Genomic DNA, 56,487 nt, shown 5'->3' with positions numbered 1-56,487 from the left:
AGGCGCTGGCCGCCGGCGGCGATGCGCGGCTGCTCGCGGACGTCGACGACTGGGTCCGCTCGCGATCGACGTCGTTCGGCGGTGACGACCTCGTGCTCGTCCACGGCGACCTGCACGGGTCGAACATCATGGTCGACCGGGGCGTCGTCACCGGGCTGATCGACTTCGCCGAGGCGGTGTCGCAGCCCGCGGACGTCGAGCTCGACACGATCCTCCGCTGGTGTGCCCGGGCCGGGGAGTTCCCGCCGATGCCCTCGTCGCACGGCCTCGAGGTGTCCTCGCTCGCGCCGGTCCCCGGGTGGTTGCGCGGGGCCTACCCGGAGCTGTTCGCGCACCCGCGGCTCCGTGAGCGACTGCAGTTCCACGACATGTGGGTGGAGCTCGCGATCGCGGCGCACCACCCCGACCCAGCCGTGCGCGACGTGGCGTGGGCGCGTGTCGGGCGTCTGCTCGACGGGCACGACCACCTGGAGGGGTTGGACTGGTAGCCCGGGCGGCGGCGGCGGCGGCGGGCGGCGGCGGGCGTTCGCACCACGGATGACGCATCGCACCAGTGGTCACCCGTGGTGCGATGCGCCGTTCGTGGTGCGGTGCGCCAGTCGTGATGCGGTGCGCGCGCGTCCACTAGGTTCGGCGCATGGACGAGGTGCTGCGTGTCGGGGAGATCCTGCGGGTGGTCGAGGCGGTGTTCGCCGAGATGCTCCACCCCGATGAGCTGGCGTCGTCGTCGTTCGTGGTGACGCGGGTCGACGACTGGCGCAGAACCACCTCGCTCGCTCGGGACGACCTCGTCGAGTCCGGCGAGGCGTGGGTGCGGTGGCGAGTGTGTGGCGAGGACGGCGGATCCTCCAGCATCAACGTCGAGGAGGGTCGGTCGCAGCTCGTCCGTCGGGTGCAGAGCGACCTGCAGGACTTCATCGCGGAGAGTCGCTTCGGGTGGGGGCAGCTTCGCGGGCCGAGGGACCTGCCGTAGGGCCGCCGGCACATGGGTCCGGGTGAACCGTGCAGCGCGTCGTGCCTCCGACGGTGACGAGATGAGAGTCTGCCTGCTAACGTGAATTTGTTAGCGCGTGACCGGACCTTCCGGGAACGCCGCCGAGGAGGAAGCTCATGTCCGTCCTGAAGCCCGCACCGTCGCAGATCGCGGACCTCGCCGCCGAGATCGGGTACACGGCGATCGCCGACGCCCCGGAGGAGTACACCGCGATGATCTCCGGCATGCTCGGCGTCTACGATGCGCTCGACGCGATCCCCGAGCCCGAGGTGCTGCACGGCCGCGCGCCCGTTGCACACACGATCCCGACACCGGCGGAGGACCCGCACCACGCGTGGGAGGTACGCGCCTCGATCCCCGGCGCCGCGTCCGGTCCACTCGCGGGCGTCCGGCTCGGCGTGAAGGACAGCATCCTGGTCGCGGGGCTGCCGATGCGGAACGGCTCGGCGGAGCTCGCGACCTTCGTGCCCGACGAGGACGCCACCGTCGTCACCCGCGCCCTCGCCGCCGGTGCCGAGATCGTCGGGAAGACCACGAACGAGTACTTCTGCATGTCCGGTGGCAGCCACACGGCCGCGACCGGGGTCGTGCACAACCCGCACCGCATGGGGCACTCTGCCGGCGGTTCCTCGAGCGGCAGCGCCGTCGCACTCGTCACGGGAGACGCCGACATGACGCTCGGGGCCGACCAGGCAGGTTCCATCCGGATGCCCGCGTCCTGGTCCGGGGTCGTCGGACTGAAGCCGACGTACGGACTCGTCCCGTACACCGGCATCGCCACGCTCGACGGCTCGTTCGACCACGTCGGCCCGGTGACGAGAACGGTGGCCGACAACGCACGGTTCCTCACCGTCCTCGCGGGCTCGGACGGCATCGATCCACGCCAGCGCGACATCGTCGTCGGGGACTACCTCGGCGGGCTCGACGACGGCGTCGAGGGACTCCGCATCGGCATCCTCACCGAGGGGTTCGGCGGTGAGCACTCGGAGGCCGGGGTCGACGAGACGGTCATCGCCGCAGCGGAGGCACTCCGCGACCGGGGTGCCACCGTCGAGCGGGTGTCGGTGCCGCTGCATGCGCTCGGGGCGGCACTGTGGACAGCCATCGCGATCGAGGGCATGGCCGAGACGGTGCTCCGGAACCAGGGCTTCGGCTTCGGTCGTCTCGACCGCTACCCGGTCGACATGATGCAGCACCTGTTCGACCACCGCGGTGACGTCGACGCCCACCCCGCGAACGTGCAGCTGTTCACGCTCGTCGGCCGGTACGTCGACCAGCAGCAGGGCCGCCTGAACTACGCGAGGGCGATCAACCGTGCCAGGACTCTCCGGGCCGCCTACGACGACGCCCTCGAGCACTTCGACGTCCTCGTGACACCCACCACGCCGCAGACCGCCCGCCCGCTCCCGGACCCGGCCCACGGCGCCGGCGCTGCGATCCAGGCGTCCATCGAGATGTCGGCGAACACCACCCCGTTCAACATCACCCAGCACCCGGCACTGAGCGTGCCGTGCGGAACGGTCGGCGGCCTCCCCGTCGGTCTCCAGCTCATCGGCCGGCACTTCGACGAGGCAATGCTGTTCCGGGTCGGGCAGGCCATCGAGAACTCGTGAGTGCCGAGCCGGTGGGATCATGGCTCTGCGCCGTGCCCCGCCGGCTCCGCGCTGCGATCACGACGAGAGGCCTGCGCGTTGACCCGTTCGGAGGAGATGCGTGTCCGCATCCTCGACACCGCTGCCGCCCTCCTGAACGAGGACGGTCGCGACGCGGTGACCACGCGCGCGATCACGACCGCCCTGCACATCCAGGCCCCCACGATCTACCGGATCTTCGGGGACAAGCAGGGGCTCCTCGACGCGGTCGCACTGCACGGGTTCTCGAACCACCTCGCGAGCTGGACGGGCTGGACCCCCGGCGCGGACCCGATCGAGTCGCTCCGGCAGGGGTGGGACATGCACATCGCATGGGGCCTGCAGCATCCGCACGTGTACTCGATCGCGTACGGCGACCCGCACCCGGGCTCGTCGACCGCCGCCGCGGACGCGATCGACGCGATCCTCCGGACGCAGATCGAGGTCGCGGCGACGGACGGGCTCCTCGCCGTCCCCGTCGAGGACGCGGTCGCCATGCTGCGCGCCACCGGCGTCGGGGTCGTCTTCACCCTCCTCGCGATGCCGGTCGACCGCCGCGACATGAGCCTGTCGACACGCGGACGCGAGGCAGCCCTCGGTGCCGTCCTCGCCGAACGCGGGCAGGCCCAGGAGCAAGGGCACGGGCACGGGCACGGGCAGGGTGCGGTCCGGCTCGGGGCGGCGATGCAGCTCCGGCAGCAGGTCGCCGACTCGACCGCACTGACGCCGAACGAACGCGCGCTCCTCGGCGACTGGCTGGACCGCCTGGCCAAGTGACCCGCGATCCGGGGCGACTGCGACGGCTCGCACGCCCCGGAACCAGAGCCAGAACCAGAACCAGGACCTGGACCTGGACCCGGACCCGGACCGGCGCGTGTGCCGTCAGAGCGCGAGCACGACCAGCCACGCCACGACGGACAGTCCGACCGCCCGCAGGACGAACGCCGCGGGGCCCCGATCCCGCCACGTCGCCACGAACTCCCCGATCGCGAACACGAGCGCCGCCAGCGTGACGAGCACGACCGCGCCGGGCAACGGGTGCCCGACGAACCCCGCACCCACCTGGTGCAGCGCGATGATGCCCCACGGCACGATCCCGACGGCCGACCCGAGGCCGAGCGGGACGCGAGAACGAGGACCGTCCGCCCGGCGTCGTGCACGCTCCTGCACCACGGCGAAGAGCACCCCCGCCGACGCGAGCGCGTAGACCCCGACGAGTGCGCCGATGTCCCTGACCCCGTTCGCCTGTGCGACCACGAACACGGTGATCGGCGTCGTCAGGAGCGGGTCCACCGCCCCTGCCCATCGCCGAGGAATGACGCCGGCCACCCCGACGAGACCGACCACCACCACCATGGCGATGCCGAGGTCGACATGGGACAGGGTCCGCGTTGCCGTGTTGCCGAGCGTCACGGTGACCGGTCGTGTGATCCGGTCCCCGAGCAGCGCGACCACGAGCAGAACCACCGCCTCGACGATCGCGACGACCCCGACGACCCGACGACGACCGAGGACGGCGCTGCTCGCGGGTCCGAGCGACCCACGTCCGAGCGCTGCGTCGGACGTCATCTAGAACAGCCTCACGGCAGCCGACGATCCCGACGGCTCGACGAGCTGCTGCACGAGTGCCGGGATCCGCTCGCGGAACGGGAAGAACCCGCGCGACGCGAACGGCCACGCCGCACTGTCCCACTGCCGACGCACGGTCACGAGCGCGACACCCTCCGCGGCGAGCGCCGGTCCCAGCGTCGCGAGCCGCTCGTGCACGGGTCCGACCGGCGCGCACGGGACGACCACCGTGTCGAGACCCTCGGACTCCGCCCACCGCAGGACAGTCGACGGCAGCGTGTCCGACAGCACCTGCGCCGGACGTCCGCCCGCGTCCAGTGCACGCGCGGCGGCGTCGTCGAGCGCGGTCGCGGTGAACGACGACACCGCGTCCGACGCGCCGAACGGCGACCGCTCCCCCGGGTCGGCGAACACCGCGGTCGCGACGAGGCTGTCCGCCATGCCGGGACACTCGGCGAGGAGGCTCGCCGGCTCGAGGTCCTCCTCGTGCAGCAGCAGACCGACCCGCTCCCCGATCGTCCCGACGACGTCGTCCGGCTCGATCGGCGCCCGGGGTGGGAGCGGCTCCTCGGCGAGCGCCCGGGCCGTCGTGGCGAGCCCTGTCGGCGAGAACCGCCCGTCGGTGTACCGAGCGATGTTCGACGCGGATGCCAGGTACGTCTTGCCCGTCGTCTGGAGCCCGGCGACCCACCGCCACGACAGCGTGTTCGATGCGGCGTCCCCATCGAGGAGGTGCCGGTAGAAGAAGTCGGCACCGAGCTGCCACGGCAGGCCGAGCGTGAAGACCCAGATGCTGGCGAACCACATCCGCGTGTGGTTGTGCAGGTACCCGGTGTCGACGAGCTCCCGGACCCAAGCGTCCATCGCGTCGATGCCGGTCCGGCCCGCGACCGCGTCGGTGTACCCGGGCGGCAGGTCACCCATCGCGAACTCGCTCACCTCGCGCCGGTACCGACGCCACACCTCGGGGTTCTGCTCGAGCCACCCCTTCCAGTAGGTGCGCCAGAACACCTCCTGCACGAACTTCTCGGCGGCCCGGAGGCTGTGCCGGTCGAGGACCGCCGTGACGACCTCCTGCTCGGTCACCAGTCGGTGCCGCACGGACGGTGAGAGTCCGGAGACGTTGTCCCGCGAGGCTCCGAGGTCGTGGTTCCGGTCGCGGGCGTACGCGCTGCCGGCGCGGGGGACGAAGTCGGCGAGCGCCTCGAGGCCAGCTGATCTGGTGGGGATGAACACCCCGCCATGGTGCGCGCCGCGCCGCTGGGAACGCTGACCCCGGTGCGTTCGCCGGACGGAGGACGGTCCCGGTGCGGGGCGTCTGGCCGGGGCAGGACATCAAGTACCCCTTGGGGGTATGTTCGACGGGTCTGTCGACCACGACACAGAGAGGATGACCATGTTCGTACTCCGCGCGATGGGCGATGCCCTGGCCGCTGCAGGGTCCATGGGGTGGGAGATCCTCTGGCCGCTCATCCTCGGGTTCACACTCTCCGGTGTCATCCAGGCCGTCGTCCGAACCGAGGCGATCACCCGACTCATGCAGGACGACTCGCCCCGCGCGATCAGTGTCGCCACCGGACTCGGCGCCCTGTCGTCGTCCTGCTCCTACGCTGCGGTCGCCCTCGCCAGGGCACTCTTCCGGAAGGGAGCGAGCCTGTCGTCCGCGATGGCGTTCGAGGTCGCCTCCACCAACCTGGTCGTCGAGCTGGGCCTGATCCTCGCGTTCGTGATGGGGTGGCAGTTCACGGTGGCCGAGTTCGTCGGCGGACCGATCATGATCATCCTCATCGCCCTCGGGTTTCGCCTCTGGATGCGGGGGCGGATCCTCGATGCGGCTCGCGATCAGGCCGACCGGGGTCTCGCGGGGTCGATGGAGGGTCACGCGGCGATGGACATGTCCGTCGGCGGTGACCAGGGCTTCTGGAGGCGCCTGCTCTCGAAGCCCGGGGTGACGAGCGTGTCGCAGTACTTCGTCATGGACTGGGCGTCCGTCATCCGCGACATCGTCATCGGCCTGCTCATCGCCGGGGCATTCGAGGCGTGGGTCCCGAAGCGCTGGCTCCAGGCGGTGTTCCTCGAAGGGCACCCCACACTGGCCTTCGTGATCGACCCGATCATCGGTCCGCTCCTCGCGATGGTGAGCTTCGTGTGCTCCGTCGGCAACGTCCCCCTGGCCGCGGTGCTGTGGAACGGCGGGATCTCGTTCGGCGGCGTGATCAGCTTCGTCTTCGCCGATCTGATCATCATCCCGATCATCGTCATCTACCGGCGGTACTACGGCCTGCGGGCGGCGCTTCGCATCACGGCGATCTTCTACGGTGCGATGGTGCTTGCCGGGTACGTCGTGGAGCTCGTCTTCACCCCACTCGGACTGATCCCCACGAACAGGCACCTGTCGATCGTGACGTCCTCGATCACCTGGAACTACACCACCTGGCTCAACATCGCCTTCCTCGCCGTCGGAGCGGTCCTGGTCGCCGTCTTCGTCCGCAGCGGCTCGTGGTCGATGCTCCACGCGATGAGCGGAACGCCCGACCACGACGACGAACCCCGACACCATCCCGCGACGCGCTGACTGCGCGCGGTCACCGGGTCATCGAGCGTCCGGTGGACGCGACCGGACGACGGACGGGAGGGACGGTGCGGGCCCGCACCGTCCCTCCCGTACGTCAGCGGGTCACCCTGCGGAGCTACGCCGACGTCTGGACCAGCGGGTCCACGGTCGGCGTCACCAGCAGCTTCGCGCCGATGTTCGCGGAGTCGAGGACGACCCTGGTGAGCGGCTCGATGTCGAGGTGCGGGCGGTTCATCTCGAGGAGCTTGGCGGCCGCCGTCGCGTAGGCGACGTACCACTGCTCGGGCGGCAGGGCGATGGGCGGGATCGCGAGGGTCTGGAGTCCGAACCCGACGGCCTCGCGGGGCATCCAACGCGCGGTGGTCCCCGGCGCGAACCGCGGGACCTCGAACGCCGGTGTGCCCATCGTCGCGGCGCCGTGCCGCGCGATGTCCTCCACGGTCGGGGCTGTCCGACCGGCTGCGAGGAGCGGCGCGGTGACGATCGCGTGGACGGAGTCCGGCGACTCGAACAGCGGGAGGTTGATGCCGTCCCCCACGGCGAACTGCGTTCCGGTCGGGTCCTGCGCCACCCGGTTCACGCGTCCCCGGTACTCGGGCGCTCCGGACTGCACGCCGAGGGTCGCCGCGATCTGCGCCGCACGCCCGGCGAGCGATCCGAGGACCGTGAGCACCGTCTCGGCGTGGAGGCCCCGCGGGTCGGCGAAGACCTTCGCCGCGTGGGCGAGCACGCCGTCACCCACCTGCCGGGCGCGGGCGAACTCGTCGACGGGTGCCTCGGGCACCGCCTGGTGCTCCGGCTTGTCCCTGCGTGCGCGTCGTCCGAACATCGTTCCCCTCCCGAACACTGCTGTGCGGTCTCACAGCCTGGTCGTCCCAGGCTGCCGGACGACCCCGTTGCGGCTCGACCCCCAGTCCGGGCGGGGTCGTTCGGGGCCCGAGATCGACCCCGGACGTCGAAGAACTGCGTGCGGACGTCATCGCGATGCGTGCGTGTCCATCCGACGCAGCATTCCGCCGGGAATGGGCAAGAATGCGTCTCCGGCATCTCATTAGGCTCGTGTCAGGTTTCAGCTCGGTGCTCGATCCCTGCGCATTACCGCGTCCGAGCGGATGCGCGCACGACCCGATGACGGGAGGTTCGACATGTCTCAGTTCGTCCAGGACCACACCCAGGACGCGATCGTCGGCGAGCCCGAGGTCGTCGAGGACATGCGTTCCGTGCGCGCGATCGCCAGCCACCCCGCATGGCTGCGCCTGAAGCAGGCCGTCGTCGCGCTGCAGGGCCTGCAGGCGGCCGACGGCTCGGTTCCCGACCCCGCGTACCACGCGACGGCCGCTGACCACGTTGCCACGATCCTCCCGTCCGTCGCCGAACTGGCACCGTCGTTCCCGCACGACGCGTCGTACCTCGACGCGCTCCAGCGCGACTTCGCGCGATGGCGCGACGAGCGGTTCGGCGTCCCCGACTTTCTCGACTCGCTGAACGAGTTCCAGCCCCAGGAGCACCGCGTCGACGGGCTCGGCCACCTCGTCGTGTTCCCGATGTACACGCAGAACGGGAGCTCCTCGCGGCTGGTCGAGGCCGTCCTCGTCGAGGTCATCTGGCCGGAGTTCATCGCCGAGCTCGAGGCGGGCGACTACGGCAACGCGCTCTTCGTCGCGCTCCGGTTCGTCGACTTCACCCCCGGCTACGACACGAACTCCGCGGTGCTGTTCCCCGAGACCGTCGCCATGCGCGAGATCCCGACGTTCACGTGGGGCGCGATCTTCCAGGACCGCGAGGCCGCGCGCTACCGCCGGGTCGTCCGCGCCGCCGCCGACATCACCAAGCTCGACCTGCCGGACGACGCCGCAGCGATGCTCGACGACCAGGAGCTCACGGAGCGGGTCTTCGTGATGTGGGACATCATCCACGACCGCTCGCACATGCGCGGTGACCTGCCGTTCGACCCGTTCATGATCAAGCAGCGGATGCCGTTCTTCCTCTACTCGCTCGAGGAACTGCGCTGCGACCTGACGGCGTTCCGCGAGTCCGTGCACCTCCAGCGCACGCTGTCGGCGAGGCCGGACGAGGACCTCTCGGCGGCGCAGCGCGAGATCCGCGACCACGCCAAGCTCGTGCAGTACGCGGTGATCTTCGACCGCGTCTTCCGCTTCGCGATCACCGGGAGCCGCGTGCGGAACTACGACGGGCTCGGCGGCCAGCTGCTGTTCGCGTGGCTGCACCAGCACGGCGTCCTGCACTGGACCGACACCCGGCTCACGATCGACTGGGACGCGGTGCCGGACGTCGTCATCGCCCTGAGCGACGAGATCAACGAGCTGTACTGGCGGTCGATCGACCGGCCGAAGGCGTCGCACTGGCTCGCCGCGTACGCCATGCTCACGCGGACGCTCACGCCGCACCCGGCCTCGCGGTGGGCGCGCGGCCTGTCCGAGGAGACGCTCGCGGGAGCACCGAAGGGCTACACGGACGCCGTGCTCGACGACGAGTTCCCGCTCTCGATGTTCTACGAGGCCCTGAACAAGAAGATGGCGGTGGTCATCCAGTCGACGGCCGGGATCACCGGGATGTCGGACCGCGAAAACTAGGATGAACCAGTGACCCTCCAACTCCACGACCTGGACCTGCGGGGCTTCGCCTCCGACAACTACGCCGGCGTGCACCCCGAGATCCTCGATGCGATCGCCGCCGCGAACAACGGCCACCAGATCGCGTACGGCGAGGACCTCTACACGGCCCGCGTCAACGAGGTCTTCGCCGAGCACTTCGGGGAGCAGGCGCAGACGTTCCCGGTGTTCAACGGCACCGGTGCGAACGTCGTCGGACTGCAGTCGATGCTGCCGCGGTGGGGTGCCGTCGTCTGCACGTCGACCGCGCACATCCACACCGACGAGGCCGGCGCCCCTGAGCGGGTCGCGGGTATCAAGCTGCTGACCGTCGACGCCCCCGACGGCAAGCTCACCCCGGAGCTCATCGACCGCGAGGCATGGGGCTGGGGCGACGAGCACCGCCCGCAGCCGCTCGTCGTGTCGATCACGCAGACCACCGAGCTCGGGACCGCGTACACGGTGGACGAGGTCCGGGCGATCGCGGACCACATCCACCCGCTCGGCATGAAGCTCCACATGGACGGTGCCCGCATCTCCAACGCCGCCGCGACGCTCGGGGTCCCCCTCCGCGCGTTCACCACCGACGCCGGGGTCGACGTGCTGAGCTTCGGCGGCACGAAGAACGGCATGCTCTACGGCGAGGCGATCGTGGTGCTGAACCCGGCGGCGTCCGAGGGGCTGCACTACCTCCGGAAGATGAACATGCAGCTCTCGTCGAAGATGCGGTTCGTCTCGGCGCAGCTCATCGCGCTGCTCGAGGACGACCTGTACCTCCGCTCCGCCCGGCACGCGAACGCGATGGCCATGCGGCTCCGGTCGGCACTCGAGCGTGGCATCGCGGACGGCTCGATCCGCGGTGTCGGGTTCAGCCAGGACACCCGGGCGAACGGCGTGTTCGCGACGCTTCCGGCCGGCGTTGCCGATCGACTCCGCCAGCACTTCCGGTTCTACGACTGGGACGCGAGCCGGAACGAGGTGCGGTGGATGTGCTCGTTCGACACCACGGAGCAGGACATCGACGACTTCGTGGCGGCGCTGACGCGGGAGCTCGACGCGGTCTGACGACGGTGCCGGCCGCTGCCCGCCGCCCGTTACTCATCTCCGTGGGCGTGCGCTCCTCGTGAACACGCGCGTCCACGGGGAACACCCCAATGGCCGTGTTCAGCCCGGACGGCCGTGTTCAGAACACGGCCGCGGGCATGACGGCCGCGGGCCGGCGGCGGTCCGTGCGCAGTAGCATCCGGGGAACAGATCGGTGGGAATCTCATGATGCGCGACGAAGAGCCCCAGGAGCGTGGTGGCGATCGGCCCTACGGCGACGACGGGTTCGAGTCCCCGCACCAACGCGGGTTCGTCCGGACGGCGTGCAGCATCCTGGTCCGATCCGTCGTCGGTGTGCTCGCCGGGCTGAGTGGTCGGACGTGGCCCCGTCAGCTGCCGCTCGATCCCCCGCAGAACCGCTCGGACTACCGCCCCTGAGCCCGCGGGCGCGCTGCGCGCCCACCGTCGGACTGGAGGGACGGTGCGGGCTGGCACCGTGCCTCCCGTCCATCAGTGGGTCGCGCTCAGCGCGCCGTCACCACGAACCCGGCGCGTAGTCCTTGAGGAAGACGCCGAACAGGTCCTCGCCCGCCTCGCCCCGCACGATCGGGTCGTAGACACGGGCTGCCCCGTCGACGAGGTCGAGCGGGGCGTGGAACCCCTCCTCCGCGAGCCGGATCTTCGTCGGATGGGGCCGCTCGTCGGTGATCCAGCCGGTGTCGACGCTCGTCATCAGGATGCCGTCCGTCTCGAACATCTCCTGTGCGCTCGTCCGCGTGAGCATGTTCACCGCGGCCTTCGCCATGTTCGTGTGCGGGTGCCCCGGTCCCTTGTAGGCGCGGCCGAACACGCCCTCCATGGCGCTGACGTTCACCACGTGGGTCCGCCGCGCGTCGCTCGCAGCCATCGCGGGCCGGAGCTTCGAGATCAGGATGAACGGCGCCGTCGTGTTCGCGAGCTGCACCTCGAGCATCTCGAGCGGGTCGACCTCGCTGACGTTCTGCGTCCACGAGTTCTCGTCGTGTAGGTCGGGGACGAGGCCACCAGCGTCGATCGCGGTGCCCACGGCGAGACGGTCGAGCGAGCTGGAGCCCGGGGCCATCGCCTGCTTCGTGAGCTCGTCCGCCCGTGCGGCAGCAGCGGCGAGGATCGGGTGCGCCGCCACCGTCCGGGCGATCGCCAGCGGGTGCTGGTCGTTCGTGTGCCCGAAAGTCACCAGCTCGGGCAGGGGTCCGTCCGGCAGCGGTGCGAGTTCGGCATCGACGAGCGGCTGGTAGGCGCCCGGCGATCGGCGCACGGTCTGCGTCGCGTTGTTGATCAGGATGTCGAGCGGGCCGGCGGCGGCGACGTCCTCGGCGAGCGCGATGACCTGCGCGGGGTCGCGGAGGTCGATGCCGACGATCTTCAGGCGCGACATCCAGTCGGCCGAGTCCGGCAGGCTCGCGAACCGGCGGACCGCGTCCCGGGGGAACCGCGTCGTGATGGTGGTGTGCGCGCCGTCGCGGAGCAGGCGGAGCGCGATGTACATCCCGATCTTCGCGCGGCCGCCGGTGAGCAGCGCCCGCTTGCCCGTCAGGTCGGTCCGGGCGTCGCGCTTGGCGTGGCTCAGTGCTGCGCACCTCGGGCAGAGCTGGTGGTAGAACGCGTCGACGACCGTGTACTGCTGCTTGCACATGTAGCAGGGGCGGGACTTCAGGAGGGTGCCGGCGGTGGCGGCGTCCGTCGATGCGCTGATCGGGACGCCCCGGGTCTCGTCGTCGATGCGGTCGGCGGCCCCGGTGGCGGTCGCGGCGATCACGGCGCGGTCGGCCTCCGCGATGACCGCGCGCTTGTTCAGCCGATGGGTCCGCTTGACGGCCTTGAACATCTTCGCGGTCGCCTGCCGCACGCGGACGAAGTCCGGATGGCTCTCGTCGATCTCGGTCAGCTGCGCGAGGACCCGGAGCGTGACCTCCAGGTCTGCGGGAGGGATGCCGCTGGGGTCGAGGGGGTCGGAGGTCACACGGGATTCTACGGCGATCGTCGTCGGGTCACGGCAGCGCCACCTCGTCGTCCCACCCCGGCACGACGACGACCGGCATGTGCTGCGACCGCCAGAGCCCGATGACGCCGGGGCTGTCGTCGATCGCGAGGACGACCCGGTGGGTCTTCCGGATGCGCGCGGGGATGCTGCGCTTGACCTCGACGTCCGGGCGCTGGTCGTGGTCGCGACGCTTGAGGAGCCGATCGAACTCGACGCCGTGATCTGTGCGATGCATAGGTAGAGGCGACGGCGCAAACGCGACTGTCGAAGCCACCGGCGCCTCAGGTTGCCTCCGAAAGGTAGAACAAATGATCTCCCCCACCCCTGAACACGGGCGGTACCGCACGGTTGCGATCGCGATCGTCTGCGCAACGATGGTGCTCCTCGTCGCGCTGACCCCGCCGCCGGACCGAGCGAATGTCGTCACCGCCTTGATGCCCGCAGTCTTGAAAGTTCTCACGACCTTCCGAAACGGAGGAAGCACGAAACGCTCGCTCGGATGAGCGAGCGTTCCTGACGGACTGGAGGCGCGGGTCGGGCCCGCACCGTGCCTCCAATCCGGAGGCGGTCACCGTGTGTGGTGAGAACGTCCGTCAGCGTTGTAGCGGTCGGCCGAGGAGATCGCGCCACCGATCAGACGTGCCGGACGTGAACGCGAGGAAATAGAGGAGCGTGGCCGTCCTCGGCGCCGCCCAGTTGCGGTCCTCCGACGTGGACGGTTCCTCCAGGAGCCTTGCCAACGCCAGGTAGAGGTGCAACAAGGGGGCGCAACACCGTGAAGTTCGGCCACCGCACGAACGTCCGCCGCGGATGGACCGAGGTTGATCCCTCTCGTCGTCATCTGTCTCCTCGCGGCAGTCAGGTCGGGTCGACCGTTCGTGATCACGCAGGGTCGGCCTCTCGCAGCCTACGACCGTTCGGCGCGGGACTCAGGGATGGTTCGGCACCCAGCCGGCCTGACCGCGTGGCACGATGCTTCAGTGCCCACCCGTCGTCCACCACGCGATCAGCCGACTCCTCGACGACCGCGGGCGATCCTCCGGATGGCTGCCTACGTGGGGCTGCTCGCTCTGGCCGGCTTCTTCGTGTACATCGGTGTCGCCGCAATCCACGATCGTGGCGAGCCCGTCATCTGGGGCACGTTCACCGTGGAGCGACGGGAGCCCGGGCGCGGAATCGAACACGTCTCAGGGAGATGGCGTTCCGACGACGGACGGGTGGTGGAACGGGACGTCGCCCTGGACGGCTCGGCCGGGGCGGGTGATGAGGTGCGCGCGTACCTCCGGCCCGGCAGTTTGCTCGGCGGGACGACGATCGTGCACGACGGGCGATGGGATTGGGTGGACTTCGTCGCCGGGCCCGTGTTCTTCTTGCTGTCGCTCGGATTCCTCTGGGCGATCCTGTGGATCTGGGACGATCTGACGGCGATACGTCGACGCTGGGGCCTGTCGCGACGATGACTCAGGACGGACAATGCGGGGCGGCACCCCGACAGGGAGTGATGAGTACTCGGGCAGAGCCCAGCCGTGCACCCCACCCGTCGTCGTCCCGTCTCAGCGGCGGCAGCCACCACCGTCTGCGGGGTCCAGCTGGTGAATTTCATCGTCGAAGTTCGCGGGATCCCGGACGAACCGATCCGACCCGGAGCGAGGATCTACGCCAGTGCTCACCATCAAGAAGCCGAAAACCACCATCGCGTTCGGACTGTTCTTCATCCTCTTCGGAATCGCCGAGATGATCTTCAACCCCGCCGATGCTGCTGGGAAGATCATCTTCGCGATAGTTCTGATCGCCCCCGGGCTGATCTTCATAGTGGCCGGTGCACGGGCATTAGCGCGTCGCGACCATCCATGAAGACTCGATCGGCGGCGTCCGTCCGCGCTTGAAGATCCCCTGCTCTTCATGACGGCATGGCCAGTAGGTTCTGATGACTCAGGAGGGACAGGACCGAGCGGTACTCCGACGGGCAGTGCTCAGTACTCGGGTGGAAGCCAGCCGTCGAGCCTCGCGAACCGCGGCCGCATGAGGTTCGACTCGTCCTGGTCGGCCTCCCGGACATCAGTGATGACGGTGACCGCACCATCGCGGTACCACCGTCGCGCAGCGCCGTCGCGCTCGTCGATGACCAGGGTCTGCCGGTCAGCGGGGTCGAGCGTGTGCTCGAACGTGATGAGGAGCGAGTGGCCTCCCACGCGCTGCACCAGCATCGGCGAGAAGCTCTCCGGGCCGCGGCCCCACAACGGCAGCGCTTCGGGCGTCAGCATGCGGACCGGAGGAGCGACGATCCCACTCCGGTCGAACGAGACCTCGGCCGGGCCGTCGTCGGTGTGCAGAACTCCCTCGCGGTACCGGTACCTGGTGGTCTCACGCTGACGATCGAACACCCACGATCGGTCCGACTCGTCGAGCAGGACCTGGAACTGCCACGGCCGCTCACCGGGACCGTGGTGGACTCCGCGTGCGAGGACCCGCCTCGGCGAGCGCAGCGCGACGAGCTCGGCAAGGACGACCGCGCTGTCGTCGCGCTGGAGAACCGTGTCGAGTTGCATGTCGCAATCCTGGCGCAACCGCTCCTCGGTCGCGGTGAGCCGTGCGATCTGTCACCAGGGCCAGACGAGCGCGGTCTCGAGTGCAGCGAAGAACACATGCGCGAGCACTGCCGCGCCGATCCGGTCCGTGCGGACGGCGACCGCGCCGACGAGCAGGCCGAACACGAACGTCCCGGTGAACTCCATGATCGTGACGGGCGCCGATCCCGGTGCGGTGAAGCTCGTCCCGAGGACGTGCACGACGGCGGCGACCAGCGCTGTGACCACCACGCCGATCGCGGGCGCGAATGCGTTCCACCCCGTGCTGCGGACCCGGGCGACGAGCCACCGCAGCAGCACGCCGCGGAACATGAGCTCCGTGATGATGGGTGCAACGATCACCGGCTCGACGACGAGTGATGCGACGTCCCCGATCGACGGTCCGCCCTGGATCCAACCGTCCGACCCGATTCCTGCGTCCCCCAACAGCCAGAGACCGAGCAACGCCCACACCGCGGCCGCGACGGCCGTCATCGCGAGCGCCCATGGCACGTCGACCCGACGGAGCCGGAGTCCGAGTCGGTCGACGGTGTCGCGCCGCCCCACCCACGCCACGGCGGCGAGCAACGGAACGTAGGAAGAGACCGCCACGGACAGACCGACCGCCGAGCCGCCGATGTCGCTCGACAGGAGACCACGACCGACGATCGACGGGAGGAACCAGCACCCGATGAGCCCGAGCAGCACCGCGATGCCGGGACCCCAGCCGACGCTCGGCTCCCGACCGGTCTCGGTGTCCGGCAGTGCGATGCTCCGGTGCGTCGGAGCCTCTGGGCCGTCGGTCATGACACACGCTTCGCGGCGGACGTGAGCACACATCCCCCGAGTACGAGGACCAAGCAGGCCACACCGAGGAGCCCGGCGCCGATGTCCGCGCCGTGATCGTCCATGACCGATCCCACGACACGAACGGTCGTGAGCACGAAGAGCGCCGCTGCGGCGCCGAAGGCGACGAGCGCCATCGAGAACACTGTCAGCGCAGACCCTCGCCGCGGACGCGCGGCGGCTGCACGAGGCGCACCGGAACCGCCGTAGCCATCCGGATGGATGCTGTCGTGCGCGCTCTCCGCGATGTTCGACCGGTGATGCATGACCCCCCTGGTTCCCGCGTCGTCCACGACGCAGGAACCAGGATGTCGGAGAGTGCGGCGCACGTCACCACCGCGATCGAGGGTCACTGCACTCCGCAGTGTCGAAACGTCGCAACGACGTCCACGGCGAGCTGATCGACGTCCCCCTGGACTCCTCCGCGTTGGTACCGGACTCGGCGAGACGTGCGGTCGAGGAGGTCGTGCACCGCCGCCGCTGAGCGCGACCGCGAGGCACCGACGAAGCGTCCTGCCGGACGCGAGCGGATGACGGACTGGAGGCACGGGTCGGCCCCGCACCGTCCCTCCCGTCCGTCGTCTCGCCGACCGCACCCGGGCTGACGACAGATCCGGACAGTCCTGGAGTGGACAGGTACTGAACATGTATGCTCGACCACATGCCTGTCTCATCGAAGCGACGCCGTGTCGCCGACGCCCTCCGCGACGCGATCGCGACGGGCCGACTCGTCCCCGGCGAGCGCCTCCCCGGGGAACACGAGCTCGCCGAGCGCTTCGCGGTCAGCCGCGGCACGGTCCGCGCCGCACTGGCTGACCTGGCGGACGAGGAGTACATCGCCACGCACGGGGGCGTCGGTTCCATCGTCACGTTCGACGGCGCAGCACTCGACCCTCGCGGCGGCTGGGCCCGATCGATCGCCGCGACCGGGGTCGAAGTCGTGACACGCGTCCTCCGCATCGAGCGCATCGAGGACATCGACCTCGCCGAGCGGGTCGGGGCCGACTCGGCAGCGTTCATCGCCGTCGACCGGGTGCGTCACGTGCTCGGCGGCGTCTCGGTCTCCCTCGAGCGCAGCCGAGTGCCCCGGACCGGAGCACTCGACCGTGCCGTCGAGGACGGACTCGTCGACGGGTCGCTGAGCGCCACCCTGACCGCAGCGGGCCTCGTGCCCGCGACCGCCGAGCAGTGGGTCGACATCGCACCCCTGAGCGCCGAGGACGCCGCCGTGCTGGAGCAGCCGGCGGGGACGCCGTTCCTGCACAGCCAGCGGATCTCGCGGACGATCCACAACGGCTTCGTCGAGCACGTCGACAGCCTCCTCGCACCGGACCGGTTCCGGTTGCACATGCGATTCGGGACGACGGAGCAGACACGATGACCAGCACCGGCAGCACGCACAGCACGGGGAACCCGACCAGCGACGCCCGCGCGGGACGAGCCCTCGCGGCCATGCACGGTCTCGCGATCGGCGACGCGATGGGCATGCCGACGCAGTCGATGTCGCTCGCGCAGATCCGCGCCGACCACGGGGTGATCACCGGCTTCGTCGACGCCGGACCCCACCAGCGGATCGCCGCGGGCATGCGCGCCGGCAGCATCACGGACGACACCGAGCAGGCGATCCTCGTCGGCGGCCTGCTCGTCGAGGGCGGCGGCCGTCTCGACCCGGTGCGATTCGCCGAGGCGATCATCGACTGGGAGCGTGCGATGGAGGCCAAGGGATCGCTCGACCTCCTCGGCCCGAGCACCAAGACCGCCGTGGAGCGCATCCTCGCCGGTGTCCCCGCGGACCAGGCCGGATCGACCGGCACCACGAACGGCGCGGCGATGCGGATCGCCCCGGTCGGGATCGCCACCCCGGCGACGGACCTGGAGACGCTCGTCGACACCGTCCAGGACGCCTCGCGCGTCACCCATGACACCGGACTCGGCATCGCCGGCGCGAGCGCCATCGCGGCGGCGGTCAGTGTCGGGCTCGACGGCGCCACCCGGGCGGACGCGATCGACGCGGCCATCGGAGCGGCCCGGATCGGTGCGACCCGCGGGCACTGGATCGCCGGCGCCGACATCGCCGACAAGACCGCCTGGGCCAGGACCTACCTGCCGACGGTGCCGGACGACGAACGGATCGACGTCGTGTCCCGGCTCATCGGCACATCCGTCGCATCGCAGGAGTCCGTGGTCGCGGCCCTCGCCCTCGTCTCGCTCGACCTCGACCCCTGGGAGACCCTCGGGATCGCGGCGAGCATCGGCGGCGACACCGACACCATCGCCGCGATGGCCGGAGCCGTGCTCGGCGCCGTCCACGGCCCGGACGCCTGGCCGGAGCACGCCGTCCGGACCGTGGTCGAGGTCAACGGACTCGACCTCCACCCGCTCATCAACGGCCTGCTCGCCATCAGGACCCGCACGACCGACTGACCACCGCGCGCGCAGCGGACCCGCACCGCGCGCAGCACCCCCCCACTCACAGCACCCCCCCACTTCCGAGGACGTAAGAGGACATGACGACCACACCCGACCCCACTGTCACACGCGCCAGGAGCGAAGGCACCCTCACCACGATCGAACAGCGCGGCATCGAACCCGTCCCCGCCGACGAGCGCACCGGCCGCCCGGGCGCGCTGTTCTGGGTCTGGTTCGCCGCGAACATCTCCATCCTCGGGCTGCCGCTCGGGGCAACCCTCGTCGCGTTCCAGAAGCTCACCATCTGGCAGGCGCTCCTCGTCGCGGTGATCGGCGCCGCGGGCTCGTTCGCCGTCGTCGGCGTCATCTCCATCGCCGGACGCCGTGGTGGCGCCCCCGGCCTGACGCTCTCCCGCGCCGTGTTCGGCGTCCGAGGCAACATCGGCCCGACGCTCGTCTCGCTGCTGTCACGCCTCGGCTGGGAGACCGTCAACACCACGACGGCCGCGTTCGTGCTGCTGTCACTGTTCACCATCGTGTTCGGCACCGACGGGAACGCCAAGCACACCCCGGTCCTGACGATCGTGGCGATCCTGGTGTTCATCCTGTGCACCGTCCTGATCTCCGGCCTGGGGCACGCGGCGATCGTCGCGATCCAGCGCTACGCGACCTGGGTCTTCGGCGCGCTCAACGTCTTCGTGGCGATCTTCCTGGTGCTCCGCGTCGACTGGGACACCGTGATGAGCGCCCCCGCCGGACCCGTCAGCGCGATGGTGATCGGCATCGGCACGATCGCCGCGGGGACCGGCATCGGCTGGGCGACCGCCGGTGCCGACATCGCCCGGTACAGCAAGGTCTCCGCGCGCGCCAGCCGACTCGTCCTCGCGAGCGCAGTCGGTGCGGGCACCCCGCTGGTGGTCCTCGTCGGCCTCGGCGCACTCGTCTCCGCCGGTGACCCCGCCCTCGCGACCGCGGGTGATCCCGTCGCCGCGATCCGCGACCTGCTGCCCAGCTGGATGGCCGTCCCCTACCTGATCGCCGCGTTCGGTGGGCTGCTGCTCTCGAACCACCTGTCGGTGTACTCCGCGAGCCTCACCACCCTGACCCTCGGCGTGAAGGTCCCGCGCGTGTGGGCCGTCGGCGTCGACGTCGTCATCACCTTCCTCGGCGCGATCTACTTCATGCTCATCGCGGACGGCTTCTACGCGCCGTTCATCACGTTCATCTCGATCCTCGCCGTGCCGATCACCGCGTGGCTCGGTGTCTTCATCGCCGACATGGTCCGCCGCCGCTGGTACGACCCGGTCGGGCTCCTCGACCTCCGTCGCGGCTCCGCGTACTGGTACCGCGGCGGCATCGCCTGGAGTGCCTTCGGCGCGTGGGCCGTCGCGATCGTGATCGGCTTCCTGTTCACCGTCGTCAAGGTCGGCGACGCGGCTCCCGTGTTCGTCGGGCCGCTCTCGGGCAGCTGGATCGGGGCGAACGGCCTCGGCTGGGTCGTCACCTTCGTGGTCGCCGCCGGCGTGTACCTGCTGTTCGGCGGTGCCCGCGGCACGCTGACCGAACCGTCCGTCGCCGCCACCCGGTCCGCGACCGAGTCGGCGACGGTGCGCTGATGCCACGGCTCGTGTCCGTCGGGAACGTCATCGTCGACATCGTGATGCGCATCGGCGCGATCCCGGAGCTCGGCGGCGACGTCATCGCGGACGGGTCGGAGATCACGGCCGGTGGCGGCCTCAACACGATGGTCGCCGCACGCCGCGACGGGCTCGACGTCGTCTTCGCTGGCCAGTACGGCACCGGTCCGTTCGGCGACGTCGTTCGGTCGGCGCTCCTCGCCAGCGGCGTGCAGGTGGTGCAGCCGGGTCTCCCCGACCTCGACAGCGGGTACTGCGTGGCACTCGTCGACGCCACGACCGAGCGCACGTTCATCACCAGCGTCGGCGCCGAGGGCCGCCTCGGCACCGACGACCTTGCCCGCGTCGAGGTCCGTGAGGACGACACCGTCTTCGTCTCCGGGTACGGGCTCGCGCACCGTTCCAACGGCGACGCCATCGGCACCTGGCTCGCGGACCTGCCGGATGCCGTCCGGGTCGTCCTCGATCCGTCACCGCTCGTGGACACCCTCCGGCCTGATCTGCTCATCGCCGTCATGGCGCGCTCCGACGTGGTCAGCACGAACGGCCGCGAAGCCCTGCTCATGGCGCCGGAGTCGACGCACCTCGGCGACGCCGCGGAACGCATCGCCGCACGCACACGGGGAGCGGCCGTCGTCCGCGACGGCGCGCGCGGATGCTGGGTCGCCGTAGCCGGTCGTCCTGCCGAACTCGTCGCGGGCTTCGCCGTCGCCGCGGTCGACACGAACGGTGCGGGAGACGCCCACGACGGCGTCCTCATCGCCGCGCTCTCCCGTGGGGACGACCTCGTCACCGCGGCACGCCGAGCGAACGCGGCCGCTGCGATCGCCGTGACGCGCGAGGGTCCGGCGACCGCGCCGACCGCGGCCGAGATCGACGACCTCCTGGGTCGGTCCGGCGACTGACGGAGTGCAGGACTGACGGACTGGAGGCGCGGGTCGGGCCCGCACCGTCCCTCCAGTCCGTCAGTGGCGGTCTTCCGGACGGGAGGCGCAGGTCGGGCCCGCACCGTCCCTCCCGTCCAGAGTCGGTCGCCGTGCTGCGGCTACGGCCGCGTCGCCGCTGACCGGCTGGACAGCCCCGAGACGTGCGCGGCGAGCAGGTCCGCGAAGGGCCGGTCCACCGCGAGGACGACGGTGCCGGCCCGGCGCTCGGACGACTCCCGGACGGGCAGCTCGATCCTCGTGGCGCCCCGATCCGGCCCGTCGCCGCCGATGACGTGGACCGGCAGCTGGATCGACGAGGTGACGCGCAGATCGCCGGTCATCACCGCGGCGGCCAGGGGATCGTGCAGGATCGCCACGCGGTCCACGTAGACGGTGGCGTAGAAGTCGGCGTACACCTCGAGCATCCGGCCGATGTGCTGTGCCGGGACGGACTCCGCGTCGACGAGCCGCGCGATGTGCTCCTCGGTGAAGCGGTGACCCGTGGTCACGTCGAGCGGCACCGTGGTGATGTCCCACGGAGCCGCGTAGACCAGGTCGGCCGCCTCGGGGTCGTTGTGGATGTTCGCCTCTGCGAGGGGCGAGACGTTCCCCCGCACGAGGAACGCGCCGCCCATGACGGTGACGTCCCTGATCCGGGACGGGAGCGTCGGGTCGATGTGCAACGCGCGAGCGAGGTTCGTCAGCGGTCCGATCGCGAGGACCCGCAGTTCGCCCTCGTGCTCGTGCGAGAGCCGGATGAGGAGCTCCGCGGCGGACTCGTCCTCGACCTCGCGCTCGGCTCTCAGCAGTTCGACGCCTCCGATGCCGTTGCTGCCGTGGACGTGCGGCGCGCCACCGTGGAACGGGCGCGACCAGAAGTCGGTCGGCCCGACCGCGACCGGCGTCCGGTCGTTCCCGAGGACGGCGAGGAGGTCGAGGGTGTTCCGCGCGCCGCGCGGGGCGTCGATGTTGCCGGACACGACGCCGACCCCGACGAGGTCGACGCCCGGCCTGCCGGTCAGCCAGGCGAGCGCGAGGGCGTCGTCGATGCCGGTGTCGCAGTCCAGGAAGACCGGGGTCGGGCGGGTGGGGTTCGTCATGCGGTGGTCCGTTCGGTCGGGTCGTTCGGGTTCAGCGTCGATCTGGCCGCAGCCGCGAGGTCATTCGTCTTCTCGGGGTTGCTTGAACACGAGGACCGTCCACACCACGCCGACGATGAACCCAGCACCGCAGAGAGCGATCGCGACGATCGCTCCTGGCGCTCGATCATGAGAGCCGAAGCCGACGATCGCACCCACGACGACGAGGACGAAGCCGATCTGGGAGATCCACGCGAGTGACGGGTTGCTCATCCGGCGCACGAGGCCTCCTGCGGGTGTTCGGGCGAAGGCACGTCGAGCTCAGACGCGGTCGCCATGCACCCGACGCTTCCGACGGCGCCGAGCCGCCAGGAGCTGCCAGGCAAGGAGTGCGACGACGATGGCGACAGGGAACGCGATCCACACAGCGACGTGGAAGAACCCGAAGGCGATCAGCGCGAGGACGCCGATCCCGATCCCCGCGACGACGTCGGTCGGTGTCCGCCCGCTCGTGCCGTCCACCTCGGTCTCGTAGCCGGGCTCACGCTCGTAGGGGTCGGTCGGCCCGTCCACGGACCCGTGCTTCCCATCGTCGCTCACGCCCCGATGCTACTGATCCTCGGGATCCTCGACCGTGTCTGCGGAGGGCTGGTCGATCCGGCGGAGGAACTCCAGCATCGCGCCGGCGAGCCGTTGGGGCGCCTCCATCGCGACATGGTGACCGACCCCGTCGAGCATCACGGCCTCCACCCCGTCCGCGACCGCCCGCATCCCGTCGGCCGTCTTCGGCCCGCCCATCCCGTCGACCGCCAACACCGGCATCGGCAGACGAGCGGATGCGGCGAGCGCGCGGAGCTCGTCCCCCTCGGCGAGCGCTGACGCGTACAGACCGTGCGGGCCGTCCCACGCGCCGGACTGCGAGTAGGCGCGGTCGAACTCGGCGATGTCGCGCGCCGTCACCGCACCCTCGACGCTGGTCAGGAACGGGAACCACATCCGGGTGAGGAACTCGCGCATCCGACCGCTGAAGACGAACTCGCCGACACCCGGGGTCGCGAGCGCACCGACGTGCCACGCCCCACCGTTCCGGACGTCGGCGAGCTGCTCCAGGCCGAAGCCGGACACGAGTGTCTCGACCGCTATGAGGCTGCGCACGTCCTCGGGGTGTTCGGCGGCGAGCCGGAACACCGTGTTGCCGGCGATGTCCTGTCCGAGCAGGTGGACCGGGCCGAGGTCGAGTCGGACGATGAGCTCCCGCAGGGTCGCAGCGGCTCCGGCGCTGCTGAAGTCGGCCGACCTCGCCCCGTCCTGCTCGATGGACCCCCCGAACCCCGGGAGGTCGACCGCGATGACCCGGTGCCGCCCAGCCAGGAGTGGGATCAGGCTGCGGAACGCCCACCACGTCTCGGGGAACCCGTGGACGAGCAGCACGGGAGTTCCGTCCGTGCCCGCGGAGACCCAGTGCAGCAGCCGGCCGCCCACCTGCTCGACGTGATGTTCGACCTCGGGGATGGTCGCGGCGTGCTGCTTGGTGTGCACTTGATTGGTAACCATGTTGTCAGTATGCACGAATGACAACCAGGTTGCTAGTGCCTCGTGGGCTAGCGTCGTGGAATGGAGAAGTCGAGGGGAGCGCACCTGGCGAGCGAGCTCCTCCGCGCCTTCACCGCGATGTCGGCCGAGGTCACCGAGGACCTGGCCAGTCGAGGTCATCCCGGCGCGACCCCGGCCCTGCACTTCGCGATGGAGGCCATCGAGCGCGGCGCGTCCGACGCGTCGGCACTCGGTCGAGCCCTCGGCATCTCGCGGCAGGCCGCCGCCAAGACGATCCGGTCCCTCGAGGAGCTCGGCTACGTCGACCGCGGCTTCGACGACGGTGACGCGCGCCGCCGGCCCCTCCGGGTCACGGACCGAGGCCGGGACTGGACGGCCCTCGGCGCCGCAGCGTTCGAGCGGATCCTCGTCCGCCTCGAGGCCAGCGAGGGTCCAGCGCGAGTGGACGAGCTCGCACGGATGGTCGAGCGGATCCCGGAGATCACCACGACGAAGCCGCCGACCCGCGCGTAGGCGCGTTCCGCCGGTACGCCGACGGACTGGAGGCGCGGTGCCAGCCCGCACCGTCCCTCCAGTCCGTCATCGGCTCGCCCCCGTCCCCTGGCTGCCGTGTCGTCGTCCGTCAGGACGTTGTCCCGCACCGCGCACGTCGGCAACGTCGTCGCGGCGCCGCTGGCCTAGGGTTCCGACATGGGGACTGTCATGCCGGCCGTGATCGCCGTGGTGTTCGGTGTGGTCGTCGTGCTCGCCGGTCTGGTGCCGTGGGCCGCGGTGCAGTACCGACGGCGCGGTGTCCTCGGCGTCGGCGTGACCGTGATCGCCGCCGCAGCGGTCGTGTACGCGCTGGCGATCGTCTCGTACACGTTGCTGCCGCTCCCGGCGGACACCGCCGCCCTCTGCACGCAGGGCGGGACGCACGCGCAGCTGCGGCTGTTCACGTTCGTCGACGACATCCGACGGACTGGCGGGCTGGGCGGCGTGACCGGTGTGCTCCGCAACCCGGCGGCGGCGCAGGTCCTGTTCAACGTCGTGCTGTTCGTCCCGCTCGGGATGTTCGTCCGGTACTTCCTGGCGCGCGGACACGCGGTGCGCGGTGTGCTGCTCGGGACGGTGGCCGGGCTGCTGGTCTCGGGGTTGGTGGAGTTCACCCAGCTCACCGGCGACTGGTTCCTGTACCCGTGCTCCTACCGGTTGTTCGACGTCGACGACCTCCTGGCGAACACCGTCGGCGCGTTCCTCGGCGCGTGTGTCGCTCCCCTGCTGCGGCTGGTCCCGGGGCAGCGTCGGGAGGACCGCGGTCCCGAGCAACCCCGGGCCGTGACGGTCGGACGTCGACTGCTCGGGATGGTGTGCGACGTGCTCCTCGTCGGGATCGCGCAGCTCGTCCTCGCGACGTCCGTGGCGATCGTGACGTTCGTGACCGCCGGACGGGAGGCGTCGGTGCCGCCCTGGCTCCTGACACTCGTGTCGCTCCTCCCAGCCGTGGCGATGCTCGCGGCGCTGCTCACCAGCGGGAGGACACTCGGAGAGCGGGTCGTCCGGATCGCCCCGACCGCGCGTCCGCGCTTCCTGCAGCTGGTCGCACGGTGGGCGCTCGGTGTCGGAGGCTGGTCGGTGCTCAACGCGATCGATGTGCCCGGCGCAGCGCTCATCGCCGGTCTCCTCGTCGTCGGAGCCCTCGTCGGTGTCTTCCTGTGGTCCGACCGGCGTGGGTTCGCCGCAGGACTGGCGGGGATCAGCATCGGGGACGATCGAGCCCCGGCGCTCAAGGACGCCGCCCGCTGACGTGAGGGCGGGGCGCGGTCTGTCAGCACACCGATCGTCGTCGACCCGCCGGCTCGCCGATCAGTCGGACCGTGCGAGGGCTGTCTGGATGGTCCGGATGATGTCCCCGAGGGCACCGGAGGCCAGGAGGCCCGGGCCGAGGGGTCCGGACGAGTCCTCCCCGAGCAGCGGCAACCGGCGCAGCGCCGTTCGGACCGGCTCGCTCATCGACTCGATCTGCCGAGCGATCTCGGCCGCGCCACTCCCCGGGGCAGCCAGCTCGGCGGCTCGCGCGGCGTACGCGGCAGCGCCGAGTGCGTGCGCGCCCATGTGCGCCACACCGGAAGCCTGCCCAGCTGCGCGGGCTGCCGCCTTCGCTCCCGGGGAGGTCGCGGATGCGGCAGCCCGACCTGCGGCGAAGCGCCGACGGATCTCGCCCGCCGCGTCGAGGTCCCCGCGGGCGAAAGCTCGGGTACGCGCGATCCCGTCGCGCGCACGATCGTCGTCCGGCGCCTCTGCCTCGAACAGCGGCAGGACACGTTCCGCGCAGTCCGCAGCCCACACGGCGACGACACGACGATCGTCCTCACTCAGCGACTGCGGCGAGACCATGCATGCAGCCTCGCACGCGAGCTCGGGCGAGGCCCGGTCTGCCACACTCGGAGCATGGGGATGGACAAGAACCAGCGGCTCGCGGCGATCATCGGTGGTCTCGTGGCGGTGCTCGCCGGCGCCGGCGTGGCGATCGCCGTGGCGACGGGCGTCATCGGGTCCTGAGCCGCACCGCAGGTGACGCAGCCGTGGATGCGGCCCACGAACGGGAGGATGCGGCCCGATCCCGCTTGCGCGACACTGTCCACGAAATGCTTCCGTCCTCTCCTCGCCGTCACGGCCGTGTTCTCTGTGGGGGCCGTGTCATCGGCCTCGCGCTCATCGCCGTCGTGTCGCTGACCGCATGCTCCGGCGGCCAGGACGCCGACGAGGACGCTCAGACGTCCGAGCACTGGACGCGGGATGTGCAGGACCGATGGGCGGGTCAGCCCGGGCTGTTGGCGAACGGCACCGGTTCGAACGACACTTCCAGTCGACTCTCGATCGGTGGGGAGGAAAGTCTGCGGGGGGAACGGATCCGGGTTTCGATCGCGTGCGAAGGTCACGGAACGGTCGACATGGCTGTCTGGGCCGGCGGGGTGTCCACTGGACATGAGACCGGCAGACAGCTCGTGGCTCGTACCGTGCAATGTGGGCACGACGAGGACCTGTACGTCACGACCTCGAGCGACTCGATCACGATCGGGCCGACATCCGGGGACTCGAGTGTCGTGTGGTTCGCGGCCGCGTACAGCAAGGTCGAGACCCACGCTCACGGGGCTCGTCGTCCTTGACCGACCGAACCCCCTCTGCCCGCCGCAGAGCACGACCCCTGACCCGCCGCGAACGCACCGCGAAGCGCCGCGCCTACGAGCAGCCGATGTGGCTCCCGCAGCCCTTGCGGTGGATCTGGACCTGGCTCGTCCGCCCGGTCGTGCTGGTCGTCCTCAAACTTCTGGGTCTCGCTCTGAACGCCTGGCCTTGACGAACCGCAGCGGCGCCGACCGCCTACCCTGCTGCTCGTGGACCACGACGAACTGGTGCGGCTCTACGGACCCTGGGCACCGCGCACGCCGGATGACGTCGCACGGCTCATGACCGGGTACCCCGGCCGCTGGTGGATCGCCGGCGGATGGGCGATCGAGGCGTTCACCGGTGTCCATCGACCGCACGGGGACATCGACCCAAGCATCCCGCGCACGGACGTCCCCGCGCTCCGACAGCACCTCGACAGGGTCCTCGACGTCTGGGCCGCCGACCGAGGTTCGCTCCACCCCCTCGCCGGCGACGAACCGTCCCTGTCGGCGACCTGCGGCAACCTCTGGCTGCGGCCGAGCGGGTCCGAACCCTGGGAGTACGACGTCATCCTCATGGACGTCGCCGACGACACCTGGACCTACAAACGCGACGCCCGGATCACCCTGCCCATCGCCGAGATCCTCTGGGAACGAGACGGCATCGAGTACCTGCGGCCGGAGGTCCAGCTCCTGCACAAGGTGCCTGGCCTGCGCCCGCAGGACCAGCTCGACTTCGACGCCTGCCTGCCACTCCTGTCCACGCTGGCGCGGCAGTGGCTGCGCGACGCTCTGGCCATGGCGCATCCCGGGCATCTCTGGACGCAGACACTTGCTGACATGGTTACAGGGCGACCAGGACAAAACCAACCGGGCTGACCCGACAGCGCGGTCAGCGCGCCGACCTCAGCCGGAGATCCGGTCGAGCTCGGCGAGGTCGCCGTCGGAGAGGGTGAGGGCTGCGCCGGAGATGTTCTCCCGCAGATGTGCCATCGACGACGTCCCGGGGATCAGGAGGATGTTCGCTGAACGGCGCAGCAGCCACGCCAGCGCGACGGACATCGGAGACGCCGCGAGTCGGGCAGCCACGGCACTGAGTGCGTCGGACTGGAGCGGGGTGAACCCGCCCAGGGGGAAGAACGGGATGTACGCCACACCGTCACCGGCCAGAGCGTCGATGAGCTCGTCATCCCCGCGGTTGACGAGGTTGTACCCGTTCTGGACCGACACGATCGGAGCGATCGCCCGCGCCTGCGCCACCTGCTCGGCAGTCGCGTTGCTGACACCCAGGTGGCGGATGGCGCCCTGCCGCTGCAGGCTCACGAGCGTCTCGAAGGCTTCGTCGATCCGTTCGGGGACCGGGCCGTTCGCATCGCCGAGCCGGAGGTGCACCAGGTCGAGCGTGTCCACACCGAGTGTCTCGAGGTTGTCGTCGATCTGGGCGCGGAGTTCGTCCGGCGTGCGGGCAGCGGGCCATCCGCCGTTCGCGTCGCGGCGCCCGCCGGCCTTGGTCGCGATGAGCAGATCGTGCGGATAGGGCTGCAACGCCTCGCGGATGAGGTCGTTGACGACGCCGGGACCGTAGGTCTCGGCGGTGTCGATGTGCGTGATGCCGCTCGCCACGGCCGCGCGGAGCACGGCGATCGCGGCATCCCGGTCCTTCGGCGGACCCATGACCCCTGGCCCGGCGAGCTGCATGCCGCCGTACCCGAATCGAGCGACGGGACGGTCGCCGAGGGTCCAGGTGCCGCCGGGGAGTTCGGTGGTGGTGTTCATGAGTGTGCCTTCCGGTTGCGTGTGGACGTGGTGCAGTCCACAGTGGAGCAGCGACTTCCTGTTCGGAAGGAGTTACACAGAAGTGCGTTGATACCCGAGGAGGCGATGATGGCAACGACCACAGCGGCGGAGAAGAAGGCTGCCGCGAAGACGCAGTACAACGCGTTCCTTGCCGTGTGCCCGAGTCAGAAGTTGCTGGCGCAGGTGTCCGGCAAGTGGGTGACCCTGGTGTTGTCGGCCCTGGGCAGCGGCCCCGACTGCGACGGTGATCCTCGCCCGATGCGGTACTCCGAGCTCGCCAGGGTCCTGGCCGGCGTGAGCCCGAAGATGTTGTCGCAGACACTGAAGTCCCTGGAACGCGACGGTCTGCTCGACCGGACGGCGACCCCGACCGTGCCCGTGACCGTCACCTACGAACTCACCGAGCTCGGTCTCTCCCTGCATCAGACGGTCCGGCAGCTCAAACGCTGGGCCGAGACCCACCGCGACGCCGTCTCCACGAACCAGGCACAGTTCGACGCGCGCCGCTGAGGCGGCGACCGAAGCGGGTGCCGGCTTCGCCGACTGTCGGACTGGAGGCGCGGTACCAGCCCGCACCGTCCCTCCAGTCCGTGCGGTCGGCAGCGCTGTCGGCAACGCGACCCTAGGCTTGCGGGATGTCCGACGATCGCTCACTCCCCCTCTGGGCTGGGCGCACCTCCGTGGTGGTGGGGGTCGTGCTCGTCGCCTTCTCCCTGCGTCAGGCCGTCGCCGCCCTGTCACCGATCCTCGGAGACGTCCGGGCGGACATCCCCCTCTCCGATCTCGACATCGGGTGGCTCGGAACCCTGCCGCCCCTCCTCTTCGCCGCCTCCGGGTTCGTCGCGCCGCGCATCGCCCGCGGGATCGGACTCGACCGCGGCATCGTCCTCGCCATGGTGCTCATGACCGTGGGTCAGGTGCTCCGGGCGCTCGCGCCGGGACTGGCGGCGCTCCTCGTCGGCAGCATCGTCGCGTTCGCCGGGACCGGTGTGGGCAACGTGCTCCTGCCGTCCATCGTCCGTCGGTACTTCCCCGACCGCGTCCCCCTGATGACCGCGATCTACGCCTGCATCGTCGGCGTGAGCACCGCTGTCCCGGCCGCCCTCGCTGCGCCGGTGGCCGATCAGGCCGGCTGGCGCGTCTCCCTCGGCATCTGGTCGATCGCTTCGCTGTCGGCACTCGTCCCCTGGCTGCTCGTCCTCGTGCGGGAGCGACGTCAGCGACTCTCGGACACCGTCGTCGTCGACGCTCCGATCCCAGCGCTCGTCGCCGGCCTGTGGCGGTCCCGCGTCGCCCTGTCGATCACCCTCACGTTCTCCACGAGCACGATCCTCACCTACGCGAGCTTCGCCTGGCTGCCCGAGATGCTCGGCGACGTCGCCGGATCGACACCGACGGAGGGCGGGGTGCTGCTCGCCGTGACCGGCCTCGTCAGCGTTCCCGGCGCGCTCCTCGCACCCCTCCTCGTCGCTCGACTCCGGAACGCCGGATGGCTGATCACTGCTGGTGTCGCGAGCTTCGTGCTCGGCTACCTCGGTCTCCTGCTCGCGCCCGCGCCGCTGACCGTGCTCTGGGTGCTGCTCATCGGCCTCGGGTCGATCCTGTTCCCGGTCTGCCTCGTCCTCATCAACGACCGCACCCGCACCGCCGCCGGCACCGTCGCCCCCAGTGGGTTCGCGCAGGGGATCGCCTACGCGCTCGGTGCACTCGGCCCGCTGGTCGTCGGGCTGCTCCATGACGTCACGCAGGGGTGGACCCTGCCGCTGCTGTTCCTGCTCGCGATCGCGCTCCTCGCGACGTTCCCGGCGATCACCCTCGCGCGGCCGGTCTTCGTCGAGGACGAGCTCGCCTGACGGTGCGGACCTCATCCGAGGTCACCCTGACAAGCATGATCCCGCGCACGAGAGAGGGCGCCTGCCTCGAGTTCGGGTCTCGAAGCAGACGCCCTCGGGTGCCGCCCGGCCACAGTACTCCTAAGTGGAATGGTATCTCCACCTAAGAACAGGTTAGGTTTCTCGCATGTCGGAGGTCCATCGCGTGCGGGCTGAACGCGTCGAAGTGCAGCGCAGCCGCCAGGCGATCCTCGCCGCAGCCGAGGCGCACTACGCCGTCAAGGACACCGACCCGACGATGGTGCAGCTGGCCCAGCTCGCCGGCGTCGGGATCGCCACGCTCTACCGCCGGTACGCGAGCGTCGACGACGTCATCCGTGAGCTCCACGCCCGGCTCCTGACCCACTTCGCCCGGGTGGAGGGCCTGGTCGCAGCACGGCCGACCGCGTGGGAGGCCGTCGTCGCCTTGGTGATGGGGATCATCGACGTCCTCCAGGAGCACCCCGCGATCCCCCGCCTGAACCGGAAGATGGTCGCACTCGAGAACAGCGACCAGTTCACCTCGAGGTGGAACGACCAGCTCGACGCGTTGATCGGCGCAGCACAGGCCGAGGGTGCACTCCGCGCTGACGTCACCGCGAACGACGTGACCTTCGCCGCGTTCCGCATCGGCAGCTACTCGAACCTCCCGCCCGACGACGCCGGCCGCATCATCGGCCGTCAGGTCGGCATCCTGCTCGACGGACTCCGCGCCGACGGCACCCGCAACCCACTGCCCGGCGAGCCCATCACCATGGACGTGCTGCAGGGCATCTTCCGGCACGAGGTCGACCACCCGGTCGAGTGACCGGACCGCATTCGGACTGGAGGCACGGTGCCAGCCCGCACCGTCCCTCCCGTCCGTCAGTGGTTCGGGTCTACCGCGCGCCGCCGGCGCCCGCCAACAGCCCCAGCGTGTCCACCACCCGGTTCGAGAACCCCCACTCGTTGTCGTACCAGGCGACCACCTTGACGTGCCGCCCGCCGTCGACGCCCTCGCCATCCACCCGCGTCAGCAGCGAGTCGAACACCGCCGACTCCGGCCGCCCGGTGATGTCCGTCGACACGAGCGGGTCCGCCGTGAACGCGAGCACCCCGGCGAGCGCTCCCCCGGCCGCCGTCCGGTAGGCGTCGTTCACCTCGTCGACGGTGACGTCCCGCGACACGACGGTGTTCAGCTCCACGATCGACCCGACCGGCACCGGCACCCGGATCGCGTCGCCGGACAGCTTGCCGTCGAGTCGCGGCAGCACGAGCCCGATCGCCTTCGCGGCACCGGTCGTCGTCGGCACGATGTTCACCCCGGCGGCACGAGCGCGTCGGAGGTCGCGGTGCGGCCCGTCCTGCAGGTTCTGCTCCTGCGTGTAGGCGTGCACCGTCGTCAAGAAGGCGTGCTCGATGCCCGCGAGGTCGTCGAGCACCGACGCGAGGGGGGCCAGCGCGTTCGTCGTGCAGGACGCGTTCGACACGACGGTATGCGCGGCGGGGTCGAACGCCTCGGTGTTCACCCCGTACGCGAGCGTGACGTCAGCGCCCGCCGCAGGCGCGCTGACGAGGACCCGCTGCGCGCCCGCGTCGAGGTGCTGCGCTGCGGCCTCCCGGGAGGCGAACCGCCCCGTCGACTCGAGGACGACCTCGACGCCGAGGTCCCCCCACGGCAGGGCCGACGGGTCGCGCTCGGCGAGGACGCGGATGCGCTGCCCGTTGATCACGAGGGTGTCGCCGTCCACCTCGACCGTGCCGTCGAACGGACCCATGGCGGAGTCGTAGCGGAAGAGGTGGGCGAGCGTCGCGGGTGCGGTGAGGTCGTTGACGGCGACGACCTCGAGGTCGTGCGCGCTGCCGTTCGTTGCTGCGTGTTGCCGTGCCAGGAGGGCGCGGAGGGTGTTGCGGCCGATGCGGCCGAACCCGTTGATGCCGATGCGAGTCATGGAGGTTCCTTTCGTTCCGGAATCCATGCTCATCGGCCTGGAGGCACGGCTCCAGTGGCAGGACAGCCAGGGTCCGGAAGATTCCGGCCAGTGCTGCTCGCGGTCGCGTCCCGTCGGGACTGCGCCCACCCGGGGACATGTGGGCTCCCGGAGCAGCTGAGACGGACGATGCCTATGCTGGAGTGCACACGAAGGGGGAACTCGTGACACAGGGGTGGAAGGTCGACGTGACCGGAGCGCAGGATGTCGTGACCACGACGGCCGATGCCGGTGGGCAGGTGCAGTCGGCGGCGTCGCGGCTGTCGACGGCGCTCGGCGACATGGTCCAGGCACTCGGGACCACGACGGCAGATGGAGCTGCGTCCTCGTTCGCGCACGACCACCAGGACGATGGACACGCCGCGGTCGCAGTGGTGTCGAGGGCGCTGACCGCCGCGAGCGGGGCGATGAGCGCATTCGCCGAAGGAGATGCGACGATGGCGGCAACGACATCCGACGCGGCCGGTGGGACGGACGGCCCCCGTGGCTGAGCGACTCATCGACACCTCCGATCTGCCGCGGATCGATGCGTCGTCCGACGCCGTGTCCGGTGCGGCGCAGTCGCTGCGGGACTCGACGGCCGACATGGAGCGCGCCGGTCAGGACGCCGTACGGGCCTGGAGCGGGATCGGCGGCGTGCTGGATTCGCCGGGCGCGACCGATGCACTCCCGAAGGCACTGCACCCGCTGTCGCGGCGCACGGCAACGCTCGCGCACGTCGGCTCGGCAGTCGCGGGCGCACTCGACACGTTCGCCGATGAGCTCACCACGCTGAAGCGTTCCCGCGCGGCGCTGCTCGCCGACGTCGAGGAACTCCGGAGCCGCGTCGTGTCGAAGTCCGTCGACGGCACGGTACCGCCCGAGTACGAACCCCAGAACGACGATCTGCACGATCGTGCAGACCGACTCGCGACCCGCTGGCAGACGGCCCAGAACGATCTGACTGAGACATTGCAGAGCCACACGGCAGGCGATCCCCTGACCGGCCCGATGCTCGCCGGTGGGTTCTCACCGCTGCTCCTGGCACCCGTCGACTTCAGCGCGGCCGTCCGCGGGTTCCAGGACGCCGCGCGGCTGCCCCTCCTCGCAGAGCTCGCCGCTCAGGGGCGCCCGGCGGTCGAACGCTGGCTGCGCGACCACCCGGCAGAACGACAGCGGCTCATCGATGATCCACCGGATGCGTCCGCCGTCCGCGGGTGGTGGGACGGACTCGGCGCCGACGAGCGGAGCGCACTCGTGCTCGGCGCATCGACCATCGTCGGCAACCTCGACGGCGTGCTCTACGCCGACCGCGGCCGTGCGAACCAGCACACGATCGACGTCGAGCTGCCGAAGGCACGCTCTCGGTACGAGACCCTCTCGGCGCGGATCGGCCGTGGTGAACAACTCAGCACGACCGAGAACGCCGAGTACGCGCGGCTGGCGTCCGAGATCGGTGCGCTCACCTCGGTGCAGAAGGCCCTGCACGACGGATCGCCGCTGGCGCCTCGGACGGTCGTGTCACTGACCCTCGGACACCCGCCGCTCGCCGCGATCGCCATCGGCGACATGGACACCGCGTCCCGCGTCACGGTCGACGTGCCGGGCATGGGCAACACCGTCGCCGACAGCATGCGCGGCTGGACCGGAGGCGCCCAGAACTTGTATGACGCGCAGCGCACCGCGGCAAGGAGGATTCACGTCGACGTCAACGTGGCGACCGTTGCCTGGATGGGCTACGACACCCCCGACATGCCGCCGAGCGCGCAGGTGCTCTCCTCGACGAAGGCCAAGGCCGGCGCCGCGAACCTCAGCGACTTCCTCTCCGGCGTCTCCGACACGCGCTCCTGGTCCGGCGGCGAGAACCTCTCCGTCGTCGGGCACTCCTACGGCACCACGACGGCAACTCTCGCCACGACCAAGACCCCGGTGTCGAACGTCACCCTGCTCGCGTCCGCCGGCATCGACTCGAGTGTGCCGAACGCTACTGCCCTCGATGTCCCCGTCGGCCACGTCTGGACGAGCCAGTCGAAGGCCGACTACATCGCGAACATCGGACGCGGGTCGATCGAGACCGCGCTGCCGTTCGGTCACGAGGTCCAGCCGAGCACGGGTGGGCCATCGCCGACCCGATCGACCGTCCTCGACTTCTGGAGCGCCCATCCGCTGAACCCCGCTGACGCCGACTGGGGAGCGCGGACGTTCTCCTCGAACGAGGAGCGCATCGACGGCGTCGATTACCCTGGCTCCGACGGACACTCCGCGACGCCAGCCACCGACGCCGCACTCTCACACCAGGACAAGTCCGACAACGGATACCTGGACTACGGGACCTCGTCACTTCGGAACACTGCGTACACCACCCTCGGGTACACACCGGGCGGAGAACGGATCCCATGAGAACGTCAGCGCGGACCGCGCTTGTCCTCTTCGCCGTCGGGTCGTCGATGCTCGCGCTCACCGCATGCTCGAACAGCCAACCGAACCAGGAGCCGACCATGTCCCGATCGTCCACGCCCTCCGGTTCCACGGGAGCCGCATCGGGTGCCAAGTCCGCCTGGGACGACCTCAACCAGAAGGTCGAATCGACCCAGGCGATGGTCGGAGGCGAGTGGGAAGCGTCAGACACCGGCGCAACCGCATGCGGCTCATCGGGCGCGCAGTGGGGCATCACACGGCTCGGGCCAGGTGCGAGCCCGGGGGACCGCGAGCGCATCATCGACGAGATCGAGACGGCGTGGAAGGCCAACGGCTGGAAACCGACGCGGACGAAGATCGGCGGCGACGCACCGGGACTTCAGCTCCGGTACCCGGCGGCCGGCACGTTCGACGACGGGTTCTTCATCGAGCTCGGGATCACTGACTACGGTTCGAGCATGCAGTCGCAGACGCCGTGCGAGCCTGGTGACGCGGACGCGCTCAACGACGAGCAGTACGCGTACAACCACCAGAACACGACGCGCCTGCCGTCGGACTCGCCGTCCTCGTCCTGAGTTCGCGGACGGCGCGGTCCGAAGCGACGTCGATCCCTGCCCCTAGAGCGTCTTCGGGAACGCGTTCCGCCGACCGAGGAGGGTCAGGGCGAAAGCGACGACCCCGAAGCCGATCATGACGACCGGCAGCACGAGTCCGGTCGTCTGCGCGAGCAGTGCCGCGCCGACGATGCCGGCAAGGAAGATGGCGATGTTGAACGCCACCGGCAGGAACGCGTTGGCGACGTCGGCATTGTCACCACCGGCGGTGGTGAGTGCTGCCTGGAGCTGCGCGGACGAGCCGCCGAACGCGAGACCCCAGAGGACCGCCGCGACGACGACCACAGGGACGGAGGCGTGCCCGAGGAGCAGGACCACACCAGCGACGATGAAGAGCAGGACGCTGCCGTGCAGCAGCGGCCGCGGGTGCCGGTCGAGGAGCGCCCCAGTGACCACGATGCCACCGATCGAGGCCACGCCGTAGACCAGCAGCATGACGTCGACACCGAGTCCCGACCCGCCTGCCCGGAGGTACGGCGACGCGTACGTGTAGATCGTGTTGTGGCCGATCATCCACGTCGCGATGACGGCGAGGATCACCGCGATGCCGGGGATGCGGAACACTCGGCCCAGTGACAGCCGCGTTCCGGCAGGCGCCGGGGCGGCGTTCGGCACGACCAGCAGCACCAGGACGAGCACGACCACACCGATTGCCGCGAGGCCGATGAACGACCACCGCCACCCCGACGTCGCGCCGAGCCAGGATCCGAGCGGCGTGCCGAACGCGAAGCCGACGGGCGCGCCGGCCGAGACGATCGAGAGCGCGACACCGGCGCGGTCCGCGGGGCTGATCTGCCGACCGTAGGCGGCGAGCATGCCCCAGATGGTGCCAGAGAACGCGCCGGCGACGAACCGGGACAGCAGCGCCACCCAGACCACGGGGGACGCAGCGGTGACCGCCGTCGCGACGACGAGACCCACGATCCCCAACACGAGCAGCTGCTTGCGGGGCATGCCACGGGTGAGGGTGATCGCGGGGACGGTCGCCACGACGGTCCCGAGCGCGTAGGCACTGATCAGCAGGCCCACGGTTCCCTCGCCGGTGTGCAGCCCGTCAGCGATCTGGGGCAGGAGCCCGGCGGGCATGGTCTCGGTGGCCACGAGGACGAAGCCCATCGCGGCGAGCACGACCAGCGAGAACAGGGGTAGCCCGGCCGGTTCGTCGGTGGTCGCGGACGTGTCGGCGGAGACGGGGGTGGAAGCGGTCGGCATCAGCGGGTCCTCTCGGGCGTGGTCGAGCGCCGCGGTGCCGACGAACGGCACGCGGTGGAGCAGGGTGGGAGCACCCGGCGGATGGTGAGTTCTAGCGCGGGACCTCGTCGGCCTGCACGGCGCGGTCCGCGATGCGTTCGGTCGCAGCCCACGACGCCAGCAGGGAGAGCCCCTCGTCCGTGCCGGTGCCGGGGACCGCGGTGTACACGGTCACCGTGTGGCCGGGAGCGTCCTGCAGCTCCATGCCCTGGAAGTTCAGCTCGAGCATCCCGACGACTGGGTGGCGGAACGACTTCGCGCCGGTGTAGTGCCGTCGGACGTCGTGAGCGGCCCAGCGCACGCGGAACTCGTCGCTCCGGATGGAGAGCTCCCCGACGAGAGCCGCGATGCCGGTGTCGTACGGATCGCGACCTGCATCCCGTCGGAGGATCGCCACGTTGACGTTCGCGGCCCGCTCCCAGTCCGGGTAGAAGTCGTGCGAGCGCGGGTCCAGGAAGATGAAGCGGGAATGGTTCGCGGGGCGGAGTGAGCCGCGGTACATCTCCGAGTACAGCGCGAAGCCGAGCTCGTTCGCCGCGACGAGGTCCATGCGGGTGTTCGTGACCATCGCCGGAGCACCGGTCATCGCGTCGAGCATGTGCTGCACCGGAGACGCCGCGATCTTCTGCATCGGCGTCGTTGCGGGCTTCCGCCGAGCGGGAGCAGCGGCGCGGGCGAGATCGTGGAGGTGTTCCTGTTCCGCCTGGTCCAGCTCGAGGGCGCGTGCTATGGCGTCGAGGACGCTGGCGCTCGCCCCGGCGAGGTTCCCCCGCTCCAACCGAGTGTAGTAATCCACGCTCACGCCGGCCAGGCGCGCGACCTCGTCCCGTCGGAGTCCGGGCACACGTCGCCGACCACCGGCGCTCACGACGCCCGCCGTCTCGGGCGTGAGCCGTGCTCGGCGCGACGCGAGGAACTCGCGGACCTCAGCTCGGTTGACCATGCATTCGACGATACGACGCCGGGTCCGGCCCAGACAGGCCCTGCTGTGACGAGGCTGGCGTGGGCTCCCCACGCCCGACCGGGAGGGAGTGCAATGGACGTGTCCGACACCACGCATGACCGAACACGAAGGAACTTATGACCACGCACCCCGATCAGCCCCGCCAGATCGGCGGCGGCCGGAACCTCTTCGGCGACTTCGCCCCGAAGCTCGCCGAACTCACCGACGACGTCCTGTTCGCGGACGTCTGGAACCGTCCCGAGCTGTCCGCCCGTGACCGCAGCCTGATCACCGTCGCCGTCCTCACGGCCGGCGGGAACACCGACCAGCTCCGGTTCCACCTCGGCCGCGCCGTCGAGAACGGCGTCACCCAGGACGAACTCATCGAGGCGATCACCCACGTGACGCTCTACGCAGGATGGCCGAACGGCATGGCCGCCATGGGTGTCGCCAAGCAGGTCTTCACCACGGACGACGGAGAGCAGGCATGAACATCGAACCCGCAGCACCCACGACGAAGAACCCGCCCGAGCAGTTCGCCGGCGACGTCTGGCTCGACCCGATCGCACTCCCCCACGAGGACGGGCAGCACATGGTCGTCGCGACCGTGCGGTTCGCCCCGGGAGCCCGGACCGCGTGGCACTCGCACGAGAAGGGGCAGTACCTCCGCGTCACGGCGGGCATCGGCCGCTTCGGCACCCGCGACGGGCAGGTCATCGACGTCCATCCGGGCCAGACGATCTACACCCCACCCGGGCAGGAGCACTTCCACGCTGCTGCTCCCGGGTGCTTCATGGAGCACATCGCGATGCTCGAGAACGGCGACGACCCTGCCACCACCACGACGTGGCTGGAACACATCACAGACGAGCAGTTCGACCCCACGGCCGGAAGCTGACGGACCGCGTCCCGACCGACGGACTGGAGGCGCGGTGCGGGCCCGCACCGTCCCTCCAGTCCGTCAGCTGGTTGCGCTCACCGCAGGCCGCCCCCCCGTCTGCGCCGGTCAGCGCCGGAAGTCGCCCGCGTGGTCCGCAGCCCACACGTCGAACCCGACCGGAGGACGACCGAGGACCTGCTCGACGGTCGCCGTTGCCGGTGAGTTCCCGGCCTCGGCGTCGTCCAGGAACGCCAGGACCGCTGCGGCCTCGGTCTCGGGCATGAACCGGGAAAGGTGCACCAGCGCCTCGGGACGCGACTGCTCGACGACAGCGATCTCCTGACCGATCGCCCGGCCGATCATCGCCACCTGCTCGCGCTGACTGGTCCGCGCGGGGCCGGTGAGCATGTCGCTGACGTCGTCACTCCCCCGGAGCGCCGCGACGACCACCGCGGCGATGTCCGCCTCGTGGATCGGCGCCGTCATCGCGTCCGGGCGGTACAGCGGGACCGGGCGACCGGCCGCGATGGGCCACGCCCAGCCGAGTGCGTTCATGGCGAGCACGAGCGGTCGGATCGGCACGACGGTCAGGTCGGGTGCGGCGGCGAACGCCTCCTCGACCTCGCGGTGCTCCTCGGTGATCGCATTGCCCGCCGAGGTCGGGTGGACGACGCTGCCCGAGGACATCAGGACGAGCCGGTCGACGCCGGCGGTGCGGGCGCTCTCGATGACGCCGTCGACGCCGTCGTGGTTGGCGTAGAGGAACACCTGCCCCACGCCCTCGAACGCGACCGCGAGGCTGTCCGGGTCGGTGAGGTCTGCGGCGACCGCGTCGATCTCGGGCGGGAAGTCGCCCGCGGTGAGCTTGCGGGACGACGCACGCACCGGCATCCCATGAGTGATCAGGGACTCGAGGACGAGCTTGCCGACGTTGCCGCGGGCGCCCATGACGAGGGTGGGCTTGGTGGAGGAGAGGGACACGGTGGACTCCGATGCGCGTAGGAACTACGCGTCATGTGGGCCAGGTCCGGCACGGGGGCGTTCCGACGCCTCATCCCCGATGGTCACAGACTAACCGTGCTGGAACGTGTTCCGGTAGGCGGTCGGTGACGTGCCGAGGATCCGGCGGAAGTGCGTGCGAAGGTTCGCGTCGGTGCCGAGTCCGACGCGGGCCGCCACCTGGTCGATCGCGAGGTCGGACTGCTCGAGCAGCTCGCGGGCGAGGTCGACCCGTGCCCGCAGGACCCACTGCATCGGCGAGTAGCCGGTGCTCTCGCGGAAGCGGCGGGAGAACGTCCGGGCGGAGACGTTGGCGTGCGCGGCGAGCTCGTCGACCGTGAGGACGTCCCCGAGGTGCCGGAGTGCCCACTCCCTCGTCGTGGCGAAGGTGTCGTCCGTGGGTTCCGGCACGCTCCGCTCGATGTACTGCGCCTGTCCCCCGCTGCGGTGCGGGGCGCTCACCAGGCGTCGGGCGACGTGGTTCGCGAGGGCGACCCCGTGGTCGCTCCGCACGATGTGCAGGCAGAGGTCGATGCCGCTCGCGGCCCCTGCGCTCGTGAGGACCGTCCCTTCGTCGACGAAGAGGACGTCCTCGTCGACGTCGATGTCCGGGTATCGGTCGCGGAGGACCCGCGTGTAGTGCCAGTGCGTCGTCGCCCGGCGGCCGTCGAGCAGCCCGGCCGCTGCGAGGGCGAAGGCACCGGTGGAGATCGCGGCGATGCGCTTGCCGGCGTCGTGGGCTGCTCGAAGCGCTGCGACCACGTTCTTCGGGGGTGGCGTGTCCGCCGGGAACCGGTAGCCAGGGACGAAGATCGTCTCCGCCCAGTCGATCGCCTCGAGGCCGCGTCCCACCGCGTACGCAAGACCGTCGCCGCCGCGGACCGTGCCGGCTCTGGGGCCGCACACCCGGACCTCGTAGGGCATGCTCGGGCGGTTCGAGAAGACCTGCGCGGGGATGCCGACGTCGAGGGGCTTTGCGCCGGCGAGGACGAGGACGGCGACGCGGTGCGGGCGGGTGGTCATGGGTGGGACGGTAGCCGATGCGTCATCCGAGTATCGCTCGATCGAGAATGCCGGACTGGAGGCACGATGCCAGGTCTCCACGTACCTCCAGTCCACCAGGTCTCCACGTACCTCCAGTCCAACAGGTGATCGCGGCGCCCCCCGTCGGTACCTGCTGGTGCGGAGCGCCGCGTCAGCGGCGGAAGGCTCGCTTCGTTCAGCGCGAAGAGCTCTGGCTGACGCGCAGCGCCGCTTATGAAGGGTCGATGAACCGTCGCAGAGTGCAGAGTGCAGAGTGCAGAGTGCAGCGGGCCGGCGCTGCCCACCGCCCCACCAAGATGACGGAAGCAATGGTGGCTCGGTTGCGCGGGTAATCCATGATCCGCATGAACACGGGAGTACTGCAATCCGCCCGGCAGAAGCCGACGGCGACGCGGCGCGTTTGATCTGAAGTCGTGTGGAGCAATCGGGACGCCCTCGACGGCCCTCCCGGAAGAGACACCATCCCGCACATCGCGTGCGTCGTGGGGCAGACCCCGAACAACTCCGATGCGGTCGTTAGTTCCGGCGACACCGGAGCAGACAAACTCGGCCACCGACGACGGTGTCGACGAGCAATTATCAGAAGGTAGGCGATGACGCCGAACATGGCGACGGTCGCGCAGGATCTGCAGGGCTCGGCGTACCTGTTCGAGGGACGCTGTCGAGGCGGTGGCGGGTGACAGTTCCGTTCCTACCCCTGTACTTACGGCTCTGGGACGCGCTCCCCTCCGAGCGGAGGATAGAGGCCCATCGGCTCTCTGCGGTCACCGCACCGCCCCCGGAGTAGCTGATTCGGTTGACCTCGACCCCTGTCTACACCGCCAGCTGCCCGTCGCGCGAGAACACGGTGACAGTCGCTGAAGCGCACGTTCGACCAAGTAAGATCGCGGTCGCCGGTTGTTTGACTGACAGTTGCTCAGCCCGCCGATCCGAGGCTCGATCGCAGTCAGCTCAGGGATCTCTTGTTTGACTAGGACTCGCACGGCCTCGCGGCAGTGCCATCGAATGGCGGGAACATGGTCCAGCAGTACACCGACGAGGAGCTTCGTGAGCTGATCGATCACCTCATTAGCGTCCCGCGGGAGAACGAGTGGATCGAGTTCAAGCACAATAACGCGGACCCGGCTCGCATCGGTCGCTACATCTCAGCGCTCGCCAACGTCGCCGCCCTCGCGAACCGACCGGCCGCTTACCTCGTGTGGGGAGTCGAGGACGGCACCCAAGAGGTCGTTGGGACGACATTCAATCCTAGTCGCACCCGGGTTGGTGGCCAAGACCTGACCTTCTCACTCACGAGGAGCCTAAAGGGCGAAGCGGGCTTCGAGTTCGCGCAGACAACCTACGAGGGCAAACCGATGGTGATCCTTATCGTTGATGCGGCACGGTACCGCCCTGTGGCGTTCGACGGAATTCAATGGGTCCGCATCGATTCCAGTCTGACGGAGTTGAAAAACTACCCGGACATGGAGGGGAACCTGTGGGACATTCTTCGAAGCGAATCTTTCGAGACAGGCGTTGCTCTCGACGGCGTTTCCTCAGCGGAGGTTCTCCAACTTCTCGACCTCGAAACGTACTATAAGCGTTCGCGAAACCCCACTCCTGGTACCGACGAGGCGATCCTTGAGCATGCCACTGTTCTTGGCCTTGCTCGCAAGCGAGACGACGAGAAATGGCAAATAACAAACCTCGGCGCACTGCTTTTCGCTAAAGACCTCGGTGACTTTCCGTCCGTGAAGCGTAAAGCAGTTCGCGTCGTACAGTACGAGGGCGTCGATCGGCTTGAGTCTCTGCGTCGTCAAGATGGCGTTCACGGGTACGCCGTTGGCTTCGGTGGCCTGCTCTCCTGGCTCAAGGCATTACTCCCAGCGCGGGAAAAATACGTCGACGGGGAACGTGTCGAGGAGGTTGTGTATAGCGACCTCTTACTGCGCGAAATCATCGGGAACGCTCTCATCCACCAAAGCTTCCTGGTGACAGGCGCTGGCCCACTGGTTGAAGTTTTTTCTGACAGACTCGAGTTTACAAATCCTGGAACACCACTGCTTGATGCAGACCGACTCATCAACTCTCCGCCAATCTCCCGCAATGAAGCTCTGGCCTCCCTTATGAGACAGATGAATCTCTGCGAAGAGTCCGGTACCGGCTGGGACAAGATCGCGAACGAAACCGAAGTTGCTGGTCTCCCCTCGCCCAAGATCGAAGTCGAAGAGCTCTCGACACGCGTGATCATTTTCGGCCCACGGAATCTGACCACGATGGATAAGGCCGACCGCGTCCGCGCTGTCTACTTTCATGCATGCCTGCAATACACCCGATACCAGCGACTGACGAACGCCTCGCTCCGAGCGAGATTCGGGATCCCTGCTCGGAGCACCGCACAGGTGTCACGCCTGCTCGGGGATGCTATCAGCGACGGTCAGATCGTTCTGTTCGATGACTCCGTGGGGAACAAGGCCCGGTCCTATGTGCCCTATTGGGCGAAGCAGGCGACAGCGCCGATTGCTTGACTGCCATCAGCGCCTAGGGGCCCCAGGCCGCCGGTGCAGGCCAGACTGGCTCTCTCGTGTTTGCCTGGCCATAACACAAGGACAAGTAGGTCTGCGCACGACACCGGGCCATAGCTGCGCTCATCGAAGCCGTATGAGCGGCCTGTGCCGTCGCGGATCATGAAGACAAGGTCGTAGTCGAGGACGCCGACGTCAACACAGACGGCGAGATCAACGAACCGCGACGCGGCAAGCTCCCCGATTGGGCGACGGCGCAAGCCATTGATCCCGCGAGGTGTTTCTTCCTTACAGCGTTCAGCTCGCGTGACCGCTCGGCCGCGCGCAAGCGACCTAGCAACCTAGCGAGCGGAACCTTCGCATACGTCGCCGAGCCAGATCACGAGCTCGCTTGGTACGCGCTCGACGCCGATGCAGCCGCAGTCGTGAGAGCCGATCAGTCGGGGCCGGACCGCCCCACCACAGACGACGCAGCTGTCCCATCGTCGATACTGGCAGGATACTAACCGGCTGTGCGGGTTGCAGCGACGCACCGCGGGGGCCCAGACTGCTGCGGCTGCCAACGGCAGGCCTAGGCTCAGATCATGACTGACGACGACGATGACCTCTCCGAACAGTTGATTCCGGACCCAGATCCGGTAGCGGTGTCGTACAGCACGACCGACTTCGATGTCGAGGGTCTCGTGCGCCGACAACAGCGCGGCGACATCGTTATCCCGACGTTCGGTGAAGACCTCGACGATCCTCCCATCGAGACCGCACGCTTCCAGCGCCCTCTTGTCTGGCTGAAAAGTCAGATGGATCGATTTATTGAGAGCCTTTTGCTAGGTTACCCCATCCCGGGTATCTTCCTCGTAAAGCAGGAAGATAAGCGATACCTCGTACTCGACGGGCAACAGCGACTGCGGACCCTCAGAGCTTTCTACGAAGGACTTGTGTTCAAGCGCGAGTTTGCATTGAAAAACGTAGGAGATCGGTTTGTTGGGTTGACCTACAAAACGCTCAGCGTGGAGCAGAGACGCCAGATAGACAACACTTTCATTCAAGCAACGGTTGTCCAAACGACACCCGCCCAAAATTCTTTCGATGCCATCTATCAAGTGTTTGAACGATTGAACGCCGGTGGAACGCAACTGACGCCACACGAGATTCGCGTCGCACTATACGCCGGCCCATTCATCGAATGGCTCACTGGCCTCTCAAGCACCAGTGAATGGCGCAACCTCTACGGCCCGGCACCCCGCCATCTCCGGGACCAGGAGCTCGTCCTCCGAATCCTCGCCTTGTATATTGGTTTCGAAACCTACAAGCGTCCGCTGAAAAAGTATCTTAATGACTTTGTTGATGGTCATCGTGAGCTACAAAGCATCGACACCACCGCGCTCGGAAATCGATTCCGGGCGGCCGCTGGCTTACTCTTCGAAGCCGGCGGACTCGAAGTGCTTCGCCCTGGTGGCACTGCTGTCAACGCAGCCTGGACTGAAGCTCTGTTCATCGGCCTTATGGCGCGGCTGGAGCGTACAACCATTGAGCTTGACGATGTTCGGGATGCCGTTACGGCGCTTCTGAACGACCGAGGTATGGCAAGTGCCATCACCCGCGCTACCGCGGATCTCGAAAGCGTAAAAACCCGAGTCAGCAAGTCGCGAGAAGCATTTGGGAAATCTGACTAATGCCCACTTCGTGGCCCCCTTTTGAGGTGACGTCGTCAGCACAGAAGCTCCAGGCGTTGCGGGAAATCGTCGAGAATCCCGTTGACGAGAGCGGGAAGAAGCTTCCGTTTGAGGTAGTTAGCTGGCTGAGTCGTCTACTCGTAGTCCGCGCTTGTGGCCACCTCGAGCAAGTCGTCCGTGCATGCTCTCGTGGATACCTCGAACGCAAAAGCGGCGGACCGGCTGGAGCTTTTGGGCTCAGCTGGTTGGATAGATCTAAGAACCCGAAGCGGACCTCGTTAGTAGAACATCTCGAGCGCTTCAATCCTGCTTGGGCCACTGCTTTTGCGTCGTTCATGGACGCCGATGATGAACGACTACATCGCGAACTTGCCAGCGCGGTCGACAAGCGGAACCGTATCGCCCACGGAGAAAACGAAGGCGCCAGCAGAGATCAGGCACTCAGACTCTGTGGGGCACTCGAAGAAGTCAGCGATTGGTGGGTGGGCCACCTCAATCCGCATTAATTGAGAACGGTACTGCCAACTACCCGTGAAGGTCGGGTGCCAGCCAACGCGACAACTCACCGATCCAAACGACAACTTGCCTACCACTTCACAACGATCACAGGTGACAACCCCTACTGCGGCATGTCCACGAACCGCGAGAACATCCCGTGGAACGCCACGGTGATGGTGTCCGTCGGCCCGTTGCGGTGCTTCGCCACGATGAAGTCCGCCTCCCCCTGCCGTGGGTTGTCCTTCTCGTAGGCGCTCTCACGGTGCAGCAGGATCACCATGTCCGCGTCCTGCTCGATCGACCCGGACTCACGGAGGTCCGAGATCGCGGGCTTCTTGTCCGCCCGCTGCTCCGGCCCACGGTTCAGCTGTGACAGCGCGATCACGGGCACCTGGAGCTCCTTCGCCATGAGCTTCAGCGCACGCGAGAACTCCGACACCTCTTGCTGGCGGGACTCCACGCGCTTGCCCGAGGTCATCAGCTGCAGGTAGTCGATGACCACGAGCTTCAGGTCGTGCTGCTGCTTGAGGCGGCGGCACTTCGCCCGGATCTCGACGAGGGTCATGTTCGGGGAGTCGTCGATGAAGAACGGGGCGTCGTTGATCCGCCCACGGGTCTGCGCGATGGTGGTCCAGTCGCGCTGGTCGACGGTCCCCTTGCGCATGCTCTGCAGCGCGACGCTCGACTCGGCGGAGAGCAGTCGCATCGCGATCTCGCTCCGCCCCATCTCGAGCGAGAAGAACGCGGCGGTCTGGTTGTGCTTGATCGCCGCGGCGCGGGCGAGGTCGAGCGCCAAGGTCGACTTGCCGAGCGCGGGTCGTGCGGCGACGATGATGAGCTGCCCGGGGTGGAACCCGTTCGTCAGGGCGTCGAGGCCGGCGAACCCGGTCGGGACGCCGGTCATCGAGCCGTCGCGGCCCTTGGCGGCCTCGATCTCGTCGATCGCGGTGCCGATCGCCTCGGTCAGGGGCACGTAGTCCTCGGTCTGGACTCCCCCGGCGACGTTGTAGACCTCGGCCTGCGCGTTGTTGACGAGGTCCGTGACCTCGCCCTCCGACGCGTAGCCCATCTGCACGATGCGCGTCCCGGCCTCCACCAGACGGCGGAGCACGGCCTTCTCGGCGACGATCGCGGCGTAGTACCCGGCGTTCGCGGCGGTCGGCACGAGCGACGTCAGGCTGTGCAGGTACTCGGCTCCCCCGGCCCGCGACAACAGCGCCGTCTTCGTGAGCTCGTCGGTGACCGCGATGACGTCGGTCGGCTCACCGTGGCTGTAGAGCGAGAGGATCGCGTCGAAGATCACCTCGTGCTTGGGGATGTAGTAGTCGATCCCCCGGGCGGTCTCGATGACGTCCGCGACGGCGTCCTTGGAGAGCAGCATCCCGCCGATCGACGACTGCTCGGCGAGCAGGTCGTGGGGCGGCGTGCGCTCCATGCCGTTGCCCCGCTCGGCCATCTCCTGGGACGAACCCAGATGTGCGATCGACACGAACGCTCCTCTTGCTCAGGGCCGGACGGCCGGTCGTTGCTGCACCCGCTCCGGCTGCACCACAGGTCTACGGGAACCCCCCGACAACCCTTCCCCCGAGTCGCTTCCACACCGTACGAGGGACAAGTTATCCCCAGCAATCGTGCCTGTGGATAACTCTGTGGAGGACACGGACAACACGCCGGAAAGTGATGTGGACAACTGTGGACAGACCTGTGGAAACTCGACTCAGAACACCATCACAACCCACTCTGAACAGGGTTTTCCTGGTTCACACCCTGTGTGGACAACTTTGTTTAGAGTGTTGGTCGAAGGTTCCCGACTTGACGTCTCAGGTGTGGAGAAGGACTTGACAAACGGGCCGCCTGGGGACAGCGTCACGGCTGACTCCCAGGGAATCGAACACGCGTTCGAGCGTTGTCCCCCAACCTGCGATGGCACCGCGGGTGACGCCCCGGACCACCGGACGGGAGGCACGGATCGGCCGTACCCCGACCCTCCAGTCCGCCGGATGGCCGGCTCCGCACCGCGCGAGCCGAACCGACGTCGGCAACCGCCCGACCGACGTCGGCAACCGTCCGACCGACGTCGGCAACCGTCCGACAGACGTCGGCAACCACCCGACCGACGTCCACGACCGCCGAACCGACGTCGACGACCGACCACCGGTCAGTCGTCCGCGAGGACCGGCCCAGGCGTGTTGCTCTCGACCACGATCGATCCCCCGAGCTTGGTCGTCGGGTGCACGATCGGCACCTGCACGATCGACGACAACCCCGTCCCGAGGTGCACGAGCGCCCGCCCCGGAACGACCTGCGCCGTGATCGACGACCGGGCGATCCGGACCCCGATCAGGTCACCGGCCAGCGTGTCCGGCGGGCTGAGCAGCGCACCCATCCGGTTCTTCTTGGCGTCGACCTGCCAGCCGCCGAACCCGGCCGCGAGTCCGGTCGTGTTCCCGCCGAGGAGCAGCCCCCGCCGGTGGTCCGCCGCCGACCTGACGTAGTTCCGCAGCCAGGGCTTCGCCGAGGCGTCGATGAGGAGCTCGCCGTCGTCGACGACGAACACCACGTCGTCGTCGTCCGGGTCGAGCACGGCGCGGAGCTCGTCCTCCGCCAGGTCGTCCCCGGTGAACACCGCACGGACCCCGGGGAGCCCGGCGAGCTGCCGGAGCGGGCTCGGCCGGGGTGCGGCGATGACGAGCTCGGTCCCACCGGCCAGGAGCGACCTGGCCATGGCGGCGAGCATCCCGCTCCGACCACTCCTGGACGGGCCGGCGACGATGAAGGTGGGGCCCTCGTCGGCGAACGAGAACCCGCGGAGCTCGGCCTCGTCGCCGCCGACGCCCATCACCATCCACATCGGCTTCGGCGCCGGCGCACCGTCGAGCTCGAACGCGGAGTCCAGGTCCAGGTCCTTCGGGAGCGCATCGATGCGGAACGGCCGTATACGGGCGGGTCCCCCGGCGGCGATCGCGGCGGCCTCGTCGGTGTGCAGCCGATCGCCGAGGGTCGTGATCGCGCGGGACTGCCCCTGGCCGCTCGTGTCGTGGGACAGCGTCGCGATCTGCAGCTCCATCCCGCTGTCCGAGCGGAATCCGCGGCCGGCCGGGATCTCGTTCGGGAGCGACCGGTGGTTCACGCCACCCAGGGAGTAGTCGAGGCGGTCCGTCAGGCGGAGCATCACCTTGTCGTCGGTCAGGACGCTCATCCGGCTCGTCAGGAGCGACCGGTCCCCCGCGATGACGACGTGCACGCCGGCCGATGCGCCGTCGCGGAGCATCGCCTGCAGCCGGTCCGTGAGGGCACCACCGTCGACCTCGCCGAGGGTGGAGGCGAAGTTCTCCCAGCGGTCGACGAGCACGAGCAGGTGCGGCAGACGGTCGCCCGGCTCGGCCCGGAGTCGCTGCTCGGTGATGTTCGCGGCGTTCGCGGCGGCGATGACGTCGTGACGACGCTGCATCTCCGTCGACAGCCGCTCGATGAGCCGCGAGGCGCGGTCGGTCTGCGTCCGCTGCACGACGGCGCCGCAGTGCGGGAGTGCGGCGATGGCGGCGAGCGCGCCGTTGCCGCAGTCGATGCCGTACAGGTGCAGGTCGGAGCTCGACGTGGCGGCGGCGGCCGACGCGGCGATGGTGCGGAGTGCCTGCGAACGGCCGGAACCGGGGGCGCCGACGATGTACAGGTGCGCGAAGCGGTCCAGGTCGATCATGGCCGGACGCTGCTCCTGCCGGTCGGGCAGGTCCTCGCGGGCCCAGGTGAACGACAGGCGGACCCCGTCGCCGGTGCTGTCGGCGTCGGCGGCCTCGAGCGGGGAGCTCGCGACCTGGGCGTCGTCGAGCACCAGGAGCCCGGGGAGCGGCGGGAGCCACGGCCGGTACTGCTGCCCGAGGCCGAGCGTGGTGTTCGCTGCGGCGAGCGCACCGACGAGCACGGACAGGTCGGTCGCGGCGGACCCGTCGTCCTCGCTCCGTGGGCGCTCCGGCACACTCGTGGCGAACTCCCGCCAGTCGAGCGCCCGGACGAACGGCCGGACCGTCGCGGTGTCGTCGCCGTCCTTCCAGCGACCGCCGACGCGGGCGGACTGGAACGGCACGACGGACGCGTGGCCGAGCCTGGCGTAGGCGCGACCGGGGACGCTCTTCGGGATCCGGGCGGCGTCGCCGATGTCGATGACGTCGGAGCTCTCGGACGTGTCGGTCATGCGGAGCGCCACGCGCAGGTTCGTGTTCGCGCGGATCTCCGGGGAGACCACACCGGACGGACGCTGCGTCGCCATGATGAGGTGCACGCCGAGCGAGCGACCGCGCTGGGCGATGCCGATGAGCCCCGCCATGAAGTCCGGGAGCTCCTTCGCCATCGCCGCGAACTCGTCGATCACGAGCACCAGGCGGGGCAGCTGTTCGCCGACACCGCCGCGGCGCAGATGCCGCTCGTGGTCCTCGATGTCCTTCGCTCCGCTCAGCGCCAGGACGTGCTCGCGCCGGGTGAGCTCGGCTCGGAGTGACCGGAGTGCCCGCTCGACGAGGTGCTGGTCGAGGTCGGTGACGAGCCCCACGGTGTGCGGCAGGTCGGAGCAGACGCTGAACGCCGCCCCGCCCTTGTAGTCGATGAGCACGAACGTCATGGCGTCCGGGCGGTTCGCGACGGCGAGGGACGCGACGAGCGTCTGCAGGAACTCGGACTTGCCCGACCCGGTCGTCCCGGCGATGAGGCCGTGCGGGCCGTCGCGGACCAGGTCGAGCGCGAACGCGCCGTCGATCCCGACGCCGATGACGGCCTCGGTGGACGCGCCACTCGCTCGCCAGCGCTCGACGATGGCGTCACCGGACGGCGCCTCGAGGCCGAGGACCTGCAGCAGCTGCGCCGAGTCGGGGACGGCGCCCTGGCCGTCCGAGCCGCTCGTGTCGCGGAGCGGGGAGAGCGCGCGGGCGACGTCGGGGTACCACTCGGGGTCGACCCGGTCGGTCAGGACCTCGTCGATGTCGATCATGTGCTGCCGGCGGAGCACGAGCTGCTCGTCGGAGCGGTACAGCACGGCGGCGGCGCACTCCTCGGGGAGCTGCCACTCCTCTTCGTCGAGACACACGACGCGGATGCCGTGCGCCGGGCCGTCGCGGAGGAGCCCCACGACGCCGGGCATCGCGCGGAGCCGGCGGGCGCCGTCGAGCACGACGACGATGTCCGGGCTGAAGCGGGGCGTGCGCATGCCGCTCTTGTCGGCCTCGGTGCGACGGTCGCCGAGGATCTGCGTCAGCTCGGCGAGCCGGCGGCCGATCGTCTCGGAGTCCGCGCCGATCAGGCTCAGTGCGTCCTGACCGCCGGCGGGCCGGATGTGCGGGAGCCAGTTCAGCCACGCCCAGTCGTCGATCGCGGTCGGCGAGGTCAGCACGACGATCTGGAGCTCGCGGGGGCTCTGGGTGACGGCGAGCTGGCCGACCATCCACTTGCCGAGCTCGCGGGGCCACCCTCCGGGGCCGGCGACGCCGACGACGCCGAACTCACCGAGCGGCACCGTCACGGGGACGGTCCTCGTCCAGCGGACGGCCTCGTCGAGACGGTCCTGGTCGCGGTCGTCGGACACCGTGACCTCGGAGCGGAGGTCCGCGACGCCGATCCGGACGTCCAGGTGGTCACGGTCCGTCGGGCGGCGCTCCCACAGGCGGCGGGTCGGTCGCTTCGCGGCGATGCGCAGGGCACCGGCGTCCGCGGCGACGTCGCGGCGACGATCGCGTTCGGCGAGCACGGCCGCGGACACGGCGGCCTCGATGAGCTTCACGCGCTCGGCGTGCTCGGCGGTGAGCCTCCGGTGGCTCTTCTTGCCGCCCTTCCGCGAGGTGATGGTCTGCCCGAGCACCATGATCGGCGACATCAGCGCGAACATCAGGTAGAAGGGCTGCCGGAAGATCGCGGCCATCGCGATGCCGAAGATCGCCGGGACGAACACCATGATCCACGGGATGGCCGAGGGCTGCGGCGGGATCGGCTTCCGGGGGATCTTGAACGCCGTCGGCAGGATCGGCGGCAGGAGTCGGGGCGGCCGGTTGTAGTCGAGGAGCCCGGAGTCCGGCGGGCGGAGCAGCACGGTGTCGTCGACGCCGACGGGTGCCGCGGTGAGGAGCGTGTCGCCGACGCGGAGGACCGCCTCGGGACGCCACGGGGTCCAGTCACCGGTGATCGGCTCGTCGTCGAGCGTGGCACCGCTGCCCGCGACGACGTCGGCACCCGAGACGCCGCGACCCGCGGCAGCCCCCGGTGAGAGCAGCGGCTCGACGGCCCCCGGTGGGCCGTCCGGCAGCGGCTCCGGCTCGTCCGCGACCATGCTCCGGACCATCACCGACGCGTCGAAGCCGACCCGTGCCTCCAGGACGAGCACCGCGTCGGTCTGGGCGGTCCCGATGACCGGGGCACCGGTCAGGTCGAGCCCGATCGGCACGGTCCCGGGGAGCAGGCGGTCGACCCGGCCGGCGCCGACGCCACCGACGCACCGGAACGCGACCACGCCGTTCTCCGGCGCGACCACCGGTGCGGAGCCGATGTGCAACACGGCTCCGTCGACGAGGCCGCTCTGGCGGAACGTGGTGTCCGCGTCCGCGGCGCCGTCCGGCAGGATCGACGAGCCGTAGCGGCGGGCGAGCATGTCGACGATCGCGCGCATGGGCGTGCTGCCCGGCGCGTCGATGAGGACGTCGAGCGACTCGTCGCGGACGTCGTCGACGACCGTCACGACGACGCGCATCAGGCGGACGTCCGGTCGGTCCGGTCGCGGCGGCCGCGCTGGTCGGGACGGGGCCGCTGGTCGCGGCGGGGACGCTGGTCGGAGCGGCCGCGCTGGTCCGGATACGCGGCCGGGAGGCCCGGAGCGCGTCGTGCGCGCACGTCGCGTCCGGCAGGCGGTTCGTCCGCCTCGTCGGGTTCGCGGGTGTCGATCGGCGCCGAGAGTGCGATGTCGGCCCACCGCAGGTCGCCGAACTCGGGGCTCGACATGGTGCCGTCGCGGGAGACGTCGAAGGACCACCGGCCGTGGCGGACCCGGCCGAGGACGATCACGGCCCAGCGGTTGCCGGGGAGCGCGAGGGCGGCGGACAGCGCGGTGGCGTTCGCCCCGCGGGGTGCGCTCGCGAGCACGAGCAACCCGGGGGAGCTGTTCTCGCGGACCGCTGCGATCCCGTCCGCCAGGGAGACCGGTGCCGTCGTGCCGAGGTCGCCGGAGCGGAGGCCGACGGAGAGCACGGGCGTCGTCATCGACCACGGGTCGGTGTGCAGCTGGTCGACGATGCGCCGGGCGACCGCACGCACCGCGTCGGCGTCGCCGGTGAGCTGGATCGGGCCGCCGGCCCGCCGCAGGTCGGCGAGCACGGTCGCGCCTGCGGTCGCGCCTGCGGTCACGCCCGCGGCGGCAGACGCTCCTGCATCCGCCGGCTGGCCCGCACCCACCGTCGTGCCGAGCGCGACGACGACCGCGAAGTCCTCGCCGCGGGTGTCGTCGAGGCCGATCGCCTGCAGGCTCGCCATCGAGGTCGACCACACCCGGCCGTCCGGGGTGGTCGTCCACGGCGCCGGTGGTCCGATCGTCGGGGCGGCGAGGTCGAGGTCGATCGTGACGCCGACCGTGCAGCGCACGATGCCGGGGAACACGAAGCCCGCCTGCACGCACGAGGTCCTGGCCGCGCGGAGGACACGGTCGACACCCCAGGCGGCCGCGTCCTCGCGCCGGCTGCCGTCGGCCCAGCGGACGGCGTCCGGCGCCTGCCCGCGACGGCGGCCGACGAACACGGGCACGGTGAACGCCACGGCACCGACGAACAGGATCGCGGCGATCGTGGCCGCGAGGTGGTCGAGCGGCTCGATGGCCGACCACTCGGAGGCGGTGATCACCGGTCCGCACCGTCGAGCAGCTCGCCCACGCGGCGCTCGACGTCGGAGGGTTCGGTGTCCGGCACCTCGACGAACCGGAAGGTGCTCATGATCGCGTCGAAGAGCATCACGAGCGCGTCGGTCAGCCGGGGGTCGGCCTCGGGTGCGCTCACGGCCGAGAACGACAGCATCACCCAGGTGCCGGGCCGGTGCGGGACCGACACCGTGTAGACCACCTGGCGGTCGTCGAGGTCGGGCAGGTCGTCCATCACCCGCACGCGGCGGATCGTCGTGTCGGTCCGCGCGGCGATCGCACCGTCGACCTCGCGGATCCCGTCCTGCAGCTGCCCGGCGTCGAGCAGGATCTGCGTGACGACGTCGGTGGCGGACTCCTCGGTCTCGTCCTCCACCTCGGTCTCGACGATCGACGCCGCGGGCGTGAAGCCGTCGACGGACTGCGTCGGGATGTAACACGCGGTCGCACCGCTCTCCCCGGCGTCGGCGACCATGCCGGTGAGGCGCTTGCGGAGCTCGTGGCGCCACGGGCCGACACTGTCGGCGGGCAGGGTGTCCGGGATGCCGGCGGCGATGATCGCGTCGATGACGGCGTCGCGCTCGCGCTCGTCCTCCTCGCGCGCCGGGATCCGCGCCCACCCAGGGGGCACGACGATCGCGAACGGGGCGGCGACGCGGGTCATGCGGATGCTCCATCGGTGTCGGTGTCGGTGCGGGCGTTGGCGTCCGTGCCGGCGTCGATGGGCGCCTGCACGTCGTTCCGGACGGCTCCGACGAGCTCGACGAGCGACGGCAGGAAGACCGGCACGACGGCCAGGTCGTTCGTCCGCCACAGCACCCGCGTGTCGACGCCGTCGGCGCGCCGGAGGCAGCACACGGTCGCCATGACGGCGCCGTCGTCCGCCAGGTCGAACCGGGTCACCACGGGCCCCTCGCCGCCCACCTCCGGTGGCAGCTCGTCCACCGTCGGAGCATCGATCGGGAGGCCCCCGGTCGCGCCCGCCAGGTCGAGCAGGTCCGCATCCGGGTCGGCTGCGCCCACGGACACGATGACCGGGAGCGGCCAGCGGTTCGGCACGACGAGGGACGCCACGAGCCGGTCGTCGGCCTCCAGGTCCCCCGCCATCCGGACGAGCTGCTCGACGGCGGCCTCGGCGTCGATGACCAGGCCGTCCTCGAACAGGCGGCCGTCCTCCGGCAGCTCCCGTTCGACGCGGGTCACCGTGTCGAAGACGTCACGGACGGCGGCACGCCACTCCTCCGTGACGGTGGGTGGCACGAGGAGCCACTCGGGGAGGTCGACGTCGATCACCGAGGTGAGGACCGGTGCTGCCTGCATGAAGCTCCTTCGTTGCGCTCGGGTGCTGCGCTCGGTGCGCGCGACCCGGTCGTGGCGGTCGCACTCGGTCCCATCGTGCCCGTCGCGGGTGAACCCTGAGTGCCTGTCGCATGACACGGCGGGCACGGTGGGCGCCTCAGGCGTGCGCGGCGGGACCCTTCACGTCCGGGTTCCACAGCGTGTGGATGTCCGGGAACGCGCCCTTGTGGTCGTCCACCCACGGCGTCCACGGCCGCGAGGTGTCACTGCCGATGCCCGTCGGGAACACGATCGGCAGGGCGATGCCGGTGCTCTTGCCGAAGGTGCTGCCCCATGCGCCGACGCCGTAGTGCCAGCTCGAGGAGCCGGTCATGCCGAGCGGCTTGGCCATCCCGTTGGCCCCGAACCACTCGTTGATCCGCCCGAGCTTCGCCATGCCGTCGATGCCCGCGAACCGCTCACCCCAGTCCTTGAAGCTCTTGCCGCCCGTGAACGTGTCGCCGATCAGCTTCTTGTCGTTCCCGTAGACCGTCTTGATCTTCGACAGGTTCCACCAGTTCGGGTCGTCCTTGAACTTCGTCTCGAAGTCGAGCTTCCGCCAGGCGTTCTCCGTCGTGAGCCGCTTGAGCTCGTTCTGGGCCGACTGGGCCTTCGCGGCGTTCACCCTGGTGATCTCGGGCAGGTCCATCTTGAGCTTGCGGAGCTCCTGCAGCTTCGAGATGCTCCCGGTGTTGCCGCTGAGCTCGTGGTTCAACGTGGCGATGCGGTCCTTGACGACCTTCGTGGCCTGGTCCGCGCCCTTCTGGATGTTCTCCTGGATCTTGACGCTGGCGTTGCCCTGGATCCGGATCGCGTTCTTGCCGGCACTGATGCCCTTGCCGATGGCGTTCGTCGTGATCTTCGTGATCGCCGAACCCGCACCGAGCGTCAGCAGTCCGATCCCGGCGAGGATCACGTCGAGGACGCTGCCCTCACCGACGGCGAACTTCAAGCCCGCGGCGATGACGGAGAACACCGCGCCGATCGCCCCCACGATCGCGGCGAGCCCGAGACCCGGGATGAAGAACGCCAGCACCGCCAGGATCATCCCGATGATCGTGAAGAACTTGATGAGACCGTGCAGGAACTTGTACCAGCCGCTGTCGTGCAGCCCGTCGTCCCACGCGCCCTTCATCGTCGACGACGCCTGCTTGCCGGCGTCCGACAGCATCGTCATCGCCTGCTCGAGCTGCTTGTGAGCGGCTCCGAGCGCACCCTTCTGCTGACCGATCGCGTTGTCGCGCTTGCTCGCGTCATCGGTCTCCTCGGGCGTGGGCTCGCGGTTCGCGTCCTTGGCGGCCTGGAGCGGGTCGGCGGTCCCGGACACCCGCGAGAGCTCGGAGTCGGCCTCCTCGGCCGCCTGCAGTGCAGCCCACGACACGGCCATGACCGTGCCCCCACCACTCCGGTCACCCTCGGTGCCCACGGCGGTGTGGAAGCCCGTGAACGCCTCGGCGGCCGAGCTGTAGCGCCCGTGCATCTGGGTCAGCGACTTCGTGACGTCCTTCGCGCGCCCGCGGACGGCGTCGACGGACTCCCCCTCGCCGGCGGACAGGTCGTCGTCACCGACCGGCCGGAGCTGTGCCGCGGCGGTCTCGATGTCGTTCGCCATGTCCTGGTAGTACTTGGCGAGTGCGGCGACCTCGTCCGGCTGCGTCGTGATCGGGTCGGCGTCGTGGCCGAGGAGGTCCCAGCGTCCTGGTCGGTTCGCCATCAGCCCTGCTCCTCCACCTTGAGCGCGTCGACGAGCTGGGTCTGCACGTCGGTGAACGCGTCGTTCATGTTCACGAGGTTCTTGTGGAGCTTGTCGACGTTCTTGCGCAGCTTCTCGCGGTGCAGCTTCCAGTCGCCGGAGAAGCTCTTGAAGGTGCCCTCGAGGTGCTTCTCGCCGAACACCCCGCGGTTCTCGGCGTCGCTCGACTTCTGGTGGTCGAGTTCGTCGTTCACGCGGCCGACGCGATCACGGGAGTCGGTCACGAGGATGTCCGTGATCAAGAGATGCGATGTGCTCGCCATGTTCGATCCTGTTCTCGCTGCGGGGTTCTGACGGCGTGGTCCCGGAGGTCCCGGGAACCGGTCGGTCCCGTCCCCGATCGGTGCGGGGACGGGACCGGTCGGGGGGTGTTACTTGAGGGCCTTGGCCAGCTCGGAGTCCGTCTGCTGCAGCGCCTCGGACGCCTTGTTCAGGTAATCGCTCATCCCGTTCAGACCCTC

56 protein-coding genes (1 of these 56 only partly in view) are annotated in these 56,487 nt (G+C 69.6%); 30 read left to right on the top strand and 26 right to left on the bottom strand.

Annotated elements, in window-relative coordinates:
* The 4 genes from ASF23_RS16770 to ASF23_RS16755 form a co-directional block, all read left to right on the top strand.
* On the top strand, positions 1-488 hold the 3' portion of the coding sequence (locus tag ASF23_RS16770; RefSeq protein ID WP_235510932.1) for a phosphotransferase family protein. The gene continues 475 nt to the left of window position 1, outside the view; only the last 488 of its 963 coding nucleotides appear in the window; its start codon lies off the left edge, out of view; its stop codon occupies positions 486-488.
* 149 nt (positions 489-637) lie between these two features.
* Entirely contained in the window at positions 638-973 is a 336-nt protein-coding gene (locus tag ASF23_RS16765) for a hypothetical protein (RefSeq protein WP_055956412.1), read from the top strand.
* Between the two features lie 137 nt (positions 974-1,110).
* Complete coding sequence (locus tag ASF23_RS16760) at positions 1,111-2,607, top strand: amidase (RefSeq protein ID WP_055956409.1); 1,497 nt, start codon at positions 1,111-1,113, stop codon at positions 2,605-2,607.
* Positions 2,608-2,685: 78 nt separating this feature from the next.
* Complete coding sequence (locus tag ASF23_RS16755; protein WP_156364597.1) at positions 2,686-3,402, top strand: TetR/AcrR family transcriptional regulator; 717 nt, start codon at positions 2,686-2,688, stop codon at positions 3,400-3,402.
* Between the two features lie 105 nt (positions 3,403-3,507).
* On the opposite strand, the gene ASF23_RS16750 is transcribed toward ASF23_RS16755, so the two are convergent.
* Both ASF23_RS16750 and ASF23_RS16745 read right to left on the bottom strand, forming a co-directional pair.
* Positions 3,508-4,194, bottom strand: a complete 687-nt coding sequence (locus ASF23_RS16750) for a hypothetical protein (protein WP_055956404.1) — start codon at positions 4,192-4,194, stop codon at positions 3,508-3,510.
* Positions 4,195-5,430, bottom strand: a complete 1,236-nt coding sequence (locus ASF23_RS16745; protein ID WP_055956402.1) for an FAD-binding domain-containing protein — start codon at positions 5,428-5,430, stop codon at positions 4,195-4,197.
* A 154-nt stretch (positions 5,431-5,584) separates the two neighbouring features.
* Here ASF23_RS16745 and ASF23_RS16740 point away from each other — a divergent pair, with 154 nt between their 5' ends.
* Positions 5,585-6,769, top strand: a complete 1,185-nt coding sequence (locus ASF23_RS16740) for a permease (RefSeq protein ID WP_055956607.1) — start codon at positions 5,585-5,587, stop codon at positions 6,767-6,769.
* 115 nt (positions 6,770-6,884) lie between these two features.
* Here the strand turns inward: ASF23_RS16740 and ASF23_RS16735 are convergent, their stop codons facing one another.
* Complete coding sequence (locus tag ASF23_RS16735; protein WP_156364596.1) at positions 6,885-7,598, bottom strand: hypothetical protein; 714 nt, start codon at positions 7,596-7,598, stop codon at positions 6,885-6,887.
* 316 nt (positions 7,599-7,914) lie between these two features.
* On the opposite strand from ASF23_RS16735, the gene ASF23_RS16730 reads away from it, so the two are divergent.
* The 3 genes from ASF23_RS16730 (at position 7,915) to ASF23_RS16720 (ending at position 10,863) form a co-directional block, all read left to right on the top strand.
* Positions 7,915-9,363: a DUF6421 family protein gene (locus ASF23_RS16730; protein ID WP_055956602.1), complete on the top strand. Its 1,449-nt coding sequence runs from the start codon at positions 7,915-7,917 to the stop codon at positions 9,361-9,363.
* A gap of 9 nt (positions 9,364-9,372) precedes the next feature.
* Positions 9,373-10,446, top strand: coding sequence for a threonine aldolase family protein (locus ASF23_RS16725; RefSeq protein ID WP_055956396.1), 1,074 nt, complete (start codon positions 9,373-9,375; stop codon positions 10,444-10,446).
* Between the two features lie 207 nt (positions 10,447-10,653).
* Positions 10,654-10,863, top strand: coding sequence for a hypothetical protein (locus tag ASF23_RS16720; protein ID WP_156364595.1), 210 nt, complete (start codon positions 10,654-10,656; stop codon positions 10,861-10,863).
* Positions 10,864-10,960: 97 nt separating this feature from the next.
* Here ASF23_RS16720 and ASF23_RS16715 read toward each other — a convergent pair whose 3' ends face one another.
* Together ASF23_RS16715 and ASF23_RS16710 are read right to left on the bottom strand one after the other, a co-directional pair.
* On the bottom strand, positions 10,961-12,427 hold the full coding sequence (locus ASF23_RS16715; protein ID WP_055956390.1) for an SDR family oxidoreductase: 1,467 nt from the start codon (positions 12,425-12,427) through the stop codon (positions 10,961-10,963).
* Between the two features lie 28 nt (positions 12,428-12,455).
* Positions 12,456-12,683: a phosphatase domain-containing protein gene (locus ASF23_RS16710; RefSeq protein WP_055956387.1), complete on the bottom strand. Its 228-nt coding sequence runs from the start codon at positions 12,681-12,683 to the stop codon at positions 12,456-12,458.
* A 73-nt stretch (positions 12,684-12,756) separates the two neighbouring features.
* Between ASF23_RS16710 and ASF23_RS18465 the strand changes: the two genes are divergently transcribed.
* The 3 genes from ASF23_RS18465 (at position 12,757) to ASF23_RS16700 (ending at position 14,302) form a co-directional block, all read left to right on the top strand.
* Entirely contained in the window at positions 12,757-12,951 is a 195-nt protein-coding gene (locus tag ASF23_RS18465; protein WP_156364594.1) for a hypothetical protein, read from the top strand.
* A gap of 552 nt (positions 12,952-13,503) precedes the next feature.
* Positions 13,504-13,908: a hypothetical protein gene (locus ASF23_RS16705; RefSeq protein WP_235510931.1), complete on the top strand. Its 405-nt coding sequence runs from the start codon at positions 13,504-13,506 to the stop codon at positions 13,906-13,908.
* A gap of 202 nt (positions 13,909-14,110) precedes the next feature.
* Positions 14,111-14,302: a hypothetical protein gene (locus ASF23_RS16700; protein ID WP_055956381.1), complete on the top strand. Its 192-nt coding sequence runs from the start codon at positions 14,111-14,113 to the stop codon at positions 14,300-14,302.
* Between the two features lie 119 nt (positions 14,303-14,421).
* On the opposite strand, the gene ASF23_RS16695 is transcribed toward ASF23_RS16700, so the two are convergent.
* From ASF23_RS16695 to ASF23_RS18460, 3 genes are read right to left on the bottom strand one after another with little or no spacing between them, the layout of a single operon-like run.
* Positions 14,422-14,997 carry a hypothetical protein gene (locus tag ASF23_RS16695; protein WP_055956378.1) on the bottom strand — a complete coding sequence of 192 codons (576 nt, stop codon included), beginning with the start codon at positions 14,995-14,997 and terminating at the stop codon, positions 14,422-14,424.
* Positions 14,998-15,048: 51 nt separating this feature from the next.
* The gene (locus ASF23_RS16690; RefSeq protein ID WP_055956376.1) at positions 15,049-15,822 is read right to left on the bottom strand and encodes a CPBP family intramembrane glutamic endopeptidase; all 774 of its coding nucleotides are present in this window, start codon (positions 15,820-15,822) and stop codon (positions 15,049-15,051) included.
* Positions 15,819-15,998, bottom strand: a complete 180-nt coding sequence (locus tag ASF23_RS18460) for a hypothetical protein (RefSeq protein WP_156364592.1) — start codon at positions 15,996-15,998, stop codon at positions 15,819-15,821. The genes ASF23_RS16690 and ASF23_RS18460 overlap by 4 nt, the downstream gene beginning before the upstream one ends.
* A gap of 524 nt (positions 15,999-16,522) precedes the next feature.
* On the opposite strand from ASF23_RS18460, the gene ASF23_RS16680 reads away from it, so the two are divergent.
* From ASF23_RS16680 to ASF23_RS16665, 4 genes are all read left to right on the top strand, one after another.
* Positions 16,523-17,242 (top strand): GntR family transcriptional regulator, encoded by a 720-nt coding sequence (locus tag ASF23_RS16680; protein WP_200919389.1) that lies wholly within the window; start codon positions 16,523-16,525, stop codon positions 17,240-17,242.
* Positions 17,239-18,285, top strand: coding sequence for an ADP-ribosylglycohydrolase family protein (locus tag ASF23_RS16675; protein WP_055956368.1), 1,047 nt, complete (start codon positions 17,239-17,241; stop codon positions 18,283-18,285). The genes ASF23_RS16680 and ASF23_RS16675 overlap by 4 nt, the downstream gene beginning before the upstream one ends.
* An 83-nt stretch (positions 18,286-18,368) precedes the next feature.
* Positions 18,369-19,886 (top strand): purine-cytosine permease family protein, encoded by a 1,518-nt coding sequence (locus tag ASF23_RS16670; RefSeq protein ID WP_055956365.1) that lies wholly within the window; start codon positions 18,369-18,371, stop codon positions 19,884-19,886.
* The gene (locus ASF23_RS16665) at positions 19,886-20,812 is read left to right on the top strand and encodes a PfkB family carbohydrate kinase (protein WP_055956363.1); all 927 of its coding nucleotides are present in this window, start codon (positions 19,886-19,888) and stop codon (positions 20,810-20,812) included. The genes ASF23_RS16670 and ASF23_RS16665 overlap by 1 nt, the downstream gene beginning before the upstream one ends.
* Positions 20,813-20,952: 140 nt before the next feature.
* Here the strand turns inward: ASF23_RS16665 and ASF23_RS16660 are convergent, their stop codons facing one another.
* From ASF23_RS16660 to ASF23_RS16645, 4 genes are read right to left on the bottom strand one after another with little or no spacing between them, the layout of a single operon-like run.
* Positions 20,953-21,933, bottom strand: a complete 981-nt coding sequence (locus ASF23_RS16660) for a nucleoside hydrolase (protein WP_055956360.1) — start codon at positions 21,931-21,933, stop codon at positions 20,953-20,955.
* Between the two features lie 60 nt (positions 21,934-21,993).
* On the bottom strand, positions 21,994-22,185 hold the full coding sequence (locus ASF23_RS16655; protein WP_055956357.1) for a hypothetical protein: 192 nt from the start codon (positions 22,183-22,185) through the stop codon (positions 21,994-21,996).
* 48 nt (positions 22,186-22,233) lie between these two features.
* Positions 22,234-22,512, bottom strand: coding sequence for a hypothetical protein (locus ASF23_RS16650; RefSeq protein ID WP_055956354.1), 279 nt, complete (start codon positions 22,510-22,512; stop codon positions 22,234-22,236).
* 9 nt (positions 22,513-22,521) lie between these two features.
* Positions 22,522-23,466 carry an alpha/beta fold hydrolase gene (locus ASF23_RS16645; protein WP_055956350.1) on the bottom strand — a complete coding sequence of 315 codons (945 nt, stop codon included), beginning with the start codon at positions 23,464-23,466 and terminating at the stop codon, positions 22,522-22,524.
* Positions 23,467-23,526: 60 nt separating this feature from the next.
* On the opposite strand from ASF23_RS16645, the gene ASF23_RS16640 reads away from it, so the two are divergent.
* Together ASF23_RS16640 and ASF23_RS16635 are read left to right on the top strand one after the other, a co-directional pair.
* The gene (locus tag ASF23_RS16640) at positions 23,527-23,979 is read left to right on the top strand and encodes a MarR family winged helix-turn-helix transcriptional regulator (RefSeq protein ID WP_055956347.1); all 453 of its coding nucleotides are present in this window, start codon (positions 23,527-23,529) and stop codon (positions 23,977-23,979) included.
* A gap of 177 nt (positions 23,980-24,156) precedes the next feature.
* Entirely contained in the window at positions 24,157-25,251 is a 1,095-nt protein-coding gene (locus tag ASF23_RS16635) for a VanZ family protein (protein ID WP_055956344.1), read from the top strand.
* 60 nt (positions 25,252-25,311) lie between these two features.
* Here the strand turns inward: ASF23_RS16635 and ASF23_RS16630 are convergent, their stop codons facing one another.
* Positions 25,312-25,842 (bottom strand): putative immunity protein, encoded by a 531-nt coding sequence (locus ASF23_RS16630; protein WP_055956341.1) that lies wholly within the window; start codon positions 25,840-25,842, stop codon positions 25,312-25,314.
* Between the two features lie 557 nt (positions 25,843-26,399).
* On the opposite strand from ASF23_RS16630, the gene ASF23_RS18455 reads away from it, so the two are divergent.
* Both ASF23_RS18455 and ASF23_RS16620 read left to right on the top strand, forming a co-directional pair.
* A complete protein-coding gene (locus tag ASF23_RS18455; RefSeq protein WP_156364591.1) occupies positions 26,400-26,615 on the top strand; it encodes a hypothetical protein in 216 nt (71 codons plus the stop codon).
* Between the two features lie 228 nt (positions 26,616-26,843).
* On the top strand, positions 26,844-27,494 hold the full coding sequence (locus tag ASF23_RS16620) for a hypothetical protein (protein WP_055956334.1): 651 nt from the start codon (positions 26,844-26,846) through the stop codon (positions 27,492-27,494).
* Between the two features lie 27 nt (positions 27,495-27,521).
* Here the strand turns inward: ASF23_RS16620 and ASF23_RS16615 are convergent, their stop codons facing one another.
* Positions 27,522-28,391, bottom strand: coding sequence for an oxidoreductase (locus ASF23_RS16615; protein WP_055956331.1), 870 nt, complete (start codon positions 28,389-28,391; stop codon positions 27,522-27,524).
* Between the two features lie 108 nt (positions 28,392-28,499).
* Between ASF23_RS16615 and ASF23_RS16610 the strand changes: the two genes are divergently transcribed.
* The 3 genes from ASF23_RS16610 (at position 28,500) to ASF23_RS16600 (ending at position 31,091) form a co-directional block, all read left to right on the top strand.
* Complete coding sequence (locus tag ASF23_RS16610) at positions 28,500-28,922, top strand: winged helix-turn-helix transcriptional regulator (RefSeq protein ID WP_055956600.1); 423 nt, start codon at positions 28,500-28,502, stop codon at positions 28,920-28,922.
* Positions 28,923-29,047: 125 nt separating this feature from the next.
* The gene (locus tag ASF23_RS16605; protein WP_055956328.1) at positions 29,048-30,265 is read left to right on the top strand and encodes an MFS transporter; all 1,218 of its coding nucleotides are present in this window, start codon (positions 29,048-29,050) and stop codon (positions 30,263-30,265) included.
* Positions 30,266-30,431: 166 nt separating this feature from the next.
* Positions 30,432-31,091 (top strand): TetR/AcrR family transcriptional regulator, encoded by a 660-nt coding sequence (locus tag ASF23_RS16600; protein ID WP_055956325.1) that lies wholly within the window; start codon positions 30,432-30,434, stop codon positions 31,089-31,091.
* A 70-nt stretch (positions 31,092-31,161) separates the two neighbouring features.
* Here ASF23_RS16600 and gap read toward each other — a convergent pair whose 3' ends face one another.
* Positions 31,162-32,214, bottom strand: a complete 1,053-nt coding sequence (gene gap / locus ASF23_RS16595; RefSeq protein WP_055956322.1) for a type I glyceraldehyde-3-phosphate dehydrogenase — start codon at positions 32,212-32,214, stop codon at positions 31,162-31,164.
* A 203-nt stretch (positions 32,215-32,417) separates the two neighbouring features.
* On the opposite strand from gap, the gene ASF23_RS16590 reads away from it, so the two are divergent.
* The 3 genes from ASF23_RS16590 to ASF23_RS16580 are packed head-to-tail and all read left to right on the top strand — an operon-like array spanning position 32,418 to position 35,225.
* Positions 32,418-32,744 carry a DUF6507 family protein gene (locus ASF23_RS16590; protein WP_156364590.1) on the top strand — a complete coding sequence of 109 codons (327 nt, stop codon included), beginning with the start codon at positions 32,418-32,420 and terminating at the stop codon, positions 32,742-32,744.
* Entirely contained in the window at positions 32,737-34,632 is a 1,896-nt protein-coding gene (locus tag ASF23_RS16585) for an alpha/beta hydrolase (RefSeq protein WP_156364589.1), read from the top strand. The genes ASF23_RS16590 and ASF23_RS16585 overlap by 8 nt, the downstream gene beginning before the upstream one ends.
* Positions 34,629-35,225: a hypothetical protein gene (locus tag ASF23_RS16580; RefSeq protein ID WP_055956312.1), complete on the top strand. Its 597-nt coding sequence runs from the start codon at positions 34,629-34,631 to the stop codon at positions 35,223-35,225. Before ASF23_RS16585 ends, ASF23_RS16580 begins: the two co-directional genes overlap by 4 nt.
* Before the next feature lie 42 nt (positions 35,226-35,267).
* On the opposite strand, the gene ASF23_RS16575 is transcribed toward ASF23_RS16580, so the two are convergent.
* Together ASF23_RS16575 and ASF23_RS16570 are read right to left on the bottom strand one after the other, a co-directional pair.
* Positions 35,268-36,476: an MFS transporter gene (locus ASF23_RS16575; RefSeq protein ID WP_055956598.1), complete on the bottom strand. Its 1,209-nt coding sequence runs from the start codon at positions 36,474-36,476 to the stop codon at positions 35,268-35,270.
* 91 nt (positions 36,477-36,567) lie between these two features.
* The gene (locus tag ASF23_RS16570; RefSeq protein WP_055956309.1) at positions 36,568-37,458 is read right to left on the bottom strand and encodes a helix-turn-helix transcriptional regulator; all 891 of its coding nucleotides are present in this window, start codon (positions 37,456-37,458) and stop codon (positions 36,568-36,570) included.
* Between the two features lie 137 nt (positions 37,459-37,595).
* On the opposite strand from ASF23_RS16570, the gene ASF23_RS16565 reads away from it, so the two are divergent.
* Positions 37,596-37,949: a carboxymuconolactone decarboxylase family protein gene (locus tag ASF23_RS16565; RefSeq protein WP_055956306.1), complete on the top strand. Its 354-nt coding sequence runs from the start codon at positions 37,596-37,598 to the stop codon at positions 37,947-37,949.
* On the top strand, positions 37,946-38,356 hold the full coding sequence (locus tag ASF23_RS16560) for a (R)-mandelonitrile lyase (protein ID WP_055956303.1): 411 nt from the start codon (positions 37,946-37,948) through the stop codon (positions 38,354-38,356). Before ASF23_RS16565 ends, ASF23_RS16560 begins: the two co-directional genes overlap by 4 nt.
* Before the next feature lie 108 nt (positions 38,357-38,464).
* On the opposite strand, the gene ASF23_RS16555 is transcribed toward ASF23_RS16560, so the two are convergent.
* Both ASF23_RS16555 and ASF23_RS16550 read right to left on the bottom strand, forming a co-directional pair.
* Entirely contained in the window at positions 38,465-39,319 is an 855-nt protein-coding gene (locus tag ASF23_RS16555) for an SDR family oxidoreductase (protein WP_055956300.1), read from the bottom strand.
* Positions 39,320-39,409: 90 nt separating this feature from the next.
* The gene (locus tag ASF23_RS16550) at positions 39,410-40,360 is read right to left on the bottom strand and encodes a GlxA family transcriptional regulator (protein ID WP_055956297.1); all 951 of its coding nucleotides are present in this window, start codon (positions 40,358-40,360) and stop codon (positions 39,410-39,412) included.
* Positions 40,361-41,397: 1,037 nt separating this feature from the next.
* Here ASF23_RS16550 and ASF23_RS16545 point away from each other — a divergent pair.
* From ASF23_RS16545 to ASF23_RS19090, 3 genes are all read left to right on the top strand, one after another.
* Positions 41,398-42,888 (top strand): ATP-binding protein, encoded by a 1,491-nt coding sequence (locus ASF23_RS16545; RefSeq protein ID WP_055956294.1) that lies wholly within the window; start codon positions 41,398-41,400, stop codon positions 42,886-42,888.
* A gap of 581 nt (positions 42,889-43,469) precedes the next feature.
* Positions 43,470-44,558, top strand: a complete 1,089-nt coding sequence (locus ASF23_RS18015) for a DUF262 domain-containing protein (protein WP_082474278.1) — start codon at positions 43,470-43,472, stop codon at positions 44,556-44,558.
* A complete protein-coding gene (locus ASF23_RS19090) occupies positions 44,558-45,064 on the top strand; it encodes a HEPN domain-containing protein (protein ID WP_442855041.1) in 507 nt (168 codons plus the stop codon). Before ASF23_RS18015 ends, ASF23_RS19090 begins: the two co-directional genes overlap by 1 nt.
* A gap of 113 nt (positions 45,065-45,177) precedes the next feature.
* Here ASF23_RS19090 and dnaB read toward each other — a convergent pair whose 3' ends face one another.
* The 7 genes from dnaB to ASF23_RS16510 form a co-directional block, all read right to left on the bottom strand.
* Positions 45,178-46,545, bottom strand: coding sequence for a replicative DNA helicase (dnaB, locus tag ASF23_RS16540; RefSeq protein ID WP_055956291.1), 1,368 nt, complete (start codon positions 46,543-46,545; stop codon positions 45,178-45,180).
* 669 nt (positions 46,546-47,214) lie between these two features.
* Positions 47,215-51,783 carry an FtsK/SpoIIIE domain-containing protein gene (locus ASF23_RS16535; protein ID WP_055956289.1) on the bottom strand — a complete coding sequence of 1,523 codons (4,569 nt, stop codon included), beginning with the start codon at positions 51,781-51,783 and terminating at the stop codon, positions 47,215-47,217.
* Positions 51,783-52,922 carry a hypothetical protein gene (locus ASF23_RS16530; RefSeq protein ID WP_055956284.1) on the bottom strand — a complete coding sequence of 380 codons (1,140 nt, stop codon included), beginning with the start codon at positions 52,920-52,922 and terminating at the stop codon, positions 51,783-51,785. The genes ASF23_RS16535 and ASF23_RS16530 overlap by 1 nt, the downstream gene beginning before the upstream one ends.
* Positions 52,919-53,599 carry a hypothetical protein gene (locus tag ASF23_RS16525; RefSeq protein WP_055956281.1) on the bottom strand — a complete coding sequence of 227 codons (681 nt, stop codon included), beginning with the start codon at positions 53,597-53,599 and terminating at the stop codon, positions 52,919-52,921. Before ASF23_RS16525 ends, ASF23_RS16530 begins: the two co-directional genes overlap by 4 nt.
* On the bottom strand, positions 53,596-54,255 hold the full coding sequence (locus ASF23_RS16520) for a hypothetical protein (RefSeq protein WP_055956278.1): 660 nt from the start codon (positions 54,253-54,255) through the stop codon (positions 53,596-53,598). The genes ASF23_RS16525 and ASF23_RS16520 overlap by 4 nt, the downstream gene beginning before the upstream one ends.
* Positions 54,256-54,391: 136 nt before the next feature.
* Positions 54,392-55,987 (bottom strand): hypothetical protein, encoded by a 1,596-nt coding sequence (locus ASF23_RS16515; protein WP_055956275.1) that lies wholly within the window; start codon positions 55,985-55,987, stop codon positions 54,392-54,394.
* Entirely contained in the window at positions 55,987-56,289 is a 303-nt protein-coding gene (locus ASF23_RS16510; RefSeq protein ID WP_055956272.1) for a hypothetical protein, read from the bottom strand. Before ASF23_RS16510 ends, ASF23_RS16515 begins: the two co-directional genes overlap by 1 nt.
* Positions 56,290-56,487: the final 198 nt, after the last annotated feature.

It is taken from the genome of Curtobacterium sp. Leaf261 (assembly GCF_001422205.1).
GTDB lineage: Bacteria > Actinomycetota > Actinomycetes > Actinomycetales > Microbacteriaceae > Curtobacterium.
This window is presented reverse-complemented; position numbering and strand designations above follow the sequence as displayed.

Coding starts and splice junctions, on each gene's coding strand:
- ASF23_RS16765 (WP_055956412.1), top strand. CDS start 638: ATGGACGAGGTGCTGCGTGTCGGGGAGATCCTGCGGGTGGTCGAGGCG.
- ASF23_RS16760 (WP_055956409.1), top strand. CDS start 1,111: ATGTCCGTCCTGAAGCCCGCACCGTCGCAGATCGCGGACCTCGCCGCC.
- ASF23_RS16750 (WP_055956404.1), bottom strand. CDS start 4,194: ATGACGTCCGACGCAGCGCTCGGACGTGGGTCGCTCGGACCCGCGAGC.
- ASF23_RS16740 (WP_055956607.1), top strand. CDS start 5,585: ATGACCATGTTCGTACTCCGCGCGATGGGCGATGCCCTGGCCGCTGCA.
- ASF23_RS16735 (WP_156364596.1), bottom strand. CDS start 7,598: ATGTTCGGACGACGCGCACGCAGGGACAAGCCGGAGCACCAGGCGGTG.
- ASF23_RS16730 (WP_055956602.1), top strand. CDS start 7,915: ATGTCTCAGTTCGTCCAGGACCACACCCAGGACGCGATCGTCGGCGAG.
- ASF23_RS16720 (WP_156364595.1), top strand. CDS start 10,654: ATGCGCGACGAAGAGCCCCAGGAGCGTGGTGGCGATCGGCCCTACGGC.
- ASF23_RS16710 (WP_055956387.1), bottom strand. CDS start 12,683: ATGCATCGCACAGATCACGGCGTCGAGTTCGATCGGCTCCTCAAGCGT.
- ASF23_RS18465 (WP_156364594.1), top strand. CDS start 12,757: ATGATCTCCCCCACCCCTGAACACGGGCGGTACCGCACGGTTGCGATC.
- ASF23_RS16695 (WP_055956378.1), bottom strand. CDS start 14,997: ATGCAACTCGACACGGTTCTCCAGCGCGACGACAGCGCGGTCGTCCTT.
- ASF23_RS16690 (WP_055956376.1), bottom strand. CDS start 15,822: ATGACCGACGGCCCAGAGGCTCCGACGCACCGGAGCATCGCACTGCCG.
- ASF23_RS18460 (WP_156364592.1), bottom strand. CDS start 15,998: ATGGCGCTCGTCGCCTTCGGCGCCGCAGCGGCGCTCTTCGTGCTCACG.
- ASF23_RS16680 (WP_200919389.1), top strand. CDS start 16,523: ATGCCTGTCTCATCGAAGCGACGCCGTGTCGCCGACGCCCTCCGCGAC.
- ASF23_RS16675 (WP_055956368.1), top strand. CDS start 17,239: ATGACCAGCACCGGCAGCACGCACAGCACGGGGAACCCGACCAGCGAC.
- ASF23_RS16670 (WP_055956365.1), top strand. CDS start 18,369: ATGACGACCACACCCGACCCCACTGTCACACGCGCCAGGAGCGAAGGC.
- ASF23_RS16665 (WP_055956363.1), top strand. CDS start 19,886: ATGCCACGGCTCGTGTCCGTCGGGAACGTCATCGTCGACATCGTGATG.
- ASF23_RS16660 (WP_055956360.1), bottom strand. CDS start 21,933: ATGACGAACCCCACCCGCCCGACCCCGGTCTTCCTGGACTGCGACACC.
- ASF23_RS16655 (WP_055956357.1), bottom strand. CDS start 22,185: ATGAGCAACCCGTCACTCGCGTGGATCTCCCAGATCGGCTTCGTCCTC.
- ASF23_RS16645 (WP_055956350.1), bottom strand. CDS start 23,466: ATGGTTACCAATCAAGTGCACACCAAGCAGCACGCCGCGACCATCCCC.
- ASF23_RS16640 (WP_055956347.1), top strand. CDS start 23,527: ATGGAGAAGTCGAGGGGAGCGCACCTGGCGAGCGAGCTCCTCCGCGCC.
- ASF23_RS16635 (WP_055956344.1), top strand. CDS start 24,157: ATGGGGACTGTCATGCCGGCCGTGATCGCCGTGGTGTTCGGTGTGGTC.
- ASF23_RS16630 (WP_055956341.1), bottom strand. CDS start 25,842: ATGGTCTCGCCGCAGTCGCTGAGTGAGGACGATCGTCGTGTCGTCGCC.
- ASF23_RS18455 (WP_156364591.1), top strand. CDS start 26,400: ATGGCTGTCTGGGCCGGCGGGGTGTCCACTGGACATGAGACCGGCAGA.
- ASF23_RS16615 (WP_055956331.1), bottom strand. CDS start 28,391: ATGAACACCACCACCGAACTCCCCGGCGGCACCTGGACCCTCGGCGAC.
- ASF23_RS16610 (WP_055956600.1), top strand. CDS start 28,500: ATGGCAACGACCACAGCGGCGGAGAAGAAGGCTGCCGCGAAGACGCAG.
- ASF23_RS16605 (WP_055956328.1), top strand. CDS start 29,048: ATGTCCGACGATCGCTCACTCCCCCTCTGGGCTGGGCGCACCTCCGTG.
- ASF23_RS16600 (WP_055956325.1), top strand. CDS start 30,432: ATGTCGGAGGTCCATCGCGTGCGGGCTGAACGCGTCGAAGTGCAGCGC.
- gap (WP_055956322.1), bottom strand. CDS start 32,214: ATGACTCGCATCGGCATCAACGGGTTCGGCCGCATCGGCCGCAACACC.
- ASF23_RS16580 (WP_055956312.1), top strand. CDS start 34,629: ATGAGAACGTCAGCGCGGACCGCGCTTGTCCTCTTCGCCGTCGGGTCG.
- ASF23_RS16575 (WP_055956598.1), bottom strand. CDS start 36,476: ATGCCGACCGCTTCCACCCCCGTCTCCGCCGACACGTCCGCGACCACC.
- ASF23_RS16570 (WP_055956309.1), bottom strand. CDS start 37,458: ATGGTCAACCGAGCTGAGGTCCGCGAGTTCCTCGCGTCGCGCCGAGCA.
- ASF23_RS16565 (WP_055956306.1), top strand. CDS start 37,596: ATGACCACGCACCCCGATCAGCCCCGCCAGATCGGCGGCGGCCGGAAC.
- ASF23_RS16560 (WP_055956303.1), top strand. CDS start 37,946: ATGAACATCGAACCCGCAGCACCCACGACGAAGAACCCGCCCGAGCAG.
- ASF23_RS16550 (WP_055956297.1), bottom strand. CDS start 40,360: ATGACCACCCGCCCGCACCGCGTCGCCGTCCTCGTCCTCGCCGGCGCA.
- ASF23_RS16545 (WP_055956294.1), top strand. CDS start 41,398: ATGGTCCAGCAGTACACCGACGAGGAGCTTCGTGAGCTGATCGATCAC.
- ASF23_RS18015 (WP_082474278.1), top strand. CDS start 43,470: ATGACTGACGACGACGATGACCTCTCCGAACAGTTGATTCCGGACCCA.
- ASF23_RS19090 (WP_442855041.1), top strand. CDS start 44,558: ATGCCCACTTCGTGGCCCCCTTTTGAGGTGACGTCGTCAGCACAGAAG.
- ASF23_RS16535 (WP_055956289.1), bottom strand. CDS start 51,783: ATGCGCGTCGTCGTGACGGTCGTCGACGACGTCCGCGACGAGTCGCTC.
- ASF23_RS16525 (WP_055956281.1), bottom strand. CDS start 53,599: ATGACCCGCGTCGCCGCCCCGTTCGCGATCGTCGTGCCCCCTGGGTGG.
- ASF23_RS16520 (WP_055956278.1), bottom strand. CDS start 54,255: ATGCAGGCAGCACCGGTCCTCACCTCGGTGATCGACGTCGACCTCCCC.
- ASF23_RS16515 (WP_055956275.1), bottom strand. CDS start 55,987: ATGGCGAACCGACCAGGACGCTGGGACCTCCTCGGCCACGACGCCGAC.
- ASF23_RS16510 (WP_055956272.1), bottom strand. CDS start 56,289: ATGGCGAGCACATCGCATCTCTTGATCACGGACATCCTCGTGACCGAC.